The organism is Nocardia sp. NPDC056564, from assembly GCF_042793755.1.
Taxonomy (GTDB): domain Bacteria; phylum Actinomycetota; class Actinomycetes; order Mycobacteriales; family Mycobacteriaceae; genus Nocardia.
In genome coordinates this window covers 53,378-107,666 of the sequence record NZ_JBHTUR010000023.1, presented here as the reverse complement: position 1 = coordinate 107,666, position 54,289 = coordinate 53,378, and the positions used below count along the sequence as shown (strand labels likewise).

Below are 54,289 nucleotides of genomic sequence, written 5' to 3'. Positions count from 1 at the left end.
CGTTGAGCGCTGAAATTGAAACACTCGGCAGCGTCGCGTATTCGGCAGAATCGATATCGGCACCCGAGGTGAGCACACGGTTCATCAACCTGGGCTCGATGCCAGGATGGAGGACTTCGGTCGAGGCTCAGGTCAGTATGTCGTTCCCATTGCCACATACATGATCGAGCGCGCCAACCGCGGCCTCATGGGCGCGGCGGTTCCCGAGTTCCCGGCAGTAACGCCGAAAACCAACGGATATGGCGTACCTGCAGCTGAGCGCAGATGAATCCCGGTTCGGTCTGCGGTGATGGCCGGTTGCTGGTTGGCTTGGCTCCCAACGCTATTGGTTGGCATTGAAGGTCGGATTCGTGGCGACGCGGGTATTTGCAGATGGGGAATTGGCGCGTCTGCGGGAGTTCCCAGAGATCGGTCGCGAAGAGTTGTTCCGGTTCTTCACACTCTCGCGGGCGGATCGGGCGTTCGTTGATCCCGGCCGCGGTGGTGGTCCGGCCGATCGACTCGGGATCGCGATCGCGCTGTGCACGTTGCCATGGTTGGGGTTCGTACCTGATCGCGTCGTCACTGCTCCGCCAGTCGCGGTTGCAAGGCTGGCCGAGCAGCTGAAGGTCGACGGTGCCGAGATCGGTTCTTACGGGCGCCGCGCCCAGACCCGCACCGATCATCTGCGGCTGGTCGCTCAGTACTCGGGTTGGCGTCAAGCCGGTCCGCTCGAACTCAAGGAGCTCGGCGAGTTTGCCTGGGCGATGGAACACGATACCCGACTCTGCTGTTCCCGCTGGGTGTCAGTACCTGATCTCAGCGCGGGTGATCCGTCCCGGTCCGGTCACCATGGTTGACCCATCGCCCATGCCCGTGGGCAGGCCCAGCGCGAAACCCTTCGACCGCCTGGCCCACAGGTTCACCCCGGACCGGTGCGTCGAGCTGGACGAATTGCTGGCTACTGACGCCCCGCGGGGGGTCGCGGTTGCGATGGCTCTCGACCGGGCCGGTCGAGGCCCTCGGCGGCCGCAGTGCGCGCGGAGGTCGACAAGCTGGCTTTCCTACACGGTCTTGGCGCGGACCGATTGGATTTGTCGGTGCTGCCCGCCGAGCGGCGGCGGTTCCTGGCCGCCTTGGGCCGTCGGTTGACTCCGCAGGCCCTCGAGCGCCGCGACCCGCAGCGCCGGTATTTGATCCTGCTCACGGTGCTCGCCCAGTCCGGCACCGATGTACTCGACAAAGTGGTCGCGTTGTTCGATCAGGCGATGTCGGTGAAATTCGGTGCTGCCGAACGCAAGATACAGCAGGAACTGGCTGAGTCCGGCAAATCCAGGGAGGACCACCAAGCCCTGCTCGATCATCTCCTGGCGATCGTCACCGACCCGGGAGTGGCCGATGAAGAGATCGGCGCGCTGATCCGCAGTGAGAAGATCGGCTGGGAGCGCCTGCGCGCTGCGCTGGCCCAGGCCAAACCCCGGGCTACCGCGCGGCCACGGACACCTGGCCGCGCTGGATTCCTCCTACAACTATCTGCGTCAGTTCACCCCTGCGGTGCTCGAAGTGGTCCGCTTCGCTGGCGGCACCGCGGCGACCGAACTGCTGATCGCGGTCGCGATGCTGCGTGAACTGAACGCGACCGGTGCCGCAAGGTTTTCGATGAGGCCCGACCGGTTTCGTGCCCACGAAATGGCGCGGCTATCTCGATCAAGCGCGAAAGACCGGCAGCGCCATCGCATATAGACATTACTGGGAGCTTTGCGTGCCGCTGGGGCTGCGGGATGGCTTACGCAGCGGGGACGTGTTCGTTCCCGGCTCACGCCGCTACGCCGACCCGGCCGCCTACCTGCTCACCACTGAGAAATTGGAACCGCAGCGCGACGAGTTCTGCCGCCCGGTCGGCCGTTGCGCCGATCCCGGCGCCGCACTGACCGCGGTCGTCGACGAACTGCACACCGCGGCCGGCGAATTCGACGCGGTGCTGGCCGAGGGAGAGGGACCACTGCGTCTCGACGAGAGCGGGGATCAGATCATCTCGCCGCTGACCGCCGAAGACCTTCCCTCTGAGGCGATCTCACTCAAGGCCGAGTTGACCGAGATGCTGCCGTTCGCGCCGATCGTGAAGCTGAGACGCCCAGCCGCCTTGCCGTGCCAGTCGCTGTATGGTATGAACGAAAAGGCTTCTCAGGCACCCGATTCGACGCACGACTGCGCCCATGCGCTGCTGAGTGCACCTGAGAGGAGGATTCCGTTGAGCCGGACCTTCCAACGGACTTCCCCACCATCGGCTGCTTCACGATGGATCATTCGCTTTCGATCGAGCCGGGTGCCTTACGACGCGAATGGGCTTCGGCGGGACTCTCGCTTCATTCGGTTTTTGGTTTCCGGACAGGCCTGCAGTTCCGCGCTCAGCGACGACCCAACCCAAGATTGTCGGTGTGTCCGCAACGTCCTCTTCCCGAGCGGTTCTGTTGAACAGCGGTGAGGTGTGGCTCAGCTCAGATGAGGTGGCCGCGCGACTTAAGATTCCGAAAAAGACGCTCGCAGTTTGGGCTTCCACTAAACGGGGTCCCCGGTACGCGCGAATAGGCCGGTTCCGGCGGTACCGGCTCGTTGACGTGGTGCTGTGGGAGCAAGAGCAAATCGACAAGGTCGGGTACCCCGAACCAACAGGTCCGGTCGGCATGACCGATTCCGACAAGCGTCGACCACCCATTAGAAAACGAAGCGGCCACGGCCCGAACCACTGAGAATCGCCGGCTGCTTCCGCAGCGTTGCGGCATAGACAGCACGACACAACCGGATTCACTCATCCGGAGCCGTCCAGTCGCCCAACCATCTGAACGACGCCATCGCTGTTTCTGCGCCGAGCGACACCCCCGATCCCGAGGTGCTGAAGTGCTGCAGAAGCTCGACATTCAGGTTCTGCCTAGAACCTCGCCCGTTCACCATCCCTGACTCGCCGACGTCATGAGTCCACCATGCGTGATCTCGCCGTTCCGAACACGCAACGCCGCTTCCACAGAGGAGAAGTCCTTGACGACAGACGCCCATACGTGCGGCGGCCTACGGCACTTGACCAACCCCAAGGTATCGCGCCGTAGCCAGTGCCACCACCATTCGCATCAGCAGCGTGTGACAGTCCTTCCGAATATCTGGGTCGACCGGCTCCGACCCCTCAATTGCTTGCGAAAGGAGCCGTAATGCCACGCGCTGAAATATCGCTCGGCGCACTTGGTAACGTCAGCTGCAAACTCCAGACATCTGGTAGGTACAAAGGAAAGTATCGGGCACGAGGAACGTTTCGGCATCCTCACACCGGCCGGGATTATCCACTCGACTTCGTCGCCGAATCAGACGGGAAGGCAAGAAAGAAACTCCAGGACGACTACCAGGCGCGGCTACTGCTCGCCGGAAAGAGCCTCGGCACTGGCAGCGGACCGATTACACGGAAGTCCGCATTCTCCAGCCTGATTGACGCGTGGATCGACGAGAGAGAGCTCGAAGTTCAGGAAGGGACACTCGATCGCAGCACCTTCGAGGGGTACCTGGATGAAATCAATGCTACTCAACCGCGCTTGAAAAAGGATGGAACCCCTGACAGACGTTACGTCAACGATACCATCAAGATCAGGCCGATGTTGGGTGAGCTGCGTAACTGGGAAGTCGACGCGATGCGCCTTGATCAGCACCTCAAATCCATTCGTGCGGCCGGGTATGCACGCAAGGCGGCGATACATTATTTCATTCTCAGTGGAATAGTGCAATTGGGTGTCAAGCTGGGTGCGATGCCAATCGATCCGATGAGCGCGGTTCGGAAAGGTCGGAGAGGTGGACGCCAGCGGCGCGGCAAAGCGAAGGCAATGGACGAGGCGGCCCGCAACGGCTTACAGGCCCAGCTGAAGAAATGGCTTGCAGGGGAGGAGATACCCGGGACTCCCGCCTATACGCACGGCCCGAAACGTGACCCCGACATTCTGCGTATCGCCGACATACTCTTGGCATCAGGCTGTCGACCGTACGAGGGTCTGGCGTTCCGCAGATGCGATGTCGTAAAGAAAGACGGCAAATGGAAATTGGTCGTGTGCGGAACCATCAAACGGAAGAAGGGCAAGAACGGGCTCTATCGCCAAAATTGGACCAAGACCAACGCCGGTTATCACGTTGTCGTACTTCCGAACTGGGCGGTGAACACCCTGAAGGAGATGGGGGCCGACGACTGGAGCGAGGACGACGAGACTCCGATGTTTCCGTCCCGGACAGGCGGGTGGCGCGATCCGCACAACACCGCCCGCACGTGGCGTGCCGCGCGTGGCTCGGAGTATGCGTGGATCACCGCGCGGACGATGCGCCGGACGAATTTGACCGCCGTCGCGGAGGAGTACGGGACCGAGCAGGCCAGCCGGCAAGGAGGGCACGCGGTGATCAGTACCGGGGCCGATGTCACCGACCGCTACCTCGACCGGCCGCGGCAGGCACCCGACTCCACCGCCGCCCTCGACAAGCTCCGCTGAGCCGAACCATGGGGACGAAGGGTGGGGGAAACCATGGGGGATCTTGCAAAACAAACAAGTCAGGCCCGGCAATTGCCGGGCCTGACTTGCGTAAACGGTGGAGCTAAGGGGACTCGAACCCCTGACCCCCACACTGCCAGTGTGGTGCGCTACCAGCTGCGCCATAGCCCCGAGTGGGTTGCTTTCAGGTTTCCCTGACTGCCTGAACGAAGTTACACCACGGGTGTGGTGGCGGCCAAATCGCGTGGAATCGGGGGTGGCGGCGGGGAGGTGAGCGTCGTAGAATCGAACGCATGTTCGAAGGAAGCGATCTCTCGGTGCTGGACTTTCAGGCCATGAGCGATGAGGGGCTGATCGATGCTCTTCGGACTGCGCATGGGGCGTCGGCGGCGGCGCAGGCGGCGGAGGTGTTCGCGGTGCGGGAGCTGTATCGGCGGCACCGGGCGGCGAGTGCGGAGCCAGGGCCAGGTGGGGTGCGGGCCGGTGAGTTCGCGGCGACGGAAGCGGCGGTGGCGTTGCGGGTCGACGAGGGGTCGACGGCCGCGATGATCGATGTCGGGCTGGCGCTGGAGGATTGGCTGCCGCGCACGCGGGCGGAGTTCGCGGCGGGGCGGATCGATCTGGCGAAGGTGCGGGTGATCATCGACACCACGCGTGCGGTGGACAGGGAGGTGCTCGGCGAGTTGGAGCCGAGGTTGCTGGAGACGGCGGAGCGGACGACGCCGGCGCGGTTGCGGCAGGCGGCGCAGCGCTGGGCGGGGCGGCTGGATCCCGCTGGGGCGCAACGGCGGCGGGAGCGGCGGGAGGATGATCGGGACGTCCGCATTCGGGCGATGCAGGACTGCGTGGCGGTCTTCGACGGGTTGTTGCCCGCGGCCGGCGCGCAGACGGTGGCGATGCGGCTGCGGGAGATGAGCCTGGAGGTGTGCGCGGCGGATCCGCGGACGATGCCGCAGCGGCGGGCGGACGCGCTGGTGGCGTTGGCGGACGGGTCGGGGCGGTTGCGGTGCGCGTGCGGGCGTGGCGCGCGATGTCCGAAGAAGGGGGTGACGGGCGAGGCCCCGCGGCGGCCGTTGATCCAGATCGGGATCGCGGCGGACGCATTGCTGGATATGCGGGACGCGCCCGCGTTTCTAGCGGGGTACGGACCGATCGATGCCGCGTTGGCGCGGATACTCGCGGAACATGCTCGTTTCCAAGTGATCTCGGAACGCGCGGAGCGCGATCCGGAGACGCCACAGTGGGATCGGGAGGTGCGCGCGCTGGACGGGATGTGCCGGTTCCCTGGGTGCACGATGCCTGCCGCCGAGTCCGAACTGGACGACGCGAGCACCGACGCGACAGTGTTGTGCACCCGCCATAAACGCTTGAAAACGTTGGCAGACAACAAGAAAGTGCCATGGGACACCTGGCTGGCCGACCCGGACCGGTTGCAGTGGACCGCACCGACCGGCGAGATACACACCACGTCCCGCGAGGGTGCCCGATATCTGTTCCCGCACAACGATATCGCTCTGCCGATCAACCAGAATGTCAGCGCACCAACATCTTCGAATGATGCGCCCGACGATGTCGCCTACCCGTTCCGCGGCCACGTCCTGGTCCATCGCCAACTCTGCCGAATCCCACCCGAGGACGAAATCCCCGACGAAGCAACAACTCCCGCGATCAACCAGGTATAGAAAAACGGGAGGGCCGGAGCAATGCGCCGACAGGCCCTCCCCCGCAGACCAACTGAAAACTCGACGCGCGGCGGTCCCGGCCGACTGGGGAAGCAGGACCGCGCCGTCGAACGGGCCGAGCCGCCGACTGGTGGAGTCGGCGGCTCGGCCGCACGAACCGACGCGCGCGATGCAGGGGGATATCCGACGATCGCGCCGTCGAACGGGGCCGGGTCGTCGGGTGGTGGATGCGACGGCCCGGCCCTCCGGCCAACCGAATGCTCGGCGCGCGGCGGTCCGGCTGACTGGGGAAGCCGGGTACCGCGTCGAGCGGGCCGAGTCTGCGACGCGTTCGTCGGCTCGGCCCCCGGACCAACCGAATGCTCGGCGTCCGCGGTCCCGGGGAACTCCTGGAGTCGGATCGCCCGCGCCGGGCGGGCCGGGCCGCGACCAGGTGGTGGGTCCGGTCCGGCCCCCGAGCTCAGGACTTGACGGCGATCCCGCCGACGATGATCTCCTCGACCAGCGTCAGCTTGTCCCGCACGATGGTGTCCGGCCGCCAATACGACAGCGGCACCAAGCCGGGCTCGACCAGTTCGCAGCCGCGGAACAACCGCAGGATCTCCTCGCGGGTGCGGAAGCGACCGGTGCCGAGGAAGTCGAGGAACGACTTCTCCAGCGCCCTCGACTCGTCACCCGTATCGAGGAAGTGCGTGATGAACAGGTGGCTGCCGACGGGCACCGCGTCGAGATACGCGTCGACGAGACCCTCCGGATCCTCGTCGTCGTGCAGGTGGTGCAGCATGCCGACGAGCATGATCGCGACCGGCTGCGAGAAATCGATCATCGCCTGGACATCCGGGTGCGCCAGCACCACGGCGGGCTCGCGCAGGTCGGCGGTGATGACGCGGGTCTGTCCGTTCTCACCCAGCAGCGCGCGCCCGTGCGCCAGCACGATCGGGTCGTTGTCGACGTAGACGACAGTGGCCTCCGGCTGCAGCGCCTGTGCGACCTGGTGGGTGTTCTCCATGGTGGGGAGTCCGGCGCCGAGGTCGAGGTACTGCTTCAGCCCAGCCTCGCCGGCCAGGTACTTGACCCCGCGACCGAGCACCGCTCGGTTGAGTATGGCCAGTTCATCGACCTCGGGCATGGTTTCGCGCAAATGCTGCAGCACGTGCTCGTCCGACGGGTAGTAGTCCTTACCGCCGAGTAGCGCATCGTAGACTCGCGAGATACTCGGCTTGGACACGTCGAACTCGACTGGGGCCGATTCAGAATTCGTCATCGTTCATCCCTTACGCCTACGCGCGATACCCGGACACTTGACCGCTTTTCAAAAGCCTATCCACGTCGGCGGATGGCGCGCGGTGCAATTGGCCGATCTGTGTCAAAGCGACATCAGGGAACGAGAACCTGCAGCCAGTCCTCTTTGTTCACATCGATTTTCGTCTTGCCGTCGAATACGGCGGGGGTGGCGGCGGAGCCGTTGAGCGCCGCGCCGAGGGCATCGGTCGTGGCACTCGCACTGGTACGAGCACCCTCGACTTTCGCGCCGGTGGAGATGCACTGCAACACCGATTCCGGCGCACCCGCGACCCTGGCGACCGCGGCGATTTCGTCATTGTTCAGGTCCGAGCCGCCTTCGCTCGGGCGCTTGGCGGTGAACAGTTCGGTATGGAACTTCGAATACACCGGACCCGAACCACCCTCCGCGACACATTGATTCGCGGCGACCGCGCGCGTCGAATAGTCCTTGCTGCGCGAACGGGGATCGAGGAAGTTGACCAGCCGGTAACGCACCGCGAGCTTGCCCTCGTCGATCTTCTGCGCGATCTCCTGACCGTAGATGCGCTCCATGTTGCCGCAGCCGGGGCAGATCGGATCCTCGAAGATATCGATCGTCTTCGGGGCGGTAGGCCGGCCGAGCAGAATCGAACCGTCCGGTTCCAGCAGCACGCGCACGCCGGGATCGTGCGCGGCACCGTACCCGTCATTACGCACGCTCGCCTCGTCGTGCCCACCGCGGATCGCCAAGATGACGATCACCACGATCAACGCGAGGGCAACGGCGCCCAGCGCGTAGGTGGTCTTGCTGGACATGGGCCGCGGGGTGTAGTTCGAACGCGATTCGCTCACCCTCAACACTCTGCCGCAACGTGCGTGGGCCCCCATCGCCAACCCCCACCAGCTGCGAACTTCCGCACATTTGGCCGATCTGTCGATCCGCCGCGCACGAAGTCCCGCCCCGCGCGCGATCCGTCGGCCATTCGATGCGCGGCAGACACATTCGCGCGCCCGAACCGCCCGCCACGCACGCGGCGGCCACGGTCGACGTAGCCGCGGCGGCGTGGGAGTTTGTGCCTCGCGCACAGCTCTGCCAGCGATTTCGTGCGCTGCGAGCAAACGCCCGCCGATCAGGCTGGTCGGGTGCTGCGCAGGAGCTATCGCGCGACCGAATCGCGGGCTATCGGCCCGGAGTCGACGTCGGCAGCAGCGCTGTCGCGACCTGCCGGGCGGTGTCCCGCAGGCTTACCCGCAACCGAATCGCGGGCAGTCGCCTCTGTGTCGCCTCGCTCCGGGCTGCCGAGCTCGGGCACCGCGTGTTCGGCGGTAACGGGCTCGGCGATCGGCGGCACCGGGCTGTCCGCGATGGGCGCACCGGCCGCGTCGTTCACCGCGCGCTCGACCTCGGCATCCTGTCCCGCCAGCCGATGGTCGGCCCCATCCGCGCCGCAGAGGTGATCGCAGTCGCCTTCGGCCTTCCGCACCGGCTCTTCCCGCTTACGCAGCGGCTCGGGCACCAACGCCCACCCCACCGCCGCAACCGCGAGCAGCGCACCGGTCACCGCGAGCGCGAGTCCGTAGGACGCCTGCTGAGCCAGCGCGCCGACCGCGACCGGGCCGAGCACGGTGCCGAGATCCGCGGCCATCTGGAAGCCGGCGAGCACCGGGCCGCCGCGCGCGTTCGGCCCGATGATATCGGCGACCGCGGCCTGCTGGGTGGGCGTGAACATGCCCGCCCCGAGTCCGGCCACGAACGAGGTGCCGAGCAACCAGGGCAGCGTATCGGCGATACCGAGACCGGCCGTGCCGAGCGCACAGACCAGCGACCCGACGATCAGGAAGGGTTTGCGCCCCCAGCGATCCGAGTACCGGCCCGCGGCGAAGAGCACCGCGATATTGCCCGCCGCGAACACGGTCAACGCCACCCCGGCCATGCCGGGCGTCTGATGCAGCACCTCGACGACGAGCAGCGGCACCAACGCCATGCGCACCCCGAATACCGCGGCGCCGTTGGCGAAGTTGGACCACAGCACGGCCCGGTACTCCGACCGGGCCCACGCCTCGCGGAACGACATCATCCGCAGGCCACCAACGGGTTCCGGCGCGGCCAGCTGCGAATGACGCAGGGCCAGATACACCGCGACGGTCACCACGAGCAGCGCGATCGCGTAGATCACGAACGGCATCCGCAGGCCGAGCCCGGACAGCGCCCCGCCGACCAGCGGCCCGCTGACCGACCCGATCAGGAAGCCGGTCGACCACAGCCCGGACACCCGACCGCGCGCGGCGGGCGGCGACATCCGGATCACCAGCGCCAGCGAGGACACGGTGAACATGGTCGACCCGATGCCGCCGAGCGACCGCAAAACCATGAGCTGCCAGTAACTTTGGGCGAACGCGCTGGCACCGGTCGACACCGCGACGATCAGCAGACCGCCCAGATACACCGACCGTTCCCCCAGCCGCTGCACCAGCCGCCCGCTGACCGGCGCGAACAGCAATCGCATCAGCGCGAACGCGCTCACGATCGCCGAGGCCGCCGCGACCCCGACGCCGAAGCTGCGGGCGAACTGCGGCAGCACCGGCGCGACCAGCCCGAACCCGATGGCGATGACGAACGCGCCGCCGACCAGCACCCAGATCTCGATGGGCAGTGGCTCCGCCCGGCCGCTGGACCGGGCCGTGCCGACTGCCGGGGATCTACTCACCGGCTAGCGCCTGTCCCACCACTTCCTCCGCGGCCGCCTGCACCTGCGCGAGGTGCTCGGGTCCGTGGAACGACTCCGCGTAGATCTTGTACTTGTCCTCGGTGCCGGACGGCCGGGCGGCGAACCAGGCGTTCTCGGTGGTCACCTTGAGCCCGCCCAGCGGCGCGCCGTTGCCCTTCGCGCGGGTGAGCACGGACGTGATGGGCTCACCGGCGATCTCCTTGGTGGTGATCATGTCCGGAGTCAACTTCCCCAGGAGCGCTTTCTGTTCCGTGGTCGCCGCGGCGTCGATCCGGGCGTAGGCCGGACTGCCGTAACGGCGTTCGAGTTCGACGTAGCGGGCGGACGGGCTCTGGCCGGTGACCGCGGCGATCTCGGCGGCCAGCAGCGCGAGCAGGATGCCGTCCTTGTCGGTGGTCCAGACGGTGCCGTCCATCCGCAGGAACGACGCGCCCGCGCTCTCCTCACCGCCGAAAGCGAGGCTGCCGCTGAACAATCCGGGCACGAAGAACTTGAAGCCGACCGGCACCTCGTGCACGTCGCGGCCGAGCACGCTGACCACCCGATCGATCATCGACGAGGTGACCACCGTCTTGCCGATCTTGGTGAGCGCGTCCCAGCCCATCCGGTTGGCGACCAGGTACTCGATCGCCACCGCGAGGAAGTGGTTCGGGTTCATCAGTCCGCCGTCGGGGGTGACGATGCCGTGCCGGTCCGCGTCGGCGTCGTTGCCGGTGGACAGGTCGTAGTCGTCCTTGATCGCGATCAGCGAGGCCATCGCGTAGCGCGAGGAGGGGTCCATCCGGATCTTGCCGTCGCTGTCCAGCGTCATGAACCGCCAGGTCGGGTCGACGAACGGGTTGACCACCTCCAGCTCGAGGTCGTAGCGCTGGCCGATCTCCTCCCAGTAGTCGACGCTCGCGCCGCCCATCGGGTCCGCGCCGAGCCGGATGCCCGCGCCGCGAATCGCGTCCAGGTTCAGCACATTCGGCAGGTCGGCGATGTAGTGGTCGAGGTAGTCGTAGCGCTGGACGTTGGTTTCCAGCGCGTGTTGCAGCGTGGTCCGCTTGATCTCGGACATGCCGGTGCGCAGCAGTTCGTTGGCGCGCGCGGCGATGGCGTCGGTGGCGGTGTTGTCGGCCGGGCCACCGTGCGGCGGATTGTATTTGAAGCCGCCGTCGCGCGGGGGGTTGTGCGACGGGGTGATCACGATGCCGTCGGCCTGGTTGCGGGTGCCGCCCCGATTGTGGCGCAGCACAGCATGACTCAGCGCCGGCGTCGGCGTGTACCGGTCGCGGGCGTCGATCATCGCGGTCACGTCGTTGGCGGCGAGCACCTCGAGCGCGGTGACCATGGCCGGCTCGGACAGCGCGTGCGTATCCCTGGCCAGATACACCGGCCCGGTAATCCCGCGCGTGGCACGGTATTCCACGATCGACTGGGTGATCGCGAGGATGTGTGCCTCGTTGAACGCCGTGTCCAAGCTGGAGCCGCGATGTCCCGACGTGCCGAAAACCACCTGCTGCGCCGGAACCTCCGGATCCGGAATCCGGCTGTAGTACGCCGTCACCAGATGTGCGATGTCTTCCAGGTCGGTGGGACGCGCGAGTCGCCCTGCTCGATCATGGGCCATGCTCGGGTCTCCCTTCCGTATCGGCTGTGCCCTGCTCGTCATCAGGATCATGGGCACAACCACTGTGTCGTCGACGCGGCGACGAAGACCGCGATCAGGCCGGCCGCGACACTGGTTTCCAGCAGCCGGTTGCCCGCACCCGCGCCGATCAATCCACCGAGCAGCGCCGAACCGACAATGCTAACGGTCAGCGCGCCCAGCGGCAGCAGAGCAGCGAAACGTGCTGGTACGACATGGTCTACGCGGTGCGCGACCGCGCCGGACCCGGCGAACGGCAGGATCATCGGGCGGCTCCCTGCCACAGTTCCAGTGGCGAGAGCGCGACATTCAAGGTGGTGAACAGCTCCGCGTTCTGTTCGACGAACGCGCGCAACCGGACCGGTTCGTCGACCAGCATCAGCACCAGCGGCAGATGCTCGGCCATGTCCAGCACGCGCGTTGTGTGGATCCGGGAGGACGCGCCGTAGCCTTCGATGCCGCGCCACACGCTCGCCCCGGCCAGGCCGGTGTCGCGGGCGCGCCGGACGATCTCCGCGTACAGCGGCGTGTGCCGCCATTTGTCGTCCTCGTCGAGCAGCACCGTCAGTCGCGCCGCGGGTTGCCACTGTCCTGCTTCTCCCACTGCCTGGCCCCCTTCCGTCGTGCCGTTGCCTGCCGAGTGAATCCAGTTGTCCACCCCGACGACGCCACCACCGCTCCCCCGCGGGAGCCGGGCGCCTGGACCGCGGCGCCCGATTCGAGCAGTCTACGAAGCTCGCGCCGGTGGGTGGAAAAGGTGGTGAAGCCGCCGAACACTCCGATACCGAGAACGGGACGCAGCAGTCTGTGGGCTACCCACACCTCGGTGCTCGGAACCATCAGAATCCCGATAGCAAAGCATCCCATGACATTTACCGCGAGCGTCGACCAGGGGACCCTCCGCGCGCACGCCACCCGAGTCATGCTATCGGGTGTACCGGACGGTCCGTTCAGCCGGACCCTGCGGGTCACGGCACTGCGAACAGCGTTGTTCATTGACATTGGGCCGAGTTCCGCGTACGAATGGCCTGAAGGTTTGGCCGAAGTCGCCTCCACCCCTCACTCACAAGGTCGGAGCAACGATGGTGGCACAGCGGGCACAACCGAATGCGCACCCGGACACGGCGGAACCCTGCCGACCGGGCACTCAGCAAATATCAGGCAGACGGCAGCTAGCCGTCGGCCGCACTTTGCGTCGACTCTCGATCATGGCCCTCGCGACGGCGGCGGCCGGACTCGGCCACCTCGCCCCCGCGACGGCCGCGCCCATCTATCCGGTGCCGGACGGCGACGGCTTCTATTCCGCGCCACCGGATGTCGCGAACTTCCAGCCCGGCGACGTGATCCGCAGCAGGCAGGTGCCCGCGGCCGGCTACCCCGGCGCGACGGCCTGGCAGCTGCTCTACCGGTCGACCAATTCGGCCGACGCGCCGATCGCCGCGATGACCACGCTGCTGCTGCCGCCGGGTGGCGGGATGAACCGGCCGGTCGTGTCGTATCAGCCGTTCGTCAACTCGCTCGGCATGCAGTGCGCGCCCTCGCACAGCATCTTCAACGGCACCATGCAGGAGGGGCCCGCGCTGAACATGCTGCTGGCCAGGGGCTGGGCGGTCGCGGTACCCGATCATCTCGGACCGACCAGCGCCTACGGCGCGGCCAAGCTCGGCGGCAGGCTGACCCTGGACGGCATTCGCGCGGTAAAGCGTTTCGGCCCAGCCGATCTCGGCGGTAGCCCGGTCGGCATGGCGGGTTACTCGGGTGGCGGCATGGCGACCGGATTCGCCGCGGCGATGGCGCCCGAGTACGCGCCGGAACTGCCGATCGTCGGCGCGGCCCAGGGTGGCGTCCCGATGAACATCGGCAAGCTGGCCCAGGATGTCGGGTTGCAGCGCAGCCCGCTGTTCGGCCTCGGCTTCGCCGCCGCCATCGGGCTCGAGCGGGAGTACCCGGCCGAGTTGCAGATGGACCGGATCCTGAACCCGGCCGGCTACGCCCTGCGCGACCAGATCGCCAACGCCTGCACCAGCCAGATCATCGACGCGGGCGCGAACAAGAGCTTCAGCGATGTGTTCTACGGGGCGATGGATGCCGACCCGACGGTGGTCCGGATCCTGCACGAGAACAGCATCGAGATCTACCCCGGCGTCCCGCGCACCCCGATCTACGAGTGGCACGGCGCCAACGACCAGGTGTCCCCGCAGCTCGTCCGGGACGTCGTCGGCCGGTATTGCAGCCAGGGCGTGCGCGTCCAGCTCGATCTGATCCCCGGCGCCGACCACGGCACCGCGATCGCACCGGGCGCGATCAACGCGTTCAACTATCTCGGCGACCGCTTCGCGGGACTGCCCGCACCCAGCAACTGCTGAGAGTCCGTACCCACAGCACAGCGCCCGCATTCGACGTCGAATGCGGGCGCTGTGTCGTTCGAGCGGAACGTCAGTGCGCGAGCACCGGCTCGCCCTCCGACGGCACCGGCACCGTGTTCGGCATCAGCACCGCGGTGATCAGCGCACCGGCCACGAAGATCGCGGTCGCCCACCAGAAGCTGGTGGTGTAGCTCTCGACCGCGGACTGCGCGACGGTCAGCGGATCCGGCGTGCGGGTCGACAGGTAGTCGGTGGCGGCCGAGGCGGCGATGGTGCTGAGCAGCGCCGTGCCGATCGAGCCGCCGACCTGCTGGCTGGTGTTGATCATCGCGGAGGCCACACCGGCGTCCTCGTGGTGCACCCCGGAGGTCGCACCCTGGAACGCGGTCGACATCGCACCACCGAGGCCGAGGCCGAGCAGGATCAGCGCGGGCAGGATGTGCGAGGAGTACCCGGTCTCCAGCCCGATCTGGGTCAGCCAGGCCATACCGCCGGCCGCGATCAGGAAGCCGCCGGACATGACAACCTTCGGGCCCAGCTTCGGCAGCACGAACGACGGCACCGTGGTCGAGGAGACGACCATGGCCGCGACCATCGGCAGGAACGCCAGGCCGGTCTTGATCGGCGAGTAGCCCATGCTCAGCTGCATGTAGTAGGTAAGGAACAGGAAGATCGCGAACATCCCGATGCCCATGACGAACACGGTCAGGAACGAACCGCCACGGGTCCGGTCCAGCACGATGCGCAGCGGCAGCAGCGGATTCTTGACCTTGGTCTCCAGGAACGCGAACACCGCGATCAGCACCGCGCCGCCGATGAGGAAGCTCAGCGTGACCGGGTTGGTCCAGCTGGTCGACTCGGCGTGGGAGAAGCCGTACACGATGCCGAACAGCGCCGCGGTCACCACGACGGTGCCGGGGATGTCGAGCTTGGGCCGGTTCTCGGTCACGTGCTTGGCCAGCAGCAGCACCGCACCCACCAGGGCGACGGCGGCGAAGGCCAGGTTGACGAACATCACCCAGCGCCAGTTGGCCCACTCGGTGAGCATGCCGCCGAGCAGCAGGCCGATCGCGCCACCGGCACCGGCGACCGCACCGAAGATGCCGAACGCCTTGGCTCGTTCACCCGGTTCGGTGAAGGTGACAGTGAGCAGCGACAGTGCGGCCGGGGCCAGCAGCGCGCCGAACACGCCCTGGCCGACGCGGGCCGCGACCAGCATCTCGAAGCTGGTGGCCGCGCCACCGACCGCGGAGGCGCCGGCGAAGCCGATCAGGCCGATGATGAAGGTGTTGCGCCGACCGAAGAGGTCACTGAGCCGGCCGCCGAGCAGCAGCAGGCTGCCGAACGCGAGCGCGTAACCGGTGACCACCCACTGCCGGTCGCCGTCGCTGAAGCCGAGGTCGCGCTGCGCGGCGGGCAGCGCGATGTTCACGACGGTCGCGTCCAGCACGACCATGAGCTGTGCCACGCCGAGCACGGCGAGCACCCACCAACGCAGGGCGTGCGAGCCGCGACGACCCTGATCCGGTTTCGCGGGGGCGGGTGCCCCACGATCGAACGTGGTAGTCATATGTCCCCTTTGTCTCGAGTATTGATGCGGAGTTGACGCCTCCGGTTACTGTTAGAAGCTACCACCATAACGGAGAGAACGCCTCCGCTTAATCCCGATACTTGATAGGATGTGGGTGTGAATCACGCCACGGCCGTCTCTCCACCCCGGCGCCTGCGTGCCGATGCCGCCCGGAACCAACAGCGGATCATCGCCGCGGCGCGCGAGCTGTTCGCCGACCACGGATTGGAGATCACCCTCGACGACGTCGCCGAACGCGCCGGCGTCGGTGTCGGCACCGTCTACCGGCGGTTTGCCAACAAAAAGGAACTGATCACCGAGGTCTTCGAACAGAGCATCACCGAGTTCGCCGAGGCGGCCGAGTCCGCCTACCGGCACGCCGATCCCTGGTTCGGACTCGTCGAGTTCTTCGAATACGCCTGCCGGCACATGGCGAAGAACCGTGGCTTCAGCGAGGTGATGCTCGAGCTGGAGGACGACGTCGACCGGTTCGTCGTCGTGCGCGACCGGATCAAGCCGACCGTCACCGGCATCGTCGACCGGGCCCGCGAGGCCGGCGTGCTCGCGCCGGGCATCGAGCCCTCCGACTTCTTCGCGCTGATCCACATGGTCGACGGCATCGCCGAGTTCGCCCGGCCGGTCAACCCGGACGTCTGGCAGCGCTACATGGCCATCGTGCTCAACGGCGTGCGCTCCGAGCGCACCCCGCCGCAGCAACTGCTGGTGCCGCCGCTGAACGACACCGAGGTGGAACAGGCGAAGGGCGCGTGCCAGGGGCGCAAAAGGTAACAACTGCGTTATAGGTAGGCCAGATCACACACTGATCCCCTACAGTTGGACACATGACCAACTCGTGGGTGAACTGGGCTGGCGATCAACAGTGCGCACCGGCGACCATCGCCGCCCCGCGCACTGCTGATGAGGTCGCCGAGATTCTCCGCCGAGCCGGCGACGCCGGCCAGATCGTGCGCGTCGTGGGCGCCGGACATTCGTTCACCGACACCGTCCTGACCGACGGCGTCCTGCTCGACCTCGCCGCACTCAACCGCGTCCTGGACGTGGACACCGCCACCGGACGCGTCCGGGTCGAAGCGGGCATCACGCTCAATGCCGCGAGCAACCAGTTACACGAGCACGGCCTCGCCTTCCCCAACCTGGGCGACATCGACGTCCAGACCGTGGCGGGCGCGACCGCCACCGCCACCCACGGCACCGGGGCCACCCTGCAAAATCTTTCGGCCGCAATGCATTCCATCGAGCTCATGCTCGCCGACGGCAGCCGGGTCGAGCTGAACGCCGAGACCGATCCGGACGGCTGGCGCGCGGCCAGGGTCAGCGTCGGCGCGCTCGGCGTGATCACCGCGGTGACGCTGCAACTGGTGCCGTCCTTCGTGCTCGAAGGCATCGAGCGGCCGGTCCCCGTGGCGGACCTGCTGGCCGACCTGGACGCCCACGTCGACGGCAACGCGCACTTCGAGTTCTACATGTTCGGCCACAGCCCGCTGGCCATGACCAAGCGCAACAACCCGGTCGCGCTGGTCGAGCAGCCGCGCAGCAAGGCCGCCGATTGGTTCACCGACATCCTGGTGTCCAACTACACCTTCGACGCGCTGTGCAAACTCGCCCGCTGGCAGCCCCGGCTGGTGCCGATGATCCAGCGCGGCGCCGCCTACGCGGGCAGCTACCGTCGTCAGGTCGACCGCTCCTACCGGGTCTTCGCGTCCCCGCGCCTGCTGCGCTTCACCGAGATGGAATACGCGATCCCGCGCGAGCACGCCGCCGCCGCGATCCGCGACATCAAGCAGGTCGCCACGAACTTTCACACCGCGATGCCGATCGAGGTCCGCTGGGTCGCACCGGACGACGCGTTCCTGTCCCCCGCCACCGGGCGCGACACCTGCTATATCGCGGTGCACCAGTACCGCGGCATGGCCTACGAGCCGTATTTCCGCGCCTGCGAAGCGGTGTTCGACAACTATGACGGACGCCCGCACTGGGGCAAGCGACACTTCCAGACCGCCGACACGTTGCGCGAGCGCTACCCCGACTGGGATCGCTTCGCCGAGGTACGCCGCCGCTTCGACCCCAAGGGCCGCTTCAGCAACGCCTATCTGAACCGAGTCCTCGGCCCGATCGACTGACCCCGTCGAGTTATTCGCGAGCGGCGAGGATCTCCTCGACCAGGCGCGGGACCGCCGTGCCGATAGGTTCGCGGACCAGCTCGGTGGCCATCGAATCGTATGGCGTCGCTTCGTTGTTGATGATGACCAGGTCCGCGCCGTTCTCGACGGCGACCGCGCACATCGAGGCGGCCGGTTCCACTTGGAGCGAACTGCCGATCGCCAGGAAGATGTCGCTGGTCTGCGCGGCCAGGGCGGCCTTCAGCATGGTGCGCCGGTCCATCTGCTGGCCGAACATGATGGTCGCCGATTTCAGCACGCCGCCGCACTGCGGGCACGGCGGGTCCGCTTCGCCCGCCGCGACCCGGTCGAGGGTCGCGGCCATCGTTGTCCGGTAGTCACATTCGACGCAGACCACCTCGAACATGTTGCCGTGGATCTCGATCACCCGGTCGGCCGGGGAACCGGCCTGCTGATGCAGCCGGTCGATGTTCTGGGTGATGATCGTGACCGGCCGTCCGGCCTGCGACAGCTCGGCCAGCGCGAGATGCGCCGCATTGGGCCGCGCGCGCCAGGCCGGGTTGTCCCGCCGGGCCAGCCACGCGCGTTTCCGCAGTTCCGGGTCGGCCAGATAGTTGTCGTAGGTCGAAAGCAGCTCGGCGATCGGGTCTTTCGTCCACACGCCGCGCGGACCGCGGAAGTCGGGGATGCCGGAGTCGGTGGAGATGCCCGCCCCGGTGAGCACCCCGATGCGGCCGTCGCGGCTGCGCCACTCGCTCGTCATGACATCGAGACTAGGGCGCGCGGCCGCGTCATCGGGGTTCGATCGACCTTACGAAAGACAATGAGAGAATGTTACGCTAATCCTCTCATCGCTTTGGGTGTTGATCAAAGGAGATCACGATGACCGTGTCCGCCCTCGAATCCACCAGCGCGCCCGCGGCGCGCCGCCCGTTCGAACCGGGCACCCGGCTCTGGGACGAAACCGGCCTGATCACCTTCTCCCTCACCGCCGGTTCGGCCTTCCTGTTGCAGACCATGGAGCCGAGCATCTCCGCGGTGGTCGACGAGCACTCCACCTTTCGCACCGACCCGATGGGTCGCGCCCTGCGCAGCATCGCGTCGGTGATGATGTGGATCTACGGCGGCGAGGAGGCGCTCGCCGAGGCCGATCGGCTGCGCACCATGCACGCCTCGCTCAACACCACCGACGCGCACGGCGTCCGGCACAAGGCACTCGCCTCCGGGCCGTGGGCCTGGGTGCTGCACACCGGAACGTTCGCCTTCGCCGAGAACGCGAAGTACTTCGCCCGCAACCCGCTCTCGCCGAGCGAGAAGGAGGCGGTCTACCAGGAGATGGTGCAGCTGATGCGCAATTTCTCGGTGGCGCCCAAGGAGATTCCGGCCAGCTACACCGAATTCGAGACCTTCTTCGACGACATGCTGACCAATCACCTGGAGGCCACCGGGACCGCGCGCGACTACCTGCGGGTGATTCGGTCGGTCGCGCCGCCGAAGCAGCTGCCGCGCGCGTTCGCCCCGATCTGGCGGCGGGCGGTCGCGCCGATCGGGCGGATGCAGTACTTCGTGACGGTCGGCACCACACCCGAGGTCGCGCGGGCGAAGCTCGGACTGACCTGGAGCGAGTCCGATGAGCGCAAGCTGCGGGCGCTGGGCTGGGTGATCGCGCGGGCCGTGCCGCTGCTGCCGGAACGCGTGCGGTACTTCCCGATCGCTTACGAGGCCCGTCGCCTGGAGCGCGACCGCGCACGGCTGCGCAAGATGATCGACTTCCGTCCGATCTGAGCGGTGCCGCCGACGGCGCCGTGGCCACCATCGGCCGCGGCGCCGTCTTTGTTTGTGTGACAAGCGTTTTCAAGACTCCCACAAACCGACCAGTCCGCAAACCGAATCCGGCCGATTCCGCCGGGCGCGACACCGACGCCCTCCACGTCTATCCTATAAACAGCTGTGTAACAACAACTTTCGAAGCAAACAGCATGCGCCGAACCAGCACGTCGAGCGGCGTCGATGCGGACGAGGACCTGTCCGCAGTAACGATCTTCGTCGCGCTGGTATACGTATCCCGTACGCTTCGACAGCGTTTCGGCCCCCAACACGCCGGATAACCCTTATCTGGCAGCACAGACAATCCTTGCCTCGGCTCCGCTCACGAAAGGCGCTTCTATGCCGCACAAGCCCAGCGTGCTGTTCATCTGCGTGCACAACGCGGGCAGATCGCAGATGGCCGCCGGGTTTCTCAGCGCGCTCGCGGGCGACCGGATCGAGGTCAGGTCGGCGGGCAGCGCGCCGGCCGACGCGCTCAACCCGGTCGTCGTCGCGGCCATGGCCGAGGTCGGCATCGACATCTCGGGCCGCACCCCCAAACCGCTGACGATGGACGCGGTCGGCATCTCCGACGTGGTGGTGACCATGGGCTGCGGCGACGCCTGCCCATTCTTCCCCGGCATCAGCTACCGCGACTGGGTCCTTCCCGACCCGTCCGGCCAAACCATCGACGTAATCCGCACCACCCGCGACCGCATCCAGATCCTCGTCGAAAACCTCATCGCCGAACTCGTCCCCGCGCTCGCCCGCTGAGGTTCTTCGCGCATCTGTTTCGTTCCGTACACACCCACCGCAGCGCCGGCGCGGGTGTGCCGGCCGAACCACATGTGCGAAGGTCCGATTTGTTCAAGACCGGCGGAGACATGGGTGGTTACGGTTCGGGTATGACTCCACAACTCGACGTCATCGGTATCGTCGTCACCGATATGAGCGCCTCGGTCGCGTTCTATCGCCGCCTCGGCCTCGACTTTCCCGAGGGTTCGGAGGCCGAGCCGCATGCCGAAGCGGCGCTGCCGGGTGGTTTCCGGCTGGCCCTCGATACCGAGGCCACCATCAAGTCTTTCCACGCCGACTGGCAGCCCCCGACCGGTGCGGGCCGCATCGGATTGGCATTCCGCTGCGGCGATCCCGCCGAGGTCGACTCGGTGTACGCGACGCTCGTCGAGGCCGGGTACCACGGCGAGATGAAGCCGTGGGACGCGTTCTGGGGCCAGCGCTACGCCGTCGTCCAAGACCCGGACGGCAACGGCGTCGACCTCTACGCAGCACTCCCGGCAGACTGAACCGACTCTCCGCGCGGGCACATGATCAGCCCACCTCCGCCAGCGGGCGAACCTCTTCGGCGCGAGACCCAGTCAGCACCTGCCCCAACGGCATTCCGGTGAGGTCACGCACCTCCCGGGCCAGGTGTGCCTGATCCGCGAAGCCGGTGGCGGCCGCGGTGTCGGCGAACGACACCCCGCGCCGCGCCGCCGCCAGCGCGCGTTGCATGCGCAACACCCGCGCCAAGGTCTTAGGTCCGTAACCGAACGCCGTCAGCGAACGCCGGTGCAACAGCCGCGCATTCAGCCCGACCGCCTCGGCGGTCGCGCCCACCGGCCAGCCGGCGTCCAGCGCCGTCACCACCCGGCGCAGCACCGGATCGGGTGGCGCCACCTCCGCCGCCCGCCGCAACGCGATCCGCTCCAAGGCCGACACCGGATCGTCGGCCTCGCCGAGCTCCTCGCTCAGCCGCCGCACTGTCCCCGACGACCACACGTCGGCCAATTCGATCCGCCGGTCCCGCAACGCGTCCGCGGGCACCCCGAGCAGCGCGGGCGCCGTCCCGGGAAAGAATCGAATCCCGGCATACCGCGTCCCGACCGCCGCCTGCGGCCGAAACGCCCGGGTATCCGGCCCGGCGATGACCAGCTGTCCGCCAACCCACAGCAGATCGATACACCCGTCCGGCAGCACCGACATCCCCGCGTCCTGCTCGCGCACCGTCCGCGTCCACACGACCGCCCCCTCGAACCGCGACGGCCACTCCCGGTACCCGTCACCGCCCGAGGTCTCATCCATATCCCGACGCTACCGCCACCCACCGACACCGCCGAGGGTCGACCGCGCAACCGGCTTGTTCGTCCGGCTCGCCGAAGACCGCCGCGACCACTCAGCCACCATGTCCGGCCGTTTCTCGTGAACGGCGCCCGCTTTCCACCGGCTCCACAGATGGTCTCAAAAATACTGTCTCAAAAAGAGACACTATTTGAGATATCGGTAGACCGTCGCCCGCGAGACACCGAGGACTCGCGCGACATCCGGAACGCTGCGCTTTTCCACCTCGTGCAGATGACGAGCCTGCGCGACCAGTTCGGGCGTCATCGCGGCGGGACGCCCGCGCTGCCCGGTGGCGGGGGCGGGATCGACGGACAGCAGCAGCCGCACGCCTTCGAGCACCTCGGTCCGCAACTCTTCGACCGGCACCTCGGCGTACAGCACGACCGGATCGCTCAGCCCGGCGATCGCCTGGCTCGCCCGCACCCGCTCGGCAAAGGTCGCGTTCGGCCCGGCAACCAGCAGATTCGCCTGCATCATCGTGTCCCGGAAGCGATCGAAAATGCTTCCGGGAGCAGCCAATGCGAGGTCGTTGACGTTGAGCCGAAGCAGATAGCGGTGGGCGATGAACGTCTCCAGCAACCCGTGGATCACCCGGCGCCGAGCCTCGCCCGGATCCGGGTGCCGAGCCTCGGCGACGGCCGACTCCATGGCCGTGAGCAGCGGTTCCGCCAGCCCGGCGAGGATGTCGTACTTGCTCGGATAGTGGTACAGCACACCGGCCTTGCTGATGCCGAGCTGCTCGGCGATCGCGCGCACCGAAGTGCGGTGATAGCCATGCGCGGCGAACAGGGCCATCGCCGCCTCGAGGATCCGCGCCTGGGTATTCGACGCCGTTTCGTCACTCACGGCTCGATCTTATCGCTTGACTGACCGTTGGTCAGTAATCTACCTTCGTAACTGACCAACGGTCAGTATCGATCCCGAGGAGGCCACCGTGCCGAACAACTCCCGCGTACTTATCTCCGGTGCCAGCATCGCCGGTCCCGCCCTCGCCTTCTGGCTGGCCCGCAACGGCTTTCAGCCCACGGTCGTCGAGCGGAGCCCCGCCTTACGCGAGGGCGGCAACGGCGTCGACATCCGCGGCGACTCGGTGCGCATCGCCACGGCAATGGGCATCCTGCCCGCACTGCGCGAACGGGCGACCGACATCCGCGACCTGACCTTCGTCGACGCCGCCGACCGCCGCGCGGCGAGCATGCCGACCAGCACCTTCAACGCCGAGGGCGACATCGAGATCATGCGCGGCGACCTGGCCCGGGTGCTCTACGACGCCACCGCGGGCGACGTCGACTACACGTTCGGCGATTCGATCGCCACCATCGCCCAGCGCCATGACGGCGTGGACGTCACCTTCGACAGCGGCAGGCAGGCCGAGTTCGACCTGGTGATCGGCGCCGACGGATCGCATTCGCGGGTGCGCGATCTCGCGGTCCGCCCCGAGGCCGACGCGCTGCACCATCTCGGCATCTACTTCGCCACCGCCCGCGTCGACGCCGCTCTCGGCCGCCCGCGTTCGGTGGTTCTGTACAACACCCCGGGCAAGGTCGCCGGCGTCTACCGCTCGGGCAACCACGACCTGGCCACCGCGTTCTTCGCCTTCCGCGAGCCAAGGGTGCTCGACATCGATCATCGCGACCAGGAAGCGCAGAAGTCGTTGCTGCGCGGCTACTTCGGCGGTCAGGGCTGGCGAGTGCCCGCGCTGCTGGACCAGGCGAGCGCCGACGAGGGGTTCTATCTCGACGCGGTGAGCCAGGTCCGCATGCCGACCTGGTCGAACGGCCGGGTCGTGCTGGTCGGCGACGCGGGCTACTGCGCGACGCTGCTGTCCGGCGCGGGCGCTGCCCTCGCGCTGGCGGGCGCGCACCTGCTCGCCGGGGAACTGGCCGCGACCGGCGGTGACCACCGAATCGCGTTCACCCGCTACCAGGACGGGCTGCGTCCCACCGTGCTGAAGCGTCAGCGCGCGGTCCGGGCCAGCAGCGCGATGCTGATTCCCGCTGCGGGCAGCCACATCTGGTTGCGCAACAAGCTGACCCGCCTGTCGGTCCTGCAGTCCGTGGCCGCCCGGGTCTACCGCCCGACTCCGGCCGAGGCCGCGTGACCGACCCGCCTGCCGCCGGACCTCAGCGCTGGGCAGGCATCGGCATCACCCCGCGCGGAACGACGCGCACGAACGCGTCGGGATGCGCGGCGGCGATTTTCGCGTCGGGGTCTTTGCAACCGACCGTGACATCGCCGACCGGGGCGGCGGAAAACGTCCACACCGTCATCCAGTCCTTGCCATTCACCGATTCGGTCTTTTTCACATCCGAGGAGCGCAGATCTTCGTTCCGGCCGGAACTGTCGACCACCGTGCAGCGCAGCTCATTTGCCGCCGCGCCCCACTCCGCGGGCACCCGGATATCCATCACCGCGTCGGCGGGCACCGCGACTTTTTTGGTCTCGCCGAGCGCGATCCGCACGCCGCCGCCGGTTTCGCTGTCGTCGCCGGCGGCGGGCGTGGTCTCTTCCGAACTCGACGTCCCCGGATTACTCGACGAGGACGATTGGCTGCTCGCGGACTTGTCGTCGGAACAGCCCGACACGACCACCGCGACCAGCGCCGGACCCACCAGCCAAATCAATTTCACAGCTCAAACCCTCTCGTCGCGCCCCACTTACCAGGCGATTGGTACGGATCAGCGATCGAACTGCGGGGTGCGCCTCGTGACCACGTGCACGCCGCCGACAGACAGAGCATGACAACTTCGAAGCCGAATGGAGACTACACGCGCCCGAAATCGCCGATTTATTCAGTAATTTGCCGGAGTAATGTTGGCTCGTTCGTTGTCCCCATTACTCCACGGAGACTCGCCTGATGACTTCGCCCGTCGCGTTCGACACGATCGAAATTCCACTGCCGGACGGCACCGCCGACGCCTACTTCGCCCATCCCGCCGATGGCATCGCGCATCCGGGCCTGCTGTTCTATCCGGACGCGCTCGGCCTGCGGCCGTGGCTGCGCGAGATGGTGGAAACCATTGCCGGGCACGGGTTCGCCGTACTGGCGCCGAACTTCTTCTACCGCTCCGGCCGCGCCCCGGTGGTGCCGCTGCCCGATTTCAGCGAACCGGACGCGATGGGCGCCTTCTTCACCGCCCTCGCCCCGGTGCGGGAGGCGCTCACTCCCGACAAGGCGATGCAGGACGCGCACGGCTATCTCGCGTGGCTGTCCGCCAACGAGTTGGTGACGCCGGGCCCGCTGGCGACGACCGGCTACTGCATGGGCGGCCGCCTCGCCCTGCGCACCGCGGCGACCTTCGGCGACCAGATCGCCGCCGCGGCCAGTTTCCACGGCGGCTTCCTCGCGGCCGACGACCGCCCGGACAGCCCGCACCACACCGCGGCGGACATCACCGCGGAACTGTTCGTCGCGCACGCCGACCACGACGGATCCATGCCGCCCGAGGACATCACCCGGCTCGAGCAGGCGCTGGACAAGGCGGGGGTGCGGCACACCTCGGTCGTCTACCAGGATGCTCCGCACGGTTTCACCATGCGGGATCTGCCCGCGTATCGCCAGGACGCGTACCAGCGCCACCTCGACGATCTCCTTGCGCTGCTGCGGCGTTCCTTCCGGCCGGAATAAAGGCCCTATCATCCGATGTTTCCGCTGGAGTCGGCATCGACTCCAGCCACGGGACAGCCGTGTGCCCGTCACGCGACCAACCGGACGGTTTCCAGGGGGTCGTTGCCGCTGGAACCGCCGGTTCCGCATAGTGTTGTGAGTAGGCGATCACGGGAGGACCACATGGCGATGCTGTTGTGGATGGAGGAACGCGACCACGGGGCGGAGTATCAGCGTGAGTGACGAACGGGGAACGGCGGCGGCCGCGCAGCGCTACTCCCCCTTCACCGGGTACCGCCAGGCCGCGCTCACGACCACCTCGTCGACCCGCCCGGTGTTCATCGGCGTCGCGCTGGTCGTGAGCGTGCTGCTGGTGTACGCGGCCCATCCCGCGGCGAAGGACGGCGCCGACCACGCGTGGTTCATGGGAATCGCGGTGGCGGGCGTGTTCGTGGCCCGCGGGCTGCACCTGCGCCGACCGATCACCTTGGCGCACTTCGCGGTCGCCGTGCTGGTGCTCGCGATCGCCAGCCTCGCCTACCGCGCCGAGCATCCCGGCATCGGGTTCGTACTGCTCGCCTCCAGCGGATTGATCATGGTGCTGCCGCAGTCGAGCAGGCCGCAGCCCGAACAGCTCTACCGGGTCGCCGAATTGGTCGGCCGGACCGAACTGGACCCACTGGCGCCGTTCGCCCTGCACTCCTCGAAAACCTACTTCTTCAACGACGATTCGACTGCCGGCATCGGCTACCGCACCCGCTTCGGCATCGCCGTGGTGGCGGGCGATCCGATCGGCGACCGCGCGGCCTTCCCCGAATTGCTCACGGAGTTCTCCGAATTCGCGATCAACCAGGGCTGGCGGGTCGCGGTGCTCGGCGCCAGCCCCGAGCTGGCCGAGCTGTGGCAGCGCCGCGCGCTCGATCATCGCGGGCTGCACGCCGTCCCGATCGGCCGCGACGTGGTGATCGACGTGGACGAGTTCACCATGGTCGGGCGGCACTTCCGCAACCTGCGCCAGGCGGTCAGCCGCACCCGCAACTTCGGCGTCACCACCGAGATCGTGGACGAGTCCGCGCTCACCGACCGGCAACGCGACGAACTGCTCGCCATCGTCGACTCGTGGGGCCACGGCAGGCAGACCCGCGGCTTCTCCATGATCCTGGACCACCTGCTCGACGGCCGGAACCCGAACATGCTGGTGGTGATGGCCAAGGACGAGCACGGAACGCTGGCCGGCTTCCAGCGCTACGGCGTGTCCAACCGCGGCCGCGAGCTCAGCCTCGACGTGCCGTGGCGGCGCAAGGACGCGCCCAACGGCCTGGACGAGCGGATGATCATCGACCTGGTCGACTACGCCCGCGAGCACGACATCCACCGGATCTCTCTGGCCTTCGCGCCGTTCCCCGAGCTGTTCGCCGACAAAGAGAAGTCGCGCACCGCCAAGCTGATCTATGTCGCTGTGCACCTTGGTGATCCGCTGATCCGGCTGGAATCGCTGTACCGGTTCCTGCGCAAGTTCCACGCGCTGACCGATCAGCGGTTCGTGCTGATCCGCTGGCGCGAGGTGATCATCGCCGCCGCCGCGCTGCTTACCCTGGAGTTCGCTCCGCACCGCCGCGAACACTGAGGACGCCGATGGAACTGACCCACAGCGATATCAAGGCCGCCGTCGAGCGGGTGGCTGGCCGGGTCCGGCCGATCGCCCTCGCTCCCGCCGACGACGCGCACCTGTGGTTCGCGCTGGAGTTCCTCCAGCACACCGGCAGCTTCAAAGCCCGAGGCGCACTGAACTTCCTGCTCACGCATCGGGAGAACGGCACGCTGCCGGACCCGGGCGTGACCATCGCCTCCGGCGGCAATGCCGGGCTCGCCTGCGCCTGGGCCGCGCGCAGTCTGGGCGTGCGGGCTACGGTGTTCCTGCCTGCCACCGCGCCGAAGGTGAAGGTGGACCGGCTGCACTCCTACGGCGCCGAGGTCACGCTGATCGGCACGCAGTACGCCGACGCGCTCGCGGCCAGTCGCGAATTCGCCGCCACGACCGGCGCTTTGCTGTCGCACGCCTACGACAACCCGTTGATCGCCGCGGGCGCCGGCACGCTGATGGAGGAGATCCATCAGCGACTGCCCGGGCTGGACACCGTGGTGGTCGCCGTCGGCGGCGGCGGGTTGTTCGCCGGAATCGCCACCGCCGCGCAGCATTACGGCATCCGGACGATCGCGGTGGAGCCCGCGCGGTGCCGCGCGCTCAACGCGTCGATCGAGGCGGGTGAGCTGGTCGACGTGGAGATCGATTCGATCGCCGCGGACTCCCTCGGTGCCCGCCGGGCCACCGAGCTGGCGCTCTACGCCGCACAGAACTACGACGTCACCTCGGTGCTGGTGGACGACGCCGACATCGTCGCCGCCCGCCGGGCGCTCTGGGAGGACCGGCGCCTCGCCGTCGAATACGGTGCCGCCACAGCGCTTGCCGCACTGCGCGGGGGTGTCGATTCACCGGCGTTGCGCCCGGAACCCGGGGAGAAGGTGTGCGTCGTGGTGTGCGGCGCGAATACCGATCCGGCCGATCTGACCACCTGATCCCCGGCGAACGCCATCGAACGGAGTTACGCTCGTACCCGTCTTCGATCCCGACGGAAGCACTTCCATGGCGCTCGCATCCCGCATGGTTCCCCTCGGCACACCGGCACCGGACTTCCGGCTGCCCGATCTGGATCACCGCACACATTCGCGCGCCGACTTCGCCGACGGGCCGGGCCTGCTCGTCGTCTTCGCGTCCAATCACTGCCCGTACGTCAAGCATCTCGAGGCGGCGCTGGGCGAACTCGTCGACTCGCTCCCCATCCCGACGGTGGCCATCTGCACCAACGACATCGTCAGCTACCCCGACGACTCCCCGATCCGGCTGCGCGACCAAGCCATTCGCGCCGGATGGACGTTTCCCTACCTGGTCGACGAGTCCCAGGAAGTAGGCCACGCCTTCCAGGCCGCGTGCACCCCGGACTTCTTCCTCTACGACGCGGCCCTCGCCCTCGCCTATCGGGGCGCCTTCGACGAATCCACCCCCGGCAACGGAAAACCGTTGACCGGCAACGCATTGCGCGCCGCGATCGAGGCGGTCCTGGACGGCAGGCCGGTGCCCGAGCCGCACCGGCCGAGCATGGGCTGCTCGATCAAATGGCGCACCGATCGAATCGACACCGGACAATCGGTGCCGACTCGGCGAGAATGAACGCCGTACGCCGGACTCGACCGTCCAACGAAAGGGGTGGACGTTGGCAACCATCGTCCTCGTGCACGGGATCGCCCAGGAGCAGGCCGCGGCCGACACCCTGGAGGCGCAGTGGCTGCCGGGGCTGGCCGGCGGGGTGCGCAATCACGGCGACGGCGAACTCGCCGATCGCTTGTGGCGCAACGGTTTACCCGGCGACATCTCGACCAGGATGGCGTTCTACGGCAACCAGTTCCTGGCCAAGGGCGCGCAGGGCACCGCGGTCGGCGACCTGGACGCCGAGCAGCTCGAACTCATGGAGCAACTCGCCGAGGAGTGGTTGGCGACCGCGGCCGAGTTCGCGAGCGACCAGCGCGACCGGGCCACCGCGCAGCGGCTCAGCGCCGTACCCCCGCCGGAGGCCAAGGCGCAGGGGGCGCAGGCCGCACTGCGCCCGGCCCTCAACGCGCTGGTCCGGCTGCGCTGGTTCGCTCCGTTCGGCGTCGGTCTCGCGGAGAAGTTCGTGGTGCGGGCACTGTCGCAGGTCACCCGCTACTTCACCGATCCGGCCGTCCGCGAGTACGCGCAGCAGCAGGTGCTCGCCCACATCGGCCCGGAGACGAAGCTCATCGTCGCGCACTCGCTCGGCTCGGTCGTCGCCTACGAGGCGCTGCACCGGGTCGACCAGGAGGTGACCCTGCTGACCATGGGTTCGCCGCTCGGCCTGCGCACGGTCATCTACGACCGGCTCCGCCCGAAGCCGTCCACCGTGCCCAAATCCGTTGCCGGCTGGCACAACCTGGTCGACCGCGATGACCTGGTCGCCGCCCACCTCGACCTCGTCCCGTACTTCCCGCCGTTCCCCGGCGCCGGCGTCGCCCCGATCACCGAGGCGCCACTGGACAACGGCGCTAGCCCGCACGACTCGACGAACTACCTGACGAAGGCGATCACCGGCGGCATCGTCGCCAAAGCACTAGCGACCTAACGGTTTTCGGCGACCGCCCGCGTCCGTTCGGGGGCGGTGCCGCGCTCCCGCCACCACAGGTAGGCCGCCAACGCCGCACCGGCCACGGTGAGCGCCGCACCGACCAGCGGAATCGATCGCAAGCCCGATCCATCCCCGATGATTCCGCCGCCCAGCCGTCCGGCGAATGCCGCCGCGAGCTGAAATCCGGAGGCGTTGACCGCGACCGCCAGCGTCGGCGCCACGGCCGCCGCCGCGACCACCCGGGTCTGCATTCCGGGAATCATCGCGAACGCCAGTGCGCCGATCACGAAAGTCAGTATCGCCGCCGCTATTTGGTTGCCGCCGAAGAGCCAGAACAGAAACAGCGCGCAGGCCGAGGCCGCGAGCAGTCCGGTCACCGAAGGCAGCAATGCCCGGTCGGCCAACCATCCGCCCACCTGGTTGCCGACCACCGCGCCGACGCCGTACACCAGCAGCAGCACCGGAACCGTACTCGCGGCGAACCCACTCACATCGGTGAGCAGGGGCGTGATGAAGGTGAATACGGTAACCACACCGATGTTTCCGAGCGCCGTGAGCCCGATCGCCCACCACACCCCACGGTCACCGAAGACGCGCAATTCGCCGAATACCGACCCCTCGGCCGCGGGCAGATCCGGCATGAACCGGATCACCAACGGCAGCGCCACCGCGGCGCACAACGCCACCGCGACGAAAGTCGCACGCCAACCGAGGCTTTGGCCCACGACCGCCCCGATCGGCGTACCGAGCACGATCCCCAGGTTCATTCCGAGCGCCACCCGCGCCACCGCCGCGGCCGCCTTGCCGGGCACCGCGGTCGACACCGCGGTGGCGATCGCCACCGCGAAGAAGGTGGCCACGACCAACCCCGCCGCACCACGCATCACCAGCAGCACAGCGTAATTCGGCGCGATCGCCGATCCGGCATTCGCGGCGACCGCGAACAGCACCAGCCCGGCCACCAGCCGCTTACGCGGCACCCGAGCCGTCGCCACGGTGACCACCGGCCCGCCGACGATCATCCCGATCGCGTACGCGGTCACCAGCATTCCCGCCGATGACACCGAAATATCCAGCCCCTCAGCCACTTCCGGCAGAATCCCGGCGATCACGAACTCCCCGGTCGTGAGGCTGAACACCACCAACATCAGGGAAAACACAGCAGGGCGCATCAGGCATCCTCATATAGTTCTAACTCAAATGATACGAACTAGAACTATCACAGTTCGAACCATGAGCGCTAGACTCGGAACAATGACGCGCCAGCCCCCGCCGACCGTGGACACCGAACTCGACCGGGACGTCTGCAAGCTGGTGCACCGGTTCACCCACCGGCTCGACGTGCACGTCCGGCGCGTCGCCGAACAGCTGGAACTCACCCCATCCCAGGTCATCGCGCTGCGCGAACTGTCGGAGCCGATCACCGCGCGCGAACTCGCCACCCGGATGTCCTGCGAGCCGTCCAACGCGACCTTCGTCCTCGATCGACTCGAACAGCAGGAGCTGATCCGCCGCGAACCCCACCCGACCGATCGACGAGCCAAGCAGGTCGTGCTGACCCCGGCCGGGCGGCGGCGGCGCGCGGACGCGGTCGAACTGCTCGGCGCCGAATCGCCGCTCACCTCGCTCACCGCCGCTCAGCAGAAAGCCCTGCGGGACCTACTGCAGGCCATGGCCGAGGATTGACCATTGAAATAGACATACGTACGCACGTATTGTTTGTTTTATGACCCTGGCAGTACCCACCTCCGAGGAAACCGATCCGTTCTGCCTGCCACCGCTCGCGGCCGCGGCCCTGATCTACGACGCCCCCTGGCAACGATTCGCCGTGATCGGCGACAGCCTGTCCGCCGGCACCGGCGATCCGAGCCCGGGCTACGCCTCGCTCGGCTGGAGCGATCGCGTGGCCGATGTCCTGCGCCGCGTGCGGCCCGGCTTCGCGTATCTCAACACCGCGGAGGTCGGCGCCACGACCCCGGAAACCCTTCGACGCCAGGCGGATCGAATGCTGGCGTTCGCCCCCGACCTGCTACACCTGCCGTCCGGCGCAAACGACATCGTCCGCCGCACACCGGATTTCGGTGAAATCGAACGGGGGATGCGCGAGATGTACCGGACGGCGGCGAGCACGGGCGCCCGGCTGACCGCGTTCACCCTCGGCAAAGCCTATGTGGTGCCGGTCTTTCCGGACTGGCGCGACCGCGTCCGCCGGGTCAACGACCTGACCCGCACACTCGCCGCGGAATTCGGCGCCGCGGTGGTCGACATGTGGGACCATCCGCTCAACGAACGCCCGAACCTGTTGAGCGCGGACGGTATTCACTTCGCCACCGCCGGACAGGCGGTCCTCGCCACCGAGTACGTCAAGCGGCTCGCGCACCTGCTCGCCCCCGCGGTGCGGGCCGTGCCGGACAGCCCGCCGCGATCGGACTACTGATCCTTGGGCAGTGCGGCTTTCGCCGTCTCGTAGTCGCCGGTCGGCGCCGCCTCGTCCTTGGTGTAGACGAGGTGCAGCACGCCGGTGCTGAACGTCTCTGCGGAGAGCAGCCGCAACGGCAGCGTCGAATCGTTCTCGTCGAACAACCGCAGGCCCTTGCCCACCGCGATCGGGTGCACCAGCAGATGCAGCTCGTCCAGCAGCCCCGCCCGCAGCAGCTGGCGAACGACCGACACCGACCCGCTCATGCCGATATCGCCGCCGGGCTCGTTCTTCAGCGCGGTCACCGCCTCGACCAGATCGCCCTTCAGCACCTCGGAGTTACGCCAGGGCAGGTCCAGATCCTGATGCGTGACGACGATCTTGCGGGCGTCCCCCATCGACTTGGCCATGCCCGCGTCCTCGCCGCCCGCCGCTTCCCGGTCCGGCCAGGCCGCCGCGAAACCCTCGTAGGTCACCCGGCCGAGCAGCAGCGTGTCGGCGGTCCCCAGCTGCGCGGAGACCGCCGCACCCATCTCCTCGTTGAAGTACGGGAAGTGCCAGTCCTGCGGGTCGGCGACCACGCCGTCGAGTGCCACGAACATGCCTGCGGTGATTTTCCTCATCGTCCATCTCCTGGATCAGTAGTGCCGGTGTTGCCTGATCTGACGGAGCGGCGATCGGAAAATCATCGGTGCCGCGGGTCAGACCCGTTCGGCCTCCACCACCCAGATCGGCAACAGCATCGAACCCTCCGCGTCGAACTCCATCCTGGCCCCGCTGCGGTCCATCACCGCTTTGAACTCCGGCGACGGCTTGATCGCGGTCAGCTTGCCGTTGCGCAGCTCGGTCAGGTTCCAGTCCGGCGCGCGGAAGGTGGCACGCAGTTCGTCCTCGCCGATCGAGTACGGGGCATACGTCTCGCTGAAATCGGCTTCGGAGAAACAGAATTGGATCAACCGCGCGCCGGGTCGCATCACCCGGACCAGCGCGGCCACGTGCGCTTTGCGCTGTTCCGGGTCGAGGCAATGCGCGAGGGCGCTGCTGACGACGGTGTCGAACCGGCCGTCGTAACCGGTCAGCACGGTCGCGTCCGCGACGGCGAACGACGCGGTGACGCCGCTGTCGGCGGCCTTGGCCTTGGCCTTCTCGATCGCCGTCGGCGCGAAGTCCAAGCCGGTCACCCGATAGCCGAGGCCGGCCAGATAGATCGTGGTATCCCCTGGGCCGCAACCGATGTCGAGCACGTCACCGGTGATCCGCCCGGCCTGCTCGAATTCGACGAGCAGCGGTTGCGGCCTGCCGATCTCCCACGGCAGCCGATCCATGACCAGGCCCTCGACGATGGTGCCGCCCTGGTAGGCCTGCTCGAAATCGATGCTGGTGGGGTCGATCGCGGGTGTTCCGTCATTGTCAGTCATCACTAACCTGTCCCTCGCCTCGATGGTGGATCGGGAATTCGACGGATGAAGTCTAACCAGAAACGGAGCAAGAGTCTCCGGTTTGACGTGACATGCTTCCGCCGCGATTCAGTCGCCGAGGGCGGACCCGTGGAAGGCCGCGCGGTAGCTGTGCGGGCTGGTGCCGACCACCCGCTTGAACCGGTCCCGGAACGCGGTCGGCGAACCGAAACCGACCTGTCCGGCGATCCGGTCCACCGGGTGCGCGGTCGACTCGAGCAGGTACTGCGCCTGGCGGATCCGGGCGCGCAACAGCCATTGCAGCGGCGTGGTTCCGGTCTGTTCGCGGAAGCGGCGGTTGAGCGTGCGGGTGCTCATCCCGGCCTGCGCGGCGATGTCGTCGAGCGTCAGGTCCTTGGCGAAATTGTCTTGCAGCCAACGGGTTACGGGTTCCAGCACGGAGCCGCGCGGGGTCGGCGGCTGGTCGTGCACGATGAATTGCGCCTGTCCCCCTTCACGTTCCAGCGGCACGACGGATAACCGGGCGGCGTCGGCGGCGACGGCCGAGCCGTGGTCGCGGCGAATCAGGTGCAGGCACAGGTCGATTCCCGCGGCTGCGCCCGCCGAGGTGAGCAGCTGGCCGTTGTCCACGTAGAGCACGTCCGGGTCGACCTCGATGGACGGATAGCGGGCCGCGAACTCACCGGCGGCGGCCCAGTGCGTGGTCGCGCGGCACCCGTCCAGCAGACCAGTGTCGGCCAGGATGAACGCGCCGACGCAGATCGAGGCGATGCGGGTGCCGCGGGCGGCCGCCTGGCGCAGCGCGACCAGGACCTCCGCCGGCACCGGCAGCGTCAGATCGGCGCGCCCGGGCACGATGATCGTGTCCGCGTCGGCCAACCCGGCGAGGTCGAACGGCGGTTGCAAGGTGAACGCCCCGGCATCCACCGTCGGCGAGACACCGCACACCCGCACCCGGTAGGCGGCCCGGCCGTCGGGCAGCCGCGCCGCGCCGAACACGTCGATGGGAGTGGTCAGATCCGAGGGAATGACCTTGTCCAAGGCGAGCACGGCCACGACATGCATGCCGCCAGAATAGGTGGCTACCGGATTCGAGCCAATACCGCTGAGCTGCACATATGAGGCAGATCACCTGGCGGGCACGGTTGGCCAGAATCGACCGGTGTGTGGCAGTTTCGCCTATTTCTCACCGGTCGATCGACCGTTAGCCTCGCCGCTGTGACGAAGTTTCTGCTGTCGGTTCATGTGCTGGCCGTGATTCTCGCCGTGGGGCCGGTGACGGTCGCGGCGAGCATGTTCCCGCCGACCACCCGCCGGGCCCTGGCTGAGCCCGGCAGCGAACCCGCCGTGCTGAGCACGCTGCACCGCATCTGCCGCGTCTACGCCTACCTCGGGATCCTGGTCCCGGTCTTCGGCGCGCTCACCGCGCTCAGCCTCGGCGTGCTCACCGACACCTGGCTCGTCATCGCGATCGGCCTGACCGCGGCCGCCGCCGGCGTGCTCGCGCTGCTGATCCTGCCCGGCCAGCACAAGATTCTCGCCGACCTTCCCGGCACGACGCCGACGCTGATCCGCCGACTCGGCATGGACACAGGCATTTTCAACCTGCTGTGGGTCGTGGTCACCGTGCTGATGATCGTCCGGCCCGGCTCGACCACCGGGGCCTGATCACTCCGGGGCGGCCATGTGCCGGATCGTCTCGCCACCCTTGGCGTGGTGCAGCCTGCCGAACTTGCTGTCCAGCAGGTGCACCATGCTGTCGGCCGCACCGCGCACCGCCTCTTCCAGCGTTTCGGCGCGATGCGTGGCCGCGACCGGATGCTGCCCGGCGGGCCTGGCCTCCAGCACGCACTGCTTGTCTTCCGGCCCGCCCTTGTCGCCGTTCTGGTCGGTCAGGTGGGCCTCGACCCGCGTCAGCTGTTCGCTGAAACGGTCGAGCGCCGAAGCGATCTCGGCTTCCGCCCACCGCATCAGGTCTGCGCCGCCGTGGATGCCGCTTCCGGTATTGATCTGGATCTGCACAGCTTTCTCCATTCCGTTAGGTAGCAAACTCCACGAAACCGACACTACCTGCGTGACCCGAGTGGCCGAGGCCATAAACGGAAGGCCCGGTCCGTGTCGGACCGGGCCTGCACCGCCACCGTTCAGGCGCGACTGCCCCGATTGCGGGCCACGATGCTGAGCGCGATGAGCGGGCCGACCACGGCGATCATCAGCACCGGCGACAGCCACGCCATGGTGTGGACCGGCAGTTGGTAGGCCAGCACGATCCGGATCGTGGCCTCGAACACCAGGCCGGCGCCCCACATCACGGTCAGCACGGTGAAGGCGCGGCGCTTCGCCGGATCGGTGCGGTAGGCGGTCTCGAGTTCGGCGACCCGGGCCGGACCGCCCGCGCTGACCGCCTTGCGCGCCACCAGGTAGGTCAGCGGCTTGCCGATCATCGCGCTGATCAGGAACGCGAGCCCGATCAGCACCGTCGCCATGGAATCCTTGGCGATCATCATCCGCGGGTCGCCGCTGATCAGCGAGGTGACCAGGCCGAAGACGAAGCCGCCCAGGACGATCGCCGACATCAGCTCCAGCCGCCGGGACCGGATCGCCTGCCCGATCACCATCAGCGCCGAGAGCACGGTGCCGGCGAGCAGCCCGGCGAAATCGCTGTATCCCAGCGCGTGCAGGACGAAGTACGCGCCGACCGGGACGGCGATGTCGCGGGCGATCGACGCCACCCAGGCGTGCTGCTTGACCGTCGATTCGACCGGCCGGTCGACCTTGCTGGTGTCGGATGCGGAGATGGTCATCGGGTGCTCCTCGTCGGCGTATTCTGCGGTGCGCTACGAGAATTGACGCTACGGACGCCGGCGGGCGCGCAGATCTGTCAACCATCACGACTACGGCATGACACATGTCATGCCGGGCTACCTGGCCAGGAAGCCCTTGTCGACGGGGATCTGGGCGCCGGTGATGACGCCGGAGGAGTCGCTCGCGAGCCACACCACGACCTCGGAGATCTCTTCGGGTTCCACCAGCCCATCGGTCTTCAGCAGGTTCGGCGGAAAGCTGTAGACGAACGCGGGGTGCTGCTCGAACATCGAGTACATCGACGTGTCGTTGCCGAGCGGGGTGTTGGTGCCGTACGGCAGCACCGTGTTCGCCCGGATCCCGTACTCGCCGAGTTCGACGGCCAGCGACTTGGTCAGCCCGACGACGCCGAATTTGCTTGCGGTGTAATGCCCACAGCCAGGCGGCGCCTTGACCCCGGCCGAGGAACTCACCGTGATGATCGAGCCGCCGTTGCCTGCCTCGATCATCGCGGGCACCGTCGCCTTGACCGTGTTCCACACGCCGACCAGGTTGACGTCGACCGCCTCCTGGAACTGTTCGGCCGAGATCTCCCAGAGCCGGCCCCAGCTGCACACGCCGGCATTGGCGACCACGATGTCGAGGCGGCCGAAGGTGGCGACGACCTCGGCTACCGCCTCCTGTTGGCCGGCGAGGTCGCGCACGTCCACCTGCTCGGCCAGAACCTTGCGCCCTTCCGCCTCAACCAGGCGGGCGGTCTCGGCGAGATCCTCCGGCTCGGCCATCGGATAGCCGCTGAACTTCGCGCTCTGCGCGCAGACGTCGATGGCGACGATGTCGGCGCCCGCGCGGGCCAGGCGGACGGCGTGCGAACGTCCCTGTCCGCGTGCGGCTCCGGTCACCAGCGCTACTTTTCCGGCGAGTGCGGTCATAGGGTTGCCTCGATTCTCGATGGACTCAGGTGCTGGACGTGAAGGAGTAGTCGTCGATCGACGAGAACCGGCTGAACCACAGTGCGCCGCTGATGGTTTGCGGCCGGTAGTAGAGCGCTTCGCCCTGCGAGTTGACGAAATAGGTGCGCAGGCCGGGGTTGCAGTCGACGGTGTAGGTGCTGATCACCTTGCCGTGCCGATTCATCTTGCGGACCCAGCGGGCGAACGCCTCGGTACGGACCTGTGCGACAGCGGCTTCCCTGCGGTTGGCCTCGGTGATCACCCGAACCGCGTGGCGCGCGGTGAGGTCGACGAACGTGTGCCAGGCCGCGCCGACGAAGCCCTGGGGTGCGACCAGGGCCCAGCGATTGGGCAGGCCGGGGTGCGCGGAACCGCCATAGCTGCGCAGGCCGTTGTCGCGATACTCGTTCGCCAGATCGAAGCCGTTGGGGCCCACTATTTTCCCGGGGCAGTAGGTCTCCGGGTCGGTGAACAGTTCGTAACCGGTGGCCAGGACGATGAGGTCGTACGGACGGTCCGTGCCGTCGGCGGTGCGAATGCCGGTGGCGGTGATTCGTTCGATCGGGTTCGCAATCAGCGACGCCGAGTCCGATTCGAGTGCGGCGAAGAAGCCGCTCGACAGCACGGGGCGCTTGGCCAGGATGCCGTACTGCGGGACGAGCTTTTGCCGATCGGCGTTGTCACTGATTCTGCGCCGCAACAGGACTCGGTACAGGCCGCGCCAGATCCGGTCGTACTGCGGGAGTGCCGCGGCCAGCAGCCGGCGAGGCAGCAACGGGAGCACGTTGCAGATCAGTTGCAGGGGTAGCTCCATGGCCGCCAGCACCGCTCCGTTGATCGCTGCGGCCACGCCCGGCATGGCCAGGATCCGTTGTGCGCGTGGCGAAAAGGCGAAGTCCGGTTTGGGCAGGATCCACGAGGGGGTGCGCTGATAGACATCCACCCGTTCGGCCTCGTCGAGGATCGCCACGACGATCTGCACCGAACTGGATCCGGTGCCGATCACGGCGACTCGTTGACCGCTGTACGAGTATTCGGCATCCCAGGCGTTCGGGCGCAGGATCGTCCCGCCGAATTCGCCGGTGCCCGGAATCGTGTCGGTCGATTTCGCGTTGATGTATCCGCCGACCGCGTTGATCACGAACCGCGCCCGGACCGGCTCGTCCCCGGCGATGTCGAGCACCCAGACCCGATCCCGGTCGTCCCACACCTCGCGCTCGACCGCGCAGTTACCGCGAAAGTACTTGTACAGGTGTAGATCTTCGGCGACCTGCTGGTTGTACCGCTGAATCTCCGCGCCTTCGGGGAACAGCCGCGACCAATCGGCTTTGCGGGCGAACGGGAACTGATAGAACAGCGTCGGAATGTCCACGGCGAGGCCGGGATACACATTGTCGCGCCAGCTGCCGCCGAACTCGCCCGCGCGCTCCAGGATGACGAAATTCGTTATTCCGGAACGTAATAGGTGATAGGCCGCGGTGATGCCGCCGGGACCGGCACCGATGATCGCGACCTCGAAGTCGTCACTTGCCATGTTGTCCGCACTCTCCGGGTGTTGCGGGGCGCGAGACCGTTGCGCAGGAGGTCACCGGTGGGTGCCCGCGTACAACGGCTCCGGACCGCGGTCGATCGAGGCCGCGCCCCGAGATGCACCCGACACCGCATTGTTCATGTTGAACATATTGCGTCAGTTTGTTCAACGCGTCAAGGGCGCGTTCACGGCCCGCGGCCGGAGATAGGAACTCGTGAGCGGTTACGCGCGCGTCAATCCCGGCGCGTCAATCCCGGCGCGTCAATCCCACAGCGCCGCAACGACAGTCTGGTAGTCGCACGGCGCGAGCGTCGACCGTCCGGTCGCCAGCAGCCAGCGCTCGACCGCGCGGTCGGCGTCGGTGCGATACGTGCGTTCCGCGCCGCGCGCGATCTCGATGACCCCGCGCTGGACGCGCACGGTCTCCTCGTCCGACAGCTGCGCGACGAAACCTTGGTAGGCACTGTCGTTTTCACCATCGATCGGGTTGGCCCGCGGCGCCGCGGCGATCAATCCGTGCAGTTGCGCCTCGTCCCCCGCCGCCAGTAGCCACTTCGGATTGGTCTGGTCGGAATGGATGTCGAGCTCGACCTTGATCATGACCGCCCCTCCTCACGGGCCGCTGAATGGGGTGATGGTAGCCCCGCTCCGCCGCACCCACCACTCGGTGAAACAAATTCTGACCAGGCGATTCCGTCTGCCCTGTTCGCTCCTACGATGGGGTGTGCGCAACCACATCGACCGCCCGGGATTCCTTCGCGAACTGCGGCTCGATTCGAACGCCGTTGACATGGACGAATATCCGTTCCACCTGCCTGCCGTGACCCAACTCGCGCGGGCAGGCGGCCTCGCACTGTCACCGGGCGTCACCTTCCTGGTCGGCGAGAACGGCAGCGGGAAGTCCACCCTCGTGGAGGCGCTGGCGGTGGCGGTCGGGATGAATCCGGAGGGCGGCAGCCAGAACTATCGGTTCAGCACCCGCTCGACCGAGTCCGTCCTCGGCCACCATCTGGTCGTCAAGTGGGGTACGCGCAAGCCACGCAGCCGGTTCTTCCTGCGCGCTGAGTCGTACTACAACGTCGCCACCGCGACCGAGGCGCTCGGAGGGGACCAACTGGCGGTGTTCGGCGGAGTCTCGCCGCACGAGCGCTCGCACGGCGAATCGTTCATGGACCTGATGCGGCTGCGCTTCTTCCCGAACGGGCTGTACCTGCTGGACGAGCCCGAGGCGGCGCTGTCGCCCCGCGGCTGCACGACCGTGCTGGCGCTACTGGCGGATCTGACCGCACAGGGCTGCCAGTTCGTGGTGGCCACCCACTCCCCGATCTTGCTCGCGCTGCCCGGCGCGACCATCTACGAGATCGCCGAGGACGGCGAGGTCGGCTACGACCAGGCGCTACCCGTCCGGCTGACCAGGGACTTCCTCGCCGAACCGGACCGCTACCTACGCCATCTGGTCGACGAGTAGGCGCGCTCAGCCGCCGAAGACGTTGCAGCCGTAGCCCAGGTGCACGCCGTTGCCGACCCGCAGATCGACGCTCGCCACCACGGTGTCGTCGGGCGCCTGCACGGCGCTGATCGTGTGCGTCCCCGGCGTCGCGGGCACCCAATCCACCAGCGCGACACCGCCGGACGGTTTCACCTGCGCGAACGGAATCCCGTTGTCGTAGAACACCACCGGCTGCACCACATCGGTCAGTTTCGCTTTCGCCTGATAGGTGCAACCGGTCCCATAATTGGTCGCCGACCCGAAATTGATTCCCGGCGACATACCGACCTGGGTCACCGTCGCCCCCGCCCCCGGCATGGCACACACCGCCGCCGCCCCCACCATCCCCGCGACCACCCCGACCCGCATCCAGCTGGCTCTCTCCATCATGAACCGGTCCTCAGTCCTGGCGCCGGAGCACCACGCCCCAGCGAGATACCTTGCATCCTCACCCCCCGACCCCATCGATGTGACACAAACCGCCAAATGTTTCAGATCATCCCCCGAATATCCGCCGCAATACCAACCAATGGCCCCTCGTCCCCGATCGAAGCGAACCAGTCTTGCTTCAATTGCCCGCCGGTGCGGGGGCGGACATCGGTGACGACGGTGTCCGGGCGGATCGGACGGAGGATTTCGGTGGCTTGTCGGTTGTCCATAAATCGATCGATCACGCTTTGACCGTAGGGATGTCGCGCGGCCGGATCGATCGAATTCCGTGCCGGGTGGGGCGAATACGGTGCTGACGTGGGCGGGGGCGGGTATACGCTCGGTGGATGACCAGTTCCGCGGCGGGCGAGCCGATCACCGTCTACTGGCGTTGGGGGTGCCCGTTCTGTTTGCGGCTGGGCGCGCGACTGTGGGCGGCGCGGATTCCGTTCCGCCGGGTCGATATTCGCGATCCGAAGGCGGCAGCGGAGGTGCGGGCGATCACCGGCGGGGACGAGGTCACGCCGACGGTGCTCGCGAACGGACACCAACTGGTGAATCCGAGTATCGGCGAGGTTCGCGCGGCGATGGCCGGACCGGCGCGTGCGGTATAGCGGCGACGTTTGATTCAGACCGCGATCGGTCGGCGAGCAATTCGATTTCTACTGATCTATTCGTTGCCGCGACAGTTCTGGATGGGTGTAATTTTCAGTCATTTCCGATCATTGCCCGAACCGACATAAACAACCCCTGAACTGGCATTTTGCCGAGACATACGGCGTGCGCTAACCTTTGCGCGATCCATCGGGTTCCGACGTTCAGGCATGCGGCCGCCGCGCATCGCCTGCCCGTGCAGTCGGCGATTCCGCCCTGCGCTCGGGCACCGGACATTGCGATGGACGTTGTTCAAAAGTTCTCCTGAGCATTGCCCAGAGCCTGCTTCATTCGTTTCAACCGGCAGCTTCTGCCGAGCATCCATGACGCGCGGGTAGCTCCTGGCTCGGCCGCCGGCGTCGCCGAAACAGCAATGGGAGGTAGCGTTTCTATGCGCACATCAAAGGTCCTGATCGGCAGCGCGATGGCGATTGCCGCGGCGATGCAGATCGGCGTGGGCGGCGTCGCTTCGGCCGCCGAAGGTGAGTCGCTGTCCGTCGCCGCCGCGGCTGTCGACGATAAGGGAAATCTGCTGGTCGACATTGTTTTCACCTGCGCCGAGGGGGCGAAGCACAAGATGCTCAGCGTCGCGGTGAAGGAGGACGCCAAGAAGGCCGAGGCAGGCCAGGAAGCTCCCGCACCGGTCGAGGGCACCGGTATGGCCGACATCGACCTCAAGATGGCGGACGCAGACGGGAAGGAAGAGGTGGAGAAGGGGTGCACGGGCTCGGAGGAGCGCCGAACTGTCACCGTGGAGCCGGACGAAGGCATGAAATGGTCGAAGCCCGGAAAGGGCACCGTGACAGTGTCATTCAGTGACGATGTCCAGTTCAACACGAAAACCAGCGGCCTGCAGTGGGTCGCCGGCCGCCGATAATCACACCGGCGATGCACCTCGGCCGAGACCGACAACTCACATGAATGACGACTCCTTGGTCAGGCCGAGTGATTCGTCACCACCGGTGATGATCGGCTGACAGTTGCCGATCCCGATCGCACCGGTGGAATCGGTCACCCGGACCACGGTGTCGCGGATCTGATGTAAGCGGCGGGCGGATTCGTAGGTGGAGCAGTCCTCGATCCGCTCGCCGTCTACGTGCAGTCCTTGGCCGAGCCAGGACCCGTGGTGCCTGCCTTCGAAACCGAAGTAGAGGCCGGCGCCGAGGTGAAACCCGGTGTCCGACACCGCCTCCAGCTTCAGCACGCGCTCGGCGCCTGATTCGGATATCGCCAGGATCTCCCCGCCACGTAGTCGCCGATTGTCCGGGTCGAAGGACAGGTCGGGCACCAGATCCTTCCACTTCTCGAACCGGCCGTCCGCGTGCTCGATGCCGCCCATCACCGTCTTGCTGAAAAACCCGTCCAGCTGGACGATTTGGTAGTGCAGGTGCAGTCCGTACCGTGACCCGTCCGGGCACGTCATCAGGATCGGCGCCCAGATCATCCGGAACGACACCTCCGGCGGCAGATCCATCGACTCCACATCGCCGAGCGGCGCCCCGACGTCGTAGCGCACACCCCACGAGTGATCCCTGGTCGACACCCAGTCCTCGAACGTGGTCCGCACCCCGTCGATGCTGACCCACCCAGAGGCAGTACCGATTTGGTGATAGCGCACCAGGTCCGACATCACCCGATAGCCACGCCGCATGTGCGTGCGATCCTCGAGCTGTGCGGGCAACGCCGCCTCGAAGGTCCACTCGAAAGCCACCGGCTGACAGTCGTTTTCCGCCAGGCTGAACCGAATCCGCTGTAGCGGCCGCACGATCTCGTACCGGATCGGGCCCACCGACAGCGCTTCCGGCGTGGGCATCAACGTCCTGCTTCCGCGCACCGTCACCTGCTCGACACCCCGCGAGATCCCCGCATACCCGTCGAGCACATTGCGATTCTTGTACTGCCCCAGCCCGAACCCCAACTGCACCGAGCCATCCGGTGCGCACGCCATCGCGCATACCTTCTCGGTCCACGCCAGGTCACTGGTGCCGACCGTCGCCACGGTATCGACAATCTGATGGTTGAAGCCTTCGTCGGCGGCCCCGAGCGGCCCAATCGGATTCACACCGCCCGTCGTAACACGCGCCCCGAGCTCCCGTCGACCGCCCATCCCACCCACCGGGCGCACCACCGCCTCGACGCACACCGCACCCGTTCGAGCGCGGGCGGCGATCAGCGACGGCGCAGACGGGCGCGCGGGACCTGGCCGTCCGCGGCCGGTGGTCCTTGCCGCTGGCTGGCGAGTGCCAGCATCGCCAACCCGGCGTCACGAATCAGCATGTCGAGATCCTCGACCAGCGCGGTGACGGTCTCGCGGACCTGAGGCTGCGCGACCGGGTCGAGGTCGTCGAGCACATGGTGCAGTTGCAGACCCACATCGAACAGGTGCCGGACCAGACGATCACTGGCGTCCGCGAATTCCGCACTGCTATCGGGTGTTTCGCGGGGAGATTCGACAGCTCGGTGCGGAAGGCGCACCCGGGTGGAACTGCCGGTGTAGCCGAGCCGAGCGGAATATGGCATGTGGTCCTCCTCGATGACAACGTGGCTCGACGCCACCTCAGAGCCACACTTCGGGACCCACGGCGTGTGCTCAATTTTACGGATACTCGTGCATTTTTCGCCATCGACATCCATGCCCCGAAACCGATCCACGACAGGTGGGACAATGGGGACATGCCCGCCCACCGCGCAAGCGAGACGCGTGAGCTGTCGGTAGAGGATTCCTTGGACCTGCTGCACACCGTCCGATTCGGCCGTATCGCGTTCTCTCGGCATGCTTTACCCACGATCCGCCCGGTCCGGCACATCGTCGTGGACGGCTGCATCGTGATCGCCGCCGACCAGGCGATGATCCGCACGCTGCACCGTCAGGTCGTGGCCTACGAGGTCGACACCATCGATCACCACACCAGTCTCGGCCGGTGCGTGATCATCACCGGCATCGCCGACACCGTCACCGACCAGCAGGAACTCGCGCACTACCAGGTCCACCTCCGATCCGAATCCGTGGACAATCAGCTGATCGTGATCGATCCGGACATCATCACCGGCATCGAATACATCGGCGGCAACGGCGCCTGAGCTAGGAGGCGGTCGCCTTCGCCGGGTAGACGGCGTCCACTTCCACTTCGACCAGCCACCCGGCGACCGGAAGGCTGGCGACCTCGAGCGCGAAGCGGGTCGGTCGTGCGGCATTGCGGACCACCGGAGCCGCAGGCGCCGCGGTGCCGAGCGGCACGAGTTCGGTGTCGCCGCTGTCCAGATCGGTATTGGCGAAGTACTGGCGGTAGGCCCGGTTCCAGCCGGCGTAGTCCGCGCGGTCGGTGCCCGGCGCGTTGTCCAGGAACACCCGCATGGTCGTCACGTTGTCCAGGGCCAGCCCCTGTGCCTCCAGGTTCTCCTTGATCCGCGAAAGCACCGCCATGCCCTGTGCTTCCGTGACGGTCACGCCCGCGGGTAACACTCCGCCGGTGAATTGTGCTGGGTCGATATAGAACTCGGGACTGCCCTCGCGTGCCGCCTTGTTGGTCACCGAGGGGCCGATGCCGCTGGTCTTGTAGAGCGTGGCGCCATTGGCGATCACCACGCCCTGGGCGATCATCGGATTCGCCTGTCCTGCTTCGAGAACGGGTTTGGTGCGCAACGTGTCCGTGGTCGCCTGCTCGGCGTCGGCGGAACATGCGGTCAGTGCGAACGCGGCGACGGCAAGCGCGGCGGCGGCATAGGGTCGGATCATTCGGGTGCTCCTTCGGGTGAGGTCAGCTGGCGGCGACGCGGGTGTGCAACGCGGTCACCACGTCGCGGGCGGAGGTGAAAGCCCCGTGCTGCCAGGCGATCGCGTTGGACAGGTGATCGCCGGCGAAGTAGATGCGCTGGACCGGCGCGAGCAGCTTGGTGTACTCCGGGGTGGCGACACCGCCGTGCGCGTCGCTACCGGACCAGCCGACCCACGCGCCTTCGGAATACCTGGTCCGCCGCCAGCTGCCGGAGAACGACGAGCTGATGTCGCGCCCGTACTTCTCACCGTGGATTGTCTTGCCCTCGGCGACCGCCTTGGCCAAACGCTGCTTGTGCGTGAGCGATTCGAACGCCTGGTGCCGTTTGCCGGTGTTGTAGTAACCGACCACCACGCCGCGATCGGCGTTGAAATGGTCGTAGGGGAACATGATCTGGGCGATGTCCTGGTCGGTGTTGCTGGCGCCGCCGTAGATTCGGTCCTCCAGCTCCCACCAGCGGCGCGAGTACTCGATGCCGAGCTTGCCGGAGGACACCGGCACCGCCGCTTTCAGCGCCGAAAGTACGTCCGCGGGAAGGTTGTTGGCGAGGCGGCCGACCAGATTCGGCGGCAGCGCACACACGCAGTAGTCCGCGTCGACGGCCTGCTTCCTACCGCCCTGGACGAACTCGACCCGCACCCCGTCGGTCGTATTGTGCAGCGCGGTCGCCGCCGCCCCGAACCTGATCCGATCCGTGCCGATCTTGCGCTGGAAGGCGTAGTAGATGCGATCCATCCCGCCGATCGGGGTCATCATCATCATGGCCTGGTCGTAGTCGAATTCGAAGCTGAAGTTGCGGCCGAGACCGCCGCGGATCACGTCGGACATCGGGTACGGCTGTCGCGGCGTACCGAAGTTCAGGCCGGCGCCGGGCTCGGCGTCGTAACCGCGGCGCGGGGATCCGAGGTAGCGTCCGTCGCTGGACAGGTCGCCGAAGTCCCGCAGGAACGACGACAGCGCCTCCTTGTCCGCCGCCGACAGCACGTCGTCGAGCGCTCCCCTGGACGCCGCCTTCTGCAACAGCTCCGCCAGATACCCGTACGTGTCGGCCTTCGCCGTCCGGTACTGCACCGGCTGACCGGACAACGCGGTGTCGCTCTTGTAGTGCACCAGCGTATTCGCGTTCTGATTGCCGAACGGCTGGATGGGGACGCCCAATTCGCGGCAATAGTCCAGGGTGATGTGCCCCTGCGGGATGCGGGTCGCGCCGAGGTTGAAGAAGTGCCCGTCGGAGAACGTGCAGTGCTGGGTTTCGCCGTTGAGGTCGGTCTCGCTGGTGCCGTTGCGGATCGACCACACCCGGCCGCCCGGGCGCTGCCTGGCCTCCAGCACCGTGACGTCGTAGCCCGCCTTGCGTAGTTCATAGGCCGCACACAGCCCCGCCGGTCCGCCGCCGAGCACGACCACCGAGTTCTTGCCGGACGCCCGCCCGATCAGATCGCCCCGCGCGGGCGGGTCGAACCGCCGCGGCGCCTCGGCCGCGGCGGGCGCCAGGCCGAGCGTCGACAGTGCGCCGTAGGCCAGTCCCGCACCACCGGTCACGCCGAGGCCCTGTATCAAAGATCGCCTGGTGACAGTCAATTCGAGCTCCATCCGCCGAGATGTCCGTGCTGGGAAATATCGTCGGGCGGACGCGAGTCGAGGCCGCTACGTCGAGGCAACGATTCACCGATCGTCGAGTGGGAGCGCCGCGGCCGGTTTTTCCCACTCGCCGACGGACAACCGAAGCGCCGGCGCAATATCCGCGAAACGCGCCGCCGATAGCCTCACCGCACGAGTGTGTGCGGAGGTGTGGCTGATATGACTGCTCTGGCCGACGCCGTAGCGCGGTCCTTCTCGGCGGGTGAGCCGGAGCGCCCCGCGGTTTCGCCGCTGCGCGCCCTGGGGCGCAGGCAGCTGTCCGGCGCCGAACTGCTGGGTCAGTCGGTCGCCACGACGGCGCCGGCCGCGTCCATGGTGTTGCTGCCGGTCACCATGCTCAGCCACGAGACGTTGCTGCCCGGACTGCTCACGATCGCCGTCGCGACGGTGGTGACCACGCTGATCGCCGGCTGCGTCGCGCAATTCGCCCGGCGGCTGGCCGCGTCCGGCGGACTGTACACGTTCGTGTTCCAGGGGTTGGGCACCCGGGCGGCGCTGACCTGCGGCGTCGGCATGCTGGTGAAATACCTCGGGAGTGCGGCGCTGACCATGTACTTCGGCGGACAGTCGGCGCGCGCGGTCGCGGCACAGCTCGGCGTCCACCTGCACGGGTGGGGCGTGGCGGCAGGCTATCTGACGATCGCGCTGGCCATCGGCGGGGCACTCGTGCGGGGTGTGCGGTTCGCCGCGGTGGTGATCCTCGCGGTCGAGGCGTGCTCGCTGACCTTCATCGCCGGATTGATGCTGCTGTCCGGCGCACCGGGTGACGTACCGATCACCTCGGCGAGCACCGACGGACCCGGGGTGCTGCTCGTGGCCCTGTCGGCGCTGTTCGCGCTGGCCGGTTTCGAGAGCGCCACGTTCTTCGCGCCCGAGACCCGGCGGCCGCTGGTGACGGTGCCGCGCACCGTGCTGTTCACCCCGGTGCTGTGCGGCGCGCTGTTCATCTTCGCGGCCTGGGCGGCCTGGTCCGGGCGGGCCGGTGTGCTGGTCAACGCCTACCTGCACGGCACGGCGACCGGGGTGAGTCCGCTCGTGGTCGTCGCGCTCGACCTCGGCCTCACCTGTTCGTGGCTGGCGTCGTCGATGGCGTCGTCGAATGCCGCGTCCCGGCTGGTCTATTCGATGAGCCTGGAAGGCGTGCTGCCGCGGGCGTTCACCCGCGTGCACCGGCGCCTGCGCACCCCGCAGGTCGCGCTCGCGGCGATCGTGTTCGCCGTGGCCGCGGGCTCGCTGGTGTTCGTCGCACTCGACGGCGTGCCGAACGCGGCGAAGATGGTCGTGCGCACCGCACTCGCCGCCGCCTATGTCCTGGTCGCGGTGGCGTCGGTGCGGTTCCTGCGGCGAATACACGAAATACGTCCTCGGGACGCTTATTTCGCCCTGATCGGCAGCGCCGCGATCGTCGCGATGTTCGGCGCCCTGCTCGTATTCGGCACCCGGGAAAACATTCTCGCCTTCGCCGCGACCGCCGGCGCGGTGGCGGCGACAGGCCGGTTGTGGCACCGGTACTTACGCCACGCTCACCCCCGAACCCTCACCACCATAGGAGTTTTCGACAGCCCCGAATCGGCCGATGTCCTGCCCGGCGCGGGCGTTTTCGCGGTCAACGCGCGCGGCACCGTCGCCCTGGTCGGCACGCGACACACCGACGCCAGCGGGCCATGACCACCCAGCAGCGCCCCGGCGCGCCGAGCGGCCACGAACCGCGCGCCGTGCAGAAGGCCCTGGCCCTGCTCGAGGCGGTGGCCCGGCTCGGCTCCGGCGCCACCGCGAAAAGCATTGCCGCGTACACCGGTATCCCACCCGCCACCGCCTACCGGCTGCTGAACCTGTTGGTCGCCGACGGCTACCTGGTGCGCATCGAGGACCTGTCCGGCTTCGCCCTCGGCCGCCGCACCCGCGAACTCGCCGGCGCCGCACCGCCACCCGCGGACAACCGCCACGTCCTCGACGAGCTGCGCGCACAGATCCGCTTCGGCATCCACCTGGCCGCGTTCACCGGCAACCGAGTTCGCTTGATCGACAAGGACCCCGACCACGAACTCGGCGGCGAGCAGCTGCTCGGCACGCACCTGCACGCCTCGGCGATCGGCAAGCTCCTGCTCGCCGCGCATCCGGAGCTGGCCGCCGGTCCGCTGCGCAGAGTCACCGCGACGACCATCACCTCCGCCGCCCTGCTGACCGAGGAACTGCGCCGGATCGCCGCCACCAACGTGGCCACCGAGGTCGACGAGTGCCGGGTCGGCCGCAGCGCGCTCGCCGTGCCCGTACACGCCGCCGACGGCGCGCTGGTCGGCGCCTTGGCCGCGATCGGCACGACCGGTCGCCTCGCCGTCCACGACCCGGCCCTGCTCGACCTGCTGCGCGCCTGCGCCGCCCGGCTGACGCTCGTCGCGGCGTAATTGTCTGCCGTGGGCGAACACGGCCCTGATCAGCGGCGCGAGGTGTAAGACTCGTCGACATGGCAGCAGAAGAGGATGGCGTCGTAGTCGATCTCGATGCGCACCGTCGGGGCGAACCGCGCCGGGGCCGGGTCGAGGCACCCGAGCACCGCCCGGTCGCGCCGGTCTCGCCGCTGCTGCGTTCCGTCTACGGCGAGGTCCTGCGCGACGAACGCCAGGATCAGGACCGCACGCTGGCCGAGGTCGCGGCCGCGGTCGGCATGTCCAAGCAGTACCTGTCCGAGATCGAACGGGGACGCAAGGAAGCGTCCTCGGAGATGCTGCATTCGATCTGCGACGCGCTGGGCATGCCGGTCGAGTCGCTGCTGTTCCGCGGCGCCCGGCGACTGGGCGCGCTGCGGCAGCTGCGCCGCCGCCCGATCGCCGAGGCACGCGTCCACCTGCTGGCCGCTTAGGCGTCAGCGGTCGCGGGTGAAGATCAGCTTGTCGGCCAGGCCGTACTCCACGGCCTCCTGCGCGGTGAACACCCGATCTCGCGCGGTGTCCTTGCGCAGCTGTTCGACGCTCTGACCGGTGTGTTTGCTGAGGATGGCCTCGGTCTGCGCGCGAATCCGCATCACCTCCGCCGCCTGCAACGCCAGGTCCGAGATGGTGCCCTGCCCCTGCGCCGACGGCTGGTGCAGCAGCACCCGGGAGTGGTTCAGCACATAGCGCCGCCCTGGGGTGCCCGCCGACAGCAGCACCGCGGCCGCCGAGACCGCCTGACCCATGGCGTAGGTCTCGACCGGCGTGCGCATGAACTGCATGGTGTCGTAGATGGCCAGCATCGCCGTGTTCGAGCCGCCCGGCGAGTTGATGTAGAGGCTGATCTCGCGATCGGGCGACTCCGACTCGAGGTGCAGCAGTTGCGCCATCACGACATTCGCGACGCCGTCGTCGATCTCGGTGCCGAGGAAGATGATTCGGTCGTTGAGCAGCCTGCTGAACACGTCGAAGGAGCGCTCGCCGTTCGGGGTGCGTTCGATGACATGGGGAATCGTGTACTGGGACATGGTCACAACCCCGCTCGGTGTGCGTTGGTGAAGGGTGCGATCTGGGCGAAGCCGGCCGCGATCTCGTCCACGATGCCGTACTCGCGCGCCTGCTCCGGGGTGAACCAGCGGTCGCGGTCGCTGTCCGTGCGGATCTCCTCCAGCGAATGGCCGGTTTCCGCGGCGAGGATCTGCTCCGACTGGAGCTTCATGTACTCCAGGTTCTCCGCCTGGATGGCGATGTCCATGGCGGTGCCGCCGATGCCGGCCGACGGCTGATGCATCATGATCCGGCTGTGCGCCAGGCTGATTCGCTTGCCCTTGGTGCCGGAGGCGAGCAGCACCTGCCCCATGCTCGCGGCGAAACCGACGGCCACGGTGACCACGTCGTTGGGGATCAGCTTCATCGTGTCGTAGATGGCGAGCCCGGCGAGCACGGACCCGCCCGGCGAGTTGATGTAGATGACGATGTCGCGCTTGTTGTCCTCGCTGGCCAGCAGCACCAGTTCGGTGCAGGCCCGCTCGGCCATCGCGTCGTCGACCTCGCCGGTCAGTTGGATGGTCCGGTGGCGGAACAATCGATCGGCTAGTTGACCTCGGTAGTCCAGGTGCGATGTTTCGATCATGAGTCAGGTCTATCGCGTGTGCACGGGCACATGCCCCGGTGTCTGCCGACAGCAGACGCATCGACCGCGACCAGCTCCCGCACCTCATCCAGCTGCCGCTGACCGGTGCGGATACCGAGGTAGGTGCGCACCTGCGGCGCCATCTCGTAGAGTGCGCAAATGGTGGACGGTGTTGCGGCGGTGGTGCTGCGGGCGGCGCGGCCGGAGGATGCGGCGCGGGTCGCCGAGATCTGGTCCGCGGGGTGGGGCGACGCGCATCTGGGGAACGTGCCGGACGCGTTGATCGTGGCCCGTACCCGCGAATCCTTCGATACCCGTGCGGCGCAGTTCGTTTCGAATACCACTGTGGCGACGGTGGGCGATGCGATCGCCGGGTTCGTGATGGTGATCGACGACGAGGTGAATCAGGTCTACGTCGCCGCCGATCATCGTGGCGCCGGCATCGCCCCGATCCTGCTGGCGGCCGCCGAATCCCGCGTGCGGGACAACGGCCATCGGCGAGCGTGGCTGGCCGTCGTGCCGGGCAACGCGCGCGCCCGCAGGTTCTACGCGAACAACGGCTGGTCCGACGACGGCCCGTTCACGCTCGAAGCGCACGGCCCGGCGGGCACCATCGATGTGCCGTGCCACCGATACGTCAAGCGGGTCGACTAACGCACGCCGAGCACGAGCGGGAACTCCGGCCGCCCGCCGAGCAGGAACGCACCCGCCGTCTGGATCATCTGGTCGTGCGCCATGAGATGCGTTGTCATGGTGCTCATATCGCGCAACCAGACGTCGAGCGGGCTCGGCTTGTACACCGATTCGGTGCCGACCAGCTCGCACAGGCGGGCGATGATGCGCCGGCAGGCACGGTAGGAATGGGTCCGGGTCAGCAGGGTCTGGATCCGGATGTCCGCCGGGAGATCGGCAAACCGGTTCTCGTCCAACGCATCCCACAGCGTGCGCAGACTGTCGACCACCGCGCCGCGCGCGACGATGTACTCCATCTCGCACTCGCCCAGAATGTACTGCGCCCGATAGTTGTCCGCCCACTTCTGCCCGGTCGCCGCGATGACCTTGCCCCGCGCGAGCTCGCGGACGTAGTCCAGCGCGGCCCGCGTCGCGCCGAGCGGGATGCCGGGCATCACCCGGGCCAGGGTCTCGGGTTCGGCGAGTTTGCCGCTGCCGCTTCTGGGTTCGTAGAAATCGAAGCAGTGATGTTCGGGGATGAACAGGTCGTCGGCCGCGTAATCGTTGCTGCCGCTGCCGCGCAGGCCGGTGCTGTCCCAGGTGTCGAACACCTGGACCTGATCGCGGCGCATGAAGAACATCTTCGCGATCGGCGCACCGTCGGCCATCGCCGGTTCGTCGCCGTCGAAGATCAGCGCGCCGGCCACCACGAGATCGGCGTGGTTGATCGCGCTACCCAGATTCCAGCGACCGGTCAGCCGATAGCCGCCGTCGGTCCGCACCGCCCGGCCTGCCGGCGCGATCAGCCCGGCGGTGATCAGGTCGTGCGTCGGGATCAGCTCGGCGAGCGCCTGTTTGTCGAGGAACCCGGCATAGATGCCGGTCGCCGCCCCGATCATCGCGCACCACCCGGTGGCGGTGTCGCCGTAGGCCAGGGCCTCGAACACCTCCAGCTGTTCGAGCGAGGTCAACCCCGGCCCGCCGAGCTCGGCACTGAACCCCATCCCGTAGATACCCATGGCGCGCAGCCGCTCGACGATGTCACGCGGCAACTGCCGCGCCGCATCGATCTCCTGCCGTCGCGTAGCCAGCTCCGGCGCGAACGCACGCGCCGCCGCCAGCAGTTCGCCCGCCGCCGTCGATTCTCCGGTCACCATCGCCCCAATCAGGTCCAGCCACAATCGAATTCGCGCCACCGCCCGCATACCGAGGCTAGCTCGGCCACCGGCTCCGCGAACCAGGTTCCCGGCAATCGGCGCAGATCCATCCGACCGCAACGCCCTCGCCCGAGTATGGCCGGCCACCCGCACCCCGGCCAGGAAACGGACCGCTCACCGAACCGGCGATGTCCGCGATGTCCGCGAGTCCCTCCGTCGGGCGTAGGTGGGCGGTCCGGTTGGCTGGGTGGTCCTCTCGCTACCAGGAGTTCCACCCCCTGGCACAACCCGCTGACCAGCGCGAATGTTGTCCGCATGACAAACAATCTCACCGGCCGCGTCGCGGTCGTCACCGGAGCTTCCAGTGGGATCGGCGCGGCGACCGCGCAGCGGCTTGTGGCCGACGGGGCGAAGGTCGCGCTGCTGGGGCGGCGTAAGGATCGGCTCGAGGAATTGGCCGCGCGGATCGGGGGCGAGGTGCTCGTGGTGCCTGCCGACGTGGCCGTGCAGCAGTCGGTGCGGGATGCCGCGGCGGCCGTGCGGGCGGCGCTCGGTCCGGTCGATCTGGTCGTCGCCAACGCGGGCGTCATGCTCGGGGCGCCGTTCGAGTCGGCGCAGACCGACGAGTGGGAGCAGATGATCGGCGCCAACCTCAACGGATTGCTCTATACCGGAAGGGCTTTCATCGACGACCTGCTCGCCGCGGCGAGCAACGGCGAACGGGCCGACCTGGTGCACATCGGCTCGATCGGCGGGCACGTGCCGTTCCCCAACTACGGCGTCTACTGCGCGACCAAGGCCGCCGTCGCGCATCTCACCCGCACCCTGCGCACCGAGTTCGGCCCGCGCGGGGTTCGGGTGAAGACCATCGAACCCGGTTTCGTCAGCACCGAACTCGGCGCGGGCATGCTCGACGAGGACCAGAAGACCGTCCTCGCCGGCTGGCGCAGCGATATCGGCACCCTGGTCGCCGCGGACATCGCGGACGCGATCGCCTACGCGGTCACGGCGCCGAAGCGGGTGAACATCGCCGAAATGATCGTCGTACCAACACCGCAGGGCTGACCCGAAACGAAAAGCCCGCCGGCGCAACGCGCGTCGGCGGGCTTCCACGATCGGCCGGTACTACTTCTCGATGCCCTCGAAGTCGAACAGGCCGTTCCAGGCCAGCTCGGCCTTCTTGACCTTGTCCGAGCGGCCCGCGGCGGCCACGTAATCGAACATCGGGATGTCGACCATGTCCCGGATCAGCAACGCCTGCGCCTGGCCGACGATCTTGTACGACTCCTCCAGCGTCGGCGCCGCCAGCGCCGCGTTCAGCAGAGCGTCGAACTCCGGGTTGTCGTAGTTGACGTTGTTCCCCTCGGAGAAGCTGTAGTACTGCGAGGTGAGGAACTGCAACATGGTCGGGTAATCACCCTGCCAGCCGTAGCGGAACGCCTTGCCGATGGTCTTGGCGTTGATCGCGTCCCGGATGGTCTTGAACGTCGGGTACGGCGTGCCGACGGCCTCGATGCCGAGCGTGTTCTTGATGCTGTTCGCCGTGGCCTCGATCCAGCCCTGGTGACCGCCGTCGGAGTTGTAGGCGATCTCGTAGGTACCCGACCACGGGGAGATGGCGTTGGCCTGGGCCCACACCTTCTTGGCCTCCTCCGGGTTGTACTGCAACGCCTCGA

General features: G+C 67.5%; 58 protein-coding genes, 1 tRNA gene and 2 pseudogenes (2 of these 61 cut by a window edge). 29 read left to right on the top strand and 32 right to left on the bottom strand.

From position 1 onward, the window contains the following. From ACFQ9K_RS38460 to ACFQ9K_RS38445, 4 genes and pseudogenes are all read left to right on the top strand, one after another. A protein-coding gene (locus tag ACFQ9K_RS38460) for a tyrosine-type recombinase/integrase (RefSeq protein ID WP_378726655.1) crosses the window boundary here: on the top strand, positions 1-13 show its 3' portion. The gene continues 1,124 nt to the left of window position 1, outside the view; 13 of the gene's 1,137 nt are visible here — the last part of the coding sequence; its start codon lies beyond the left edge, outside the window; its stop codon occupies positions 11-13. Positions 14-350: 337 nt separating this feature from the next. Next, positions 351-2,107: pseudogene (locus ACFQ9K_RS38455) on the top strand (DUF4158 domain-containing protein); the annotation flags it as partial. A gap of 214 nt (positions 2,108-2,321) precedes the next feature. Beyond that, complete coding sequence (locus ACFQ9K_RS38450; protein ID WP_378726653.1) at positions 2,322-2,729, top strand: helix-turn-helix domain-containing protein; 408 nt, start codon at positions 2,322-2,324, stop codon at positions 2,727-2,729. A 453-nt stretch (positions 2,730-3,182) separates the two neighbouring features. After that, on the top strand, positions 3,183-4,493 hold the full coding sequence (locus ACFQ9K_RS38445) for a hypothetical protein (protein WP_378726651.1): 1,311 nt from the start codon (positions 3,183-3,185) through the stop codon (positions 4,491-4,493). 98 nt (positions 4,494-4,591) lie between these two features. Here the strand turns inward: ACFQ9K_RS38445 and ACFQ9K_RS38440 are convergent. Further along, positions 4,592-4,664: transfer RNA gene (locus ACFQ9K_RS38440), tRNA-Ala, on the bottom strand. A 122-nt stretch (positions 4,665-4,786) separates the two neighbouring features. Between ACFQ9K_RS38440 and ACFQ9K_RS38435 the strand changes: the two genes are divergently transcribed. After that, positions 4,787-6,175: a DUF222 domain-containing protein gene (locus ACFQ9K_RS38435; RefSeq protein ID WP_378727230.1), complete on the top strand. Its 1,389-nt coding sequence runs from the start codon at positions 4,787-4,789 to the stop codon at positions 6,173-6,175. 460 nt (positions 6,176-6,635) lie between these two features. On the opposite strand, the gene ACFQ9K_RS38430 is transcribed toward ACFQ9K_RS38435, so the two are convergent. From ACFQ9K_RS38430 to ACFQ9K_RS38400, 7 genes and pseudogenes are all read right to left on the bottom strand, one after another. Then, positions 6,636-7,439 carry an SAM-dependent methyltransferase gene (locus tag ACFQ9K_RS38430; protein ID WP_378720199.1) on the bottom strand — a complete coding sequence of 268 codons (804 nt, stop codon included), beginning with the start codon at positions 7,437-7,439 and terminating at the stop codon, positions 6,636-6,638. Positions 7,440-7,552: 113 nt separating this feature from the next. After that, positions 7,553-8,290, bottom strand: a complete 738-nt coding sequence (locus ACFQ9K_RS38425; protein ID WP_378720198.1) for a DsbA family protein — start codon at positions 8,288-8,290, stop codon at positions 7,553-7,555. 644 nt (positions 8,291-8,934) lie between these two features. Then, positions 8,935-10,146, bottom strand: a pseudogene (locus ACFQ9K_RS38420) (MFS transporter); the annotation flags it as partial. Further along, a complete protein-coding gene (pgm, locus tag ACFQ9K_RS38415; protein ID WP_378720197.1) occupies positions 10,139-11,779 on the bottom strand; it encodes a phosphoglucomutase (alpha-D-glucose-1,6-bisphosphate-dependent) in 1,641 nt (546 codons plus the stop codon). The gene pgm and the pseudogene ACFQ9K_RS38420, both read right to left, overlap by 8 nt. A gap of 47 nt (positions 11,780-11,826) precedes the next feature. Then, on the bottom strand, positions 11,827-12,063 hold the full coding sequence (locus tag ACFQ9K_RS38410) for a hypothetical protein (RefSeq protein ID WP_378720196.1): 237 nt from the start codon (positions 12,061-12,063) through the stop codon (positions 11,827-11,829). Continuing rightward, positions 12,060-12,401, bottom strand: coding sequence for a DUF190 domain-containing protein (locus ACFQ9K_RS38405; RefSeq protein ID WP_378720195.1), 342 nt, complete (start codon positions 12,399-12,401; stop codon positions 12,060-12,062). Before ACFQ9K_RS38405 ends, ACFQ9K_RS38410 begins: the two co-directional genes overlap by 4 nt. After that, positions 12,362-12,721 carry a fluoride efflux transporter FluC gene (locus ACFQ9K_RS38400; RefSeq protein ID WP_378720193.1) on the bottom strand — a complete coding sequence of 120 codons (360 nt, stop codon included), beginning with the start codon at positions 12,719-12,721 and terminating at the stop codon, positions 12,362-12,364. The genes ACFQ9K_RS38405 and ACFQ9K_RS38400 overlap by 40 nt, the downstream gene beginning before the upstream one ends. Before the next feature lie 284 nt (positions 12,722-13,005). On the opposite strand from ACFQ9K_RS38400, the gene ACFQ9K_RS38395 reads away from it, so the two are divergent. Beyond that, a complete protein-coding gene (locus ACFQ9K_RS38395) occupies positions 13,006-14,163 on the top strand; it encodes a lipase family protein (RefSeq protein WP_378720192.1) in 1,158 nt (385 codons plus the stop codon). A 70-nt stretch (positions 14,164-14,233) separates the two neighbouring features. Here ACFQ9K_RS38395 and ACFQ9K_RS38390 read toward each other — a convergent pair whose 3' ends face one another. After that, a complete protein-coding gene (locus tag ACFQ9K_RS38390; protein ID WP_378720191.1) occupies positions 14,234-15,733 on the bottom strand; it encodes an MFS transporter in 1,500 nt (499 codons plus the stop codon). 117 nt (positions 15,734-15,850) lie between these two features. On the opposite strand from ACFQ9K_RS38390, the gene ACFQ9K_RS38385 reads away from it, so the two are divergent. Further along, on the top strand, positions 15,851-16,522 hold the full coding sequence (locus ACFQ9K_RS38385) for a TetR/AcrR family transcriptional regulator (protein ID WP_378720190.1): 672 nt from the start codon (positions 15,851-15,853) through the stop codon (positions 16,520-16,522). 53 nt (positions 16,523-16,575) lie between these two features. Beyond that, positions 16,576-17,874 carry a D-arabinono-1,4-lactone oxidase gene (locus ACFQ9K_RS38380; protein WP_378720188.1) on the top strand — a complete coding sequence of 433 codons (1,299 nt, stop codon included), beginning with the start codon at positions 16,576-16,578 and terminating at the stop codon, positions 17,872-17,874. 10 nt (positions 17,875-17,884) lie between these two features. Here ACFQ9K_RS38380 and ACFQ9K_RS38375 read toward each other — a convergent pair whose 3' ends face one another. Beyond that, entirely contained in the window at positions 17,885-18,637 is a 753-nt protein-coding gene (locus ACFQ9K_RS38375) for an NAD-dependent deacetylase (RefSeq protein WP_378720187.1), read from the bottom strand. Between the two features lie 119 nt (positions 18,638-18,756). On the opposite strand from ACFQ9K_RS38375, the gene ACFQ9K_RS38370 reads away from it, so the two are divergent. From ACFQ9K_RS38370 to ACFQ9K_RS38360, 3 genes are all read left to right on the top strand, one after another. Further along, positions 18,757-19,659 (top strand): oxygenase MpaB family protein, encoded by a 903-nt coding sequence (locus tag ACFQ9K_RS38370; RefSeq protein ID WP_378720185.1) that lies wholly within the window; start codon positions 18,757-18,759, stop codon positions 19,657-19,659. Positions 19,660-20,040: 381 nt separating this feature from the next. Further along, positions 20,041-20,454, top strand: a complete 414-nt coding sequence (locus tag ACFQ9K_RS38365) for an arsenate reductase ArsC (RefSeq protein WP_378720184.1) — start codon at positions 20,041-20,043, stop codon at positions 20,452-20,454. A 131-nt stretch (positions 20,455-20,585) separates the two neighbouring features. Further along, a complete protein-coding gene (locus ACFQ9K_RS38360) occupies positions 20,586-20,984 on the top strand; it encodes a VOC family protein (protein ID WP_378720183.1) in 399 nt (132 codons plus the stop codon). 25 nt (positions 20,985-21,009) lie between these two features. Here the strand turns inward: ACFQ9K_RS38360 and ACFQ9K_RS38355 are convergent, their stop codons facing one another. Together ACFQ9K_RS38355 and ACFQ9K_RS38350 are read right to left on the bottom strand one after the other, a co-directional pair. After that, positions 21,010-21,762: a helix-turn-helix domain-containing protein gene (locus ACFQ9K_RS38355; protein WP_378720181.1), complete on the bottom strand. Its 753-nt coding sequence runs from the start codon at positions 21,760-21,762 to the stop codon at positions 21,010-21,012. Positions 21,763-21,945: 183 nt separating this feature from the next. Continuing rightward, entirely contained in the window at positions 21,946-22,647 is a 702-nt protein-coding gene (locus tag ACFQ9K_RS38350) for a TetR family transcriptional regulator (protein WP_378720180.1), read from the bottom strand. A gap of 88 nt (positions 22,648-22,735) precedes the next feature. Between ACFQ9K_RS38350 and ACFQ9K_RS38345 the strand changes: the two genes are divergently transcribed. Next, positions 22,736-23,902 carry an FAD-dependent monooxygenase gene (locus tag ACFQ9K_RS38345; RefSeq protein WP_378720179.1) on the top strand — a complete coding sequence of 389 codons (1,167 nt, stop codon included), beginning with the start codon at positions 22,736-22,738 and terminating at the stop codon, positions 23,900-23,902. A gap of 22 nt (positions 23,903-23,924) precedes the next feature. Here ACFQ9K_RS38345 and ACFQ9K_RS38340 read toward each other — a convergent pair whose 3' ends face one another. Further along, positions 23,925-24,431, bottom strand: coding sequence for a hypothetical protein (locus ACFQ9K_RS38340; protein WP_378720178.1), 507 nt, complete (start codon positions 24,429-24,431; stop codon positions 23,925-23,927). A gap of 227 nt (positions 24,432-24,658) precedes the next feature. Between ACFQ9K_RS38340 and ACFQ9K_RS38335 the strand changes: the two genes are divergently transcribed. The 5 genes from ACFQ9K_RS38335 (at position 24,659) to ACFQ9K_RS38315 (ending at position 29,604) form a co-directional block, all read left to right on the top strand. Next, positions 24,659-25,429 (top strand): dienelactone hydrolase family protein, encoded by a 771-nt coding sequence (locus ACFQ9K_RS38335; protein ID WP_378720177.1) that lies wholly within the window; start codon positions 24,659-24,661, stop codon positions 25,427-25,429. A 214-nt stretch (positions 25,430-25,643) separates the two neighbouring features. Then, positions 25,644-27,035 carry a bifunctional lysylphosphatidylglycerol flippase/synthetase MprF gene (locus ACFQ9K_RS38330; protein ID WP_378720176.1) on the top strand — a complete coding sequence of 464 codons (1,392 nt, stop codon included), beginning with the start codon at positions 25,644-25,646 and terminating at the stop codon, positions 27,033-27,035. Positions 27,036-27,043: 8 nt separating this feature from the next. Then, a complete protein-coding gene (locus tag ACFQ9K_RS38325) occupies positions 27,044-27,985 on the top strand; it encodes a threonine/serine dehydratase (RefSeq protein WP_378720175.1) in 942 nt (313 codons plus the stop codon). Positions 27,986-28,052: 67 nt separating this feature from the next. Further along, the gene (locus ACFQ9K_RS38320) at positions 28,053-28,637 is read left to right on the top strand and encodes a thioredoxin family protein (protein ID WP_378720174.1); all 585 of its coding nucleotides are present in this window, start codon (positions 28,053-28,055) and stop codon (positions 28,635-28,637) included. Between the two features lie 43 nt (positions 28,638-28,680). Next, positions 28,681-29,604, top strand: a complete 924-nt coding sequence (locus ACFQ9K_RS38315) for a hypothetical protein (protein ID WP_378720173.1) — start codon at positions 28,681-28,683, stop codon at positions 29,602-29,604. Here the strand turns inward: ACFQ9K_RS38315 and ACFQ9K_RS38310 are convergent. Then, positions 29,601-30,779 carry an MFS transporter gene (locus tag ACFQ9K_RS38310; RefSeq protein WP_378720172.1) on the bottom strand — a complete coding sequence of 393 codons (1,179 nt, stop codon included), beginning with the start codon at positions 30,777-30,779 and terminating at the stop codon, positions 29,601-29,603. The two genes, ACFQ9K_RS38315 and ACFQ9K_RS38310, sit on opposite strands and share 4 nt — an antisense overlap. An 82-nt stretch (positions 30,780-30,861) precedes the next feature. On the opposite strand from ACFQ9K_RS38310, the gene ACFQ9K_RS38305 reads away from it, so the two are divergent. Both ACFQ9K_RS38305 and ACFQ9K_RS38300 read left to right on the top strand, forming a co-directional pair. Beyond that, positions 30,862-31,293 (top strand): MarR family winged helix-turn-helix transcriptional regulator, encoded by a 432-nt coding sequence (locus tag ACFQ9K_RS38305; RefSeq protein ID WP_378720171.1) that lies wholly within the window; start codon positions 30,862-30,864, stop codon positions 31,291-31,293. 40 nt (positions 31,294-31,333) lie between these two features. Next, entirely contained in the window at positions 31,334-32,044 is a 711-nt protein-coding gene (locus ACFQ9K_RS38300) for an SGNH/GDSL hydrolase family protein (RefSeq protein ID WP_378720170.1), read from the top strand. Here ACFQ9K_RS38300 and ACFQ9K_RS38295 read toward each other — a convergent pair. The 3 genes from ACFQ9K_RS38295 to ACFQ9K_RS38285 form a co-directional block, all read right to left on the bottom strand. Beyond that, a complete protein-coding gene (locus tag ACFQ9K_RS38295; protein ID WP_378720169.1) occupies positions 32,038-32,649 on the bottom strand; it encodes a dihydrofolate reductase family protein in 612 nt (203 codons plus the stop codon). The genes ACFQ9K_RS38300 and ACFQ9K_RS38295 overlap by 7 nt on opposite strands. 78 nt (positions 32,650-32,727) lie before the next feature. Continuing rightward, positions 32,728-33,444, bottom strand: a complete 717-nt coding sequence (locus ACFQ9K_RS38290) for a class I SAM-dependent methyltransferase (protein ID WP_378720168.1) — start codon at positions 33,442-33,444, stop codon at positions 32,728-32,730. Positions 33,445-33,552: 108 nt separating this feature from the next. Then, on the bottom strand, positions 33,553-34,509 hold the full coding sequence (locus ACFQ9K_RS38285; RefSeq protein WP_378720167.1) for a GlxA family transcriptional regulator: 957 nt from the start codon (positions 34,507-34,509) through the stop codon (positions 33,553-33,555). A 153-nt stretch (positions 34,510-34,662) separates the two neighbouring features. On the opposite strand from ACFQ9K_RS38285, the gene ACFQ9K_RS38280 reads away from it, so the two are divergent. Next, complete coding sequence (locus ACFQ9K_RS38280) at positions 34,663-35,112, top strand: hypothetical protein (protein ID WP_378720166.1); 450 nt, start codon at positions 34,663-34,665, stop codon at positions 35,110-35,112. On the opposite strand, the gene ACFQ9K_RS38275 is transcribed toward ACFQ9K_RS38280, so the two are convergent. From ACFQ9K_RS38275 to ACFQ9K_RS38255, 5 genes are all read right to left on the bottom strand, one after another. After that, complete coding sequence (locus ACFQ9K_RS38275) at positions 35,113-35,466, bottom strand: HPF/RaiA family ribosome-associated protein (protein ID WP_378720165.1); 354 nt, start codon at positions 35,464-35,466, stop codon at positions 35,113-35,115. A 122-nt stretch (positions 35,467-35,588) separates the two neighbouring features. After that, positions 35,589-36,248 carry a VC0807 family protein gene (locus ACFQ9K_RS38270; RefSeq protein ID WP_378720164.1) on the bottom strand — a complete coding sequence of 220 codons (660 nt, stop codon included), beginning with the start codon at positions 36,246-36,248 and terminating at the stop codon, positions 35,589-35,591. Positions 36,249-36,365: 117 nt separating this feature from the next. Next, the gene (locus tag ACFQ9K_RS38265; RefSeq protein WP_378720163.1) at positions 36,366-37,181 is read right to left on the bottom strand and encodes a mycofactocin-coupled SDR family oxidoreductase; all 816 of its coding nucleotides are present in this window, start codon (positions 37,179-37,181) and stop codon (positions 36,366-36,368) included. 25 nt (positions 37,182-37,206) lie between these two features. Further along, entirely contained in the window at positions 37,207-38,736 is a 1,530-nt protein-coding gene (locus tag ACFQ9K_RS38260; RefSeq protein ID WP_378720162.1) for a flavin-containing monooxygenase, read from the bottom strand. A 258-nt stretch (positions 38,737-38,994) separates the two neighbouring features. Then, positions 38,995-39,333, bottom strand: a complete 339-nt coding sequence (locus tag ACFQ9K_RS38255; protein ID WP_378720161.1) for a hypothetical protein — start codon at positions 39,331-39,333, stop codon at positions 38,995-38,997. Between the two features lie 190 nt (positions 39,334-39,523). Between ACFQ9K_RS38255 and ACFQ9K_RS38250 the strand changes: the two genes are divergently transcribed. Continuing rightward, the gene (locus ACFQ9K_RS38250) at positions 39,524-40,201 is read left to right on the top strand and encodes an AAA family ATPase (RefSeq protein WP_378720160.1); all 678 of its coding nucleotides are present in this window, start codon (positions 39,524-39,526) and stop codon (positions 40,199-40,201) included. 6 nt (positions 40,202-40,207) lie between these two features. Here the strand turns inward: ACFQ9K_RS38250 and ACFQ9K_RS38245 are convergent, their stop codons facing one another. Both ACFQ9K_RS38245 and ACFQ9K_RS38240 read right to left on the bottom strand, forming a co-directional pair. Beyond that, entirely contained in the window at positions 40,208-40,612 is a 405-nt protein-coding gene (locus ACFQ9K_RS38245) for a hypothetical protein (protein ID WP_378720159.1), read from the bottom strand. A gap of 101 nt (positions 40,613-40,713) precedes the next feature. Next, positions 40,714-40,896 (bottom strand): hypothetical protein, encoded by a 183-nt coding sequence (locus ACFQ9K_RS38240; RefSeq protein ID WP_378720158.1) that lies wholly within the window; start codon positions 40,894-40,896, stop codon positions 40,714-40,716. A 102-nt stretch (positions 40,897-40,998) separates the two neighbouring features. On the opposite strand from ACFQ9K_RS38240, the gene ACFQ9K_RS38235 reads away from it, so the two are divergent. After that, positions 40,999-41,265 (top strand): glutaredoxin family protein, encoded by a 267-nt coding sequence (locus ACFQ9K_RS38235; protein ID WP_378720157.1) that lies wholly within the window; start codon positions 40,999-41,001, stop codon positions 41,263-41,265. A gap of 431 nt (positions 41,266-41,696) precedes the next feature. Next, positions 41,697-42,182 (top strand): hypothetical protein, encoded by a 486-nt coding sequence (locus ACFQ9K_RS38230; protein ID WP_378720156.1) that lies wholly within the window; start codon positions 41,697-41,699, stop codon positions 42,180-42,182. Positions 42,183-42,218: 36 nt separating this feature from the next. Here the strand turns inward: ACFQ9K_RS38230 and ACFQ9K_RS38225 are convergent, their stop codons facing one another. Next, positions 42,219-43,367 carry a hypothetical protein gene (locus tag ACFQ9K_RS38225; protein WP_378720155.1) on the bottom strand — a complete coding sequence of 383 codons (1,149 nt, stop codon included), beginning with the start codon at positions 43,365-43,367 and terminating at the stop codon, positions 42,219-42,221. A gap of 107 nt (positions 43,368-43,474) precedes the next feature. Beyond that, positions 43,475-43,939, bottom strand: a complete 465-nt coding sequence (locus ACFQ9K_RS38220; RefSeq protein ID WP_378720153.1) for a hypothetical protein — start codon at positions 43,937-43,939, stop codon at positions 43,475-43,477. 39 nt (positions 43,940-43,978) lie between these two features. Here ACFQ9K_RS38220 and ACFQ9K_RS38215 point away from each other — a divergent pair, with 39 nt between their 5' ends. Then, complete coding sequence (locus ACFQ9K_RS38215) at positions 43,979-44,386, top strand: pyridoxamine 5'-phosphate oxidase family protein (RefSeq protein WP_378720151.1); 408 nt, start codon at positions 43,979-43,981, stop codon at positions 44,384-44,386. A 1-nt stretch (position 44,387) separates the two neighbouring features. Here ACFQ9K_RS38215 and ACFQ9K_RS38210 read toward each other — a convergent pair whose 3' ends face one another. Then, positions 44,388-45,041: a Rid family hydrolase gene (locus tag ACFQ9K_RS38210; protein ID WP_378720149.1), complete on the bottom strand. Its 654-nt coding sequence runs from the start codon at positions 45,039-45,041 to the stop codon at positions 44,388-44,390. Between the two features lie 22 nt (positions 45,042-45,063). Continuing rightward, the gene (locus ACFQ9K_RS38205; protein ID WP_378984307.1) at positions 45,064-46,638 is read right to left on the bottom strand and encodes a flavin monoamine oxidase family protein; all 1,575 of its coding nucleotides are present in this window, start codon (positions 46,636-46,638) and stop codon (positions 45,064-45,066) included. Positions 46,639-46,881: 243 nt separating this feature from the next. Here ACFQ9K_RS38205 and ACFQ9K_RS38200 point away from each other — a divergent pair, with 243 nt between their 5' ends. Genes ACFQ9K_RS38200 through ACFQ9K_RS38190 form a run of 3 tightly spaced genes read left to right on the top strand, consistent with a single transcriptional unit; the run spans position 46,882 to position 49,582 of the window. Then, entirely contained in the window at positions 46,882-48,390 is a 1,509-nt protein-coding gene (locus ACFQ9K_RS38200) for an APC family permease (RefSeq protein ID WP_378717714.1), read from the top strand. Then, complete coding sequence (locus tag ACFQ9K_RS38195) at positions 48,387-49,127, top strand: IclR family transcriptional regulator (RefSeq protein ID WP_378717716.1); 741 nt, start codon at positions 48,387-48,389, stop codon at positions 49,125-49,127. Before ACFQ9K_RS38200 ends, ACFQ9K_RS38195 begins: the two co-directional genes overlap by 4 nt. A 59-nt stretch (positions 49,128-49,186) precedes the next feature. Beyond that, positions 49,187-49,582 carry a helix-turn-helix domain-containing protein gene (locus ACFQ9K_RS38190; RefSeq protein ID WP_378717717.1) on the top strand — a complete coding sequence of 132 codons (396 nt, stop codon included), beginning with the start codon at positions 49,187-49,189 and terminating at the stop codon, positions 49,580-49,582. 3 nt (positions 49,583-49,585) lie between these two features. Here ACFQ9K_RS38190 and ACFQ9K_RS38185 read toward each other — a convergent pair whose 3' ends face one another. After that, entirely contained in the window at positions 49,586-50,179 is a 594-nt protein-coding gene (locus ACFQ9K_RS38185) for a ClpP family protease (protein WP_378717719.1), read from the bottom strand. A 2-nt stretch (positions 50,180-50,181) separates the two neighbouring features. After that, entirely contained in the window at positions 50,182-50,784 is a 603-nt protein-coding gene (locus ACFQ9K_RS38180; RefSeq protein WP_150402634.1) for a ClpP family protease, read from the bottom strand. A 159-nt stretch (positions 50,785-50,943) separates the two neighbouring features. Here ACFQ9K_RS38180 and ACFQ9K_RS38175 point away from each other — a divergent pair, with 159 nt between their 5' ends. After that, entirely contained in the window at positions 50,944-51,438 is a 495-nt protein-coding gene (locus ACFQ9K_RS38175) for a GNAT family N-acetyltransferase (protein ID WP_378717720.1), read from the top strand. On the opposite strand, the gene ACFQ9K_RS38170 is transcribed toward ACFQ9K_RS38175, so the two are convergent. Then, the gene (locus tag ACFQ9K_RS38170) at positions 51,435-52,613 is read right to left on the bottom strand and encodes an acyl-CoA dehydrogenase family protein (RefSeq protein ID WP_378717722.1); all 1,179 of its coding nucleotides are present in this window, start codon (positions 52,611-52,613) and stop codon (positions 51,435-51,437) included. The genes ACFQ9K_RS38175 and ACFQ9K_RS38170 overlap by 4 nt on opposite strands. Before the next feature lie 315 nt (positions 52,614-52,928). On the opposite strand from ACFQ9K_RS38170, the gene ACFQ9K_RS38165 reads away from it, so the two are divergent. Then, a complete protein-coding gene (locus ACFQ9K_RS38165; protein WP_378717723.1) occupies positions 52,929-53,678 on the top strand; it encodes an SDR family oxidoreductase in 750 nt (249 codons plus the stop codon). Positions 53,679-53,738: 60 nt separating this feature from the next. Here ACFQ9K_RS38165 and ACFQ9K_RS38160 read toward each other — a convergent pair whose 3' ends face one another. Next, positions 53,739-54,289, bottom strand: partial view of an ABC transporter substrate-binding protein gene (locus ACFQ9K_RS38160; RefSeq protein ID WP_378717792.1) — the 3' portion only. The gene runs 1,015 nt beyond the window's last position; only the last 551 of its 1,566 coding nucleotides appear in the window; its start codon lies beyond the right edge, outside the window; the stop codon is at positions 53,739-53,741.

Excerpts from the sequence above, each read along its gene's own strand:
- ACFQ9K_RS38450 (WP_378726653.1), top strand. The coding sequence starts at position 2,322 with ATGGGCTTCGGCGGGACTCTCGCTTCATTCGGTTTTTGGTTTCCGGAC.
- ACFQ9K_RS38445 (WP_378726651.1), top strand. The coding sequence starts at position 3,183 with ATGCCACGCGCTGAAATATCGCTCGGCGCACTTGGTAACGTCAGCTGC.
- ACFQ9K_RS38435 (WP_378727230.1), top strand. The coding sequence starts at position 4,787 with ATGTTCGAAGGAAGCGATCTCTCGGTGCTGGACTTTCAGGCCATGAGC.
- ACFQ9K_RS38430 (WP_378720199.1), bottom strand. The coding sequence starts at position 7,439 with ATGACGAATTCTGAATCGGCCCCAGTCGAGTTCGACGTGTCCAAGCCG.
- pgm (WP_378720197.1), bottom strand. The coding sequence starts at position 11,779 with ATGGCCCATGATCGAGCAGGGCGACTCGCGCGTCCCACCGACCTGGAA.
- ACFQ9K_RS38410 (WP_378720196.1), bottom strand. The coding sequence starts at position 12,063 with ATGATCCTGCCGTTCGCCGGGTCCGGCGCGGTCGCGCACCGCGTAGAC.
- ACFQ9K_RS38400 (WP_378720193.1), bottom strand. The coding sequence starts at position 12,721 with ATGACTCGGGTGGCGTGCGCGCGGAGGGTCCCCTGGTCGACGCTCGCG.
- ACFQ9K_RS38395 (WP_378720192.1), top strand. The coding sequence starts at position 13,006 with ATGGCCCTCGCGACGGCGGCGGCCGGACTCGGCCACCTCGCCCCCGCG.
- ACFQ9K_RS38390 (WP_378720191.1), bottom strand. The coding sequence starts at position 15,733 with ATGACTACCACGTTCGATCGTGGGGCACCCGCCCCCGCGAAACCGGAT.
- ACFQ9K_RS38380 (WP_378720188.1), top strand. The coding sequence starts at position 16,576 with ATGACCAACTCGTGGGTGAACTGGGCTGGCGATCAACAGTGCGCACCG.
- ACFQ9K_RS38375 (WP_378720187.1), bottom strand. The coding sequence starts at position 18,637 with ATGACGAGCGAGTGGCGCAGCCGCGACGGCCGCATCGGGGTGCTCACC.
- ACFQ9K_RS38370 (WP_378720185.1), top strand. The coding sequence starts at position 18,757 with ATGACCGTGTCCGCCCTCGAATCCACCAGCGCGCCCGCGGCGCGCCGC.
- ACFQ9K_RS38365 (WP_378720184.1), top strand. The coding sequence starts at position 20,041 with ATGCCGCACAAGCCCAGCGTGCTGTTCATCTGCGTGCACAACGCGGGC.
- ACFQ9K_RS38360 (WP_378720183.1), top strand. The coding sequence starts at position 20,586 with ATGACTCCACAACTCGACGTCATCGGTATCGTCGTCACCGATATGAGC.
- ACFQ9K_RS38355 (WP_378720181.1), bottom strand. The coding sequence starts at position 21,762 with ATGGATGAGACCTCGGGCGGTGACGGGTACCGGGAGTGGCCGTCGCGG.
- ACFQ9K_RS38335 (WP_378720177.1), top strand. The coding sequence starts at position 24,659 with ATGACTTCGCCCGTCGCGTTCGACACGATCGAAATTCCACTGCCGGAC.
- ACFQ9K_RS38325 (WP_378720175.1), top strand. The coding sequence starts at position 27,044 with ATGGAACTGACCCACAGCGATATCAAGGCCGCCGTCGAGCGGGTGGCT.
- ACFQ9K_RS38320 (WP_378720174.1), top strand. The coding sequence starts at position 28,053 with ATGGCGCTCGCATCCCGCATGGTTCCCCTCGGCACACCGGCACCGGAC.
- ACFQ9K_RS38310 (WP_378720172.1), bottom strand. The coding sequence starts at position 30,779 with ATGCGCCCTGCTGTGTTTTCCCTGATGTTGGTGGTGTTCAGCCTCACG.
- ACFQ9K_RS38305 (WP_378720171.1), top strand. The coding sequence starts at position 30,862 with ATGACGCGCCAGCCCCCGCCGACCGTGGACACCGAACTCGACCGGGAC.
- ACFQ9K_RS38300 (WP_378720170.1), top strand. The coding sequence starts at position 31,334 with ATGACCCTGGCAGTACCCACCTCCGAGGAAACCGATCCGTTCTGCCTG.
- ACFQ9K_RS38295 (WP_378720169.1), bottom strand. The coding sequence starts at position 32,649 with ATGAGGAAAATCACCGCAGGCATGTTCGTGGCACTCGACGGCGTGGTC.
- ACFQ9K_RS38290 (WP_378720168.1), bottom strand. The coding sequence starts at position 33,444 with ATGACTGACAATGACGGAACACCCGCGATCGACCCCACCAGCATCGAT.
- ACFQ9K_RS38285 (WP_378720167.1), bottom strand. The coding sequence starts at position 34,509 with ATGCATGTCGTGGCCGTGCTCGCCTTGGACAAGGTCATTCCCTCGGAT.
- ACFQ9K_RS38270 (WP_378720164.1), bottom strand. The coding sequence starts at position 36,248 with ATGACCATCTCCGCATCCGACACCAGCAAGGTCGACCGGCCGGTCGAA.
- ACFQ9K_RS38265 (WP_378720163.1), bottom strand. The coding sequence starts at position 37,181 with ATGACCGCACTCGCCGGAAAAGTAGCGCTGGTGACCGGAGCCGCACGC.
- ACFQ9K_RS38260 (WP_378720162.1), bottom strand. The coding sequence starts at position 38,736 with ATGGCAAGTGACGACTTCGAGGTCGCGATCATCGGTGCCGGTCCCGGC.
- ACFQ9K_RS38255 (WP_378720161.1), bottom strand. The coding sequence starts at position 39,333 with ATGATCAAGGTCGAGCTCGACATCCATTCCGACCAGACCAATCCGAAG.
- ACFQ9K_RS38250 (WP_378720160.1), top strand. The coding sequence starts at position 39,524 with ATGGACGAATATCCGTTCCACCTGCCTGCCGTGACCCAACTCGCGCGG.
- ACFQ9K_RS38245 (WP_378720159.1), bottom strand. The coding sequence starts at position 40,612 with ATGATGGAGAGAGCCAGCTGGATGCGGGTCGGGGTGGTCGCGGGGATG.
- ACFQ9K_RS38235 (WP_378720157.1), top strand. The coding sequence starts at position 40,999 with ATGACCAGTTCCGCGGCGGGCGAGCCGATCACCGTCTACTGGCGTTGG.
- ACFQ9K_RS38230 (WP_378720156.1), top strand. The coding sequence starts at position 41,697 with ATGCGCACATCAAAGGTCCTGATCGGCAGCGCGATGGCGATTGCCGCG.
- ACFQ9K_RS38220 (WP_378720153.1), bottom strand. The coding sequence starts at position 43,939 with ATGGATGTCGATGGCGAAAAATGCACGAGTATCCGTAAAATTGAGCAC.
- ACFQ9K_RS38215 (WP_378720151.1), top strand. The coding sequence starts at position 43,979 with ATGCCCGCCCACCGCGCAAGCGAGACGCGTGAGCTGTCGGTAGAGGAT.
- ACFQ9K_RS38210 (WP_378720149.1), bottom strand. The coding sequence starts at position 45,041 with ATGATCCGACCCTATGCCGCCGCCGCGCTTGCCGTCGCCGCGTTCGCA.
- ACFQ9K_RS38200 (WP_378717714.1), top strand. The coding sequence starts at position 46,882 with ATGACTGCTCTGGCCGACGCCGTAGCGCGGTCCTTCTCGGCGGGTGAG.
- ACFQ9K_RS38195 (WP_378717716.1), top strand. The coding sequence starts at position 48,387 with ATGACCACCCAGCAGCGCCCCGGCGCGCCGAGCGGCCACGAACCGCGC.
- ACFQ9K_RS38190 (WP_378717717.1), top strand. The coding sequence starts at position 49,187 with ATGGCAGCAGAAGAGGATGGCGTCGTAGTCGATCTCGATGCGCACCGT.
- ACFQ9K_RS38185 (WP_378717719.1), bottom strand. The coding sequence starts at position 50,179 with ATGTCCCAGTACACGATTCCCCATGTCATCGAACGCACCCCGAACGGC.
- ACFQ9K_RS38180 (WP_150402634.1), bottom strand. The coding sequence starts at position 50,784 with ATGATCGAAACATCGCACCTGGACTACCGAGGTCAACTAGCCGATCGA.
- ACFQ9K_RS38175 (WP_378717720.1), top strand. The coding sequence starts at position 50,944 with ATGGTGGACGGTGTTGCGGCGGTGGTGCTGCGGGCGGCGCGGCCGGAG.
- ACFQ9K_RS38170 (WP_378717722.1), bottom strand. The coding sequence starts at position 52,613 with ATGGTGACCGGAGAATCGACGGCGGCGGGCGAACTGCTGGCGGCGGCG.
- ACFQ9K_RS38165 (WP_378717723.1), top strand. The coding sequence starts at position 52,929 with ATGACAAACAATCTCACCGGCCGCGTCGCGGTCGTCACCGGAGCTTCC.